Annotated in this window: 54 protein-coding genes and 2 pseudogenes (2 of these 56 cut by a window edge); 32 read left to right on the top strand and 24 right to left on the bottom strand. The window is 63.7% G+C overall.

Translation table 11 applies throughout. The annotated features are described in order from the left end of the window. A protein-coding gene (locus ACHMW7_RS12820; protein WP_395450600.1) for a glycosyltransferase family 25 protein crosses the window boundary here: on the top strand, window positions 1-49 show its end. 734 nt of this gene lie to the left of the window's left edge; only the last 49 of its 783 coding nucleotides appear in the window; its start codon lies off the left edge, out of view; the stop codon is at window positions 47-49. Between the two features lie 43 nt (window positions 50-92). Next, window positions 93-884, top strand: a complete 792-nt coding sequence (locus ACHMW7_RS12825) for a glycosyltransferase family 25 protein (protein ID WP_395450601.1) — start codon at window positions 93-95, stop codon at window positions 882-884. A 19-nt stretch (window positions 885-903) separates the two neighbouring features. On the opposite strand, the gene ACHMW7_RS12830 is transcribed toward ACHMW7_RS12825, so the two are convergent. Beyond that, window positions 904-1,374 carry an Lrp/AsnC family transcriptional regulator gene (locus ACHMW7_RS12830; protein ID WP_395450602.1) on the bottom strand — a complete coding sequence of 157 codons (471 nt, stop codon included), beginning with the start codon at window positions 1,372-1,374 and terminating at the stop codon, window positions 904-906. 241 nt (window positions 1,375-1,615) lie between these two features. Here ACHMW7_RS12830 and trxB point away from each other — a divergent pair, with 241 nt between their 5' ends. From trxB to ACHMW7_RS12855, 5 genes are all read left to right on the top strand, one after another. Next, window positions 1,616-2,590: a thioredoxin-disulfide reductase gene (gene trxB / locus ACHMW7_RS12835; protein ID WP_395450603.1), complete on the top strand. Its 975-nt coding sequence runs from the start codon at window positions 1,616-1,618 to the stop codon at window positions 2,588-2,590. A gap of 32 nt (window positions 2,591-2,622) precedes the next feature. Further along, a complete protein-coding gene (locus ACHMW7_RS12840; RefSeq protein WP_395450604.1) occupies window positions 2,623-3,519 on the top strand; it encodes a LysR family transcriptional regulator in 897 nt (298 codons plus the stop codon). A 297-nt stretch (window positions 3,520-3,816) separates the two neighbouring features. Then, entirely contained in the window at window positions 3,817-4,131 is a 315-nt protein-coding gene (locus tag ACHMW7_RS12845; protein WP_395450605.1) for an ArsR/SmtB family transcription factor, read from the top strand. Between the two features lie 2 nt (window positions 4,132-4,133). After that, window positions 4,134-4,634 carry an SRPBCC family protein gene (locus tag ACHMW7_RS12850; RefSeq protein WP_395450606.1) on the top strand — a complete coding sequence of 167 codons (501 nt, stop codon included), beginning with the start codon at window positions 4,134-4,136 and terminating at the stop codon, window positions 4,632-4,634. 146 nt (window positions 4,635-4,780) lie between these two features. Then, window positions 4,781-5,197, top strand: a complete 417-nt coding sequence (locus ACHMW7_RS12855; RefSeq protein ID WP_395450607.1) for a GFA family protein — start codon at window positions 4,781-4,783, stop codon at window positions 5,195-5,197. 40 nt (window positions 5,198-5,237) lie between these two features. On the opposite strand, the gene ACHMW7_RS12860 is transcribed toward ACHMW7_RS12855, so the two are convergent. Further along, window positions 5,238-5,735: a methyltransferase family protein gene (locus ACHMW7_RS12860; RefSeq protein ID WP_395450608.1), complete on the bottom strand. Its 498-nt coding sequence runs from the start codon at window positions 5,733-5,735 to the stop codon at window positions 5,238-5,240. 789 nt (window positions 5,736-6,524) lie between these two features. Between ACHMW7_RS12860 and ACHMW7_RS12865 the strand changes: the two genes are divergently transcribed. Beyond that, window positions 6,525-6,947, top strand: coding sequence for a GFA family protein (locus ACHMW7_RS12865; protein WP_395450609.1), 423 nt, complete (start codon window positions 6,525-6,527; stop codon window positions 6,945-6,947). A gap of 55 nt (window positions 6,948-7,002) precedes the next feature. Here ACHMW7_RS12865 and msrP read toward each other — a convergent pair whose 3' ends face one another. After that, entirely contained in the window at window positions 7,003-7,962 is a 960-nt protein-coding gene (gene msrP, locus ACHMW7_RS12870; protein WP_395450610.1) for a protein-methionine-sulfoxide reductase catalytic subunit MsrP, read from the bottom strand. A gap of 250 nt (window positions 7,963-8,212) precedes the next feature. Then, window positions 8,213-10,264, bottom strand: a complete 2,052-nt coding sequence (locus tag ACHMW7_RS12875; protein WP_395450611.1) for an elongation factor G — start codon at window positions 10,262-10,264, stop codon at window positions 8,213-8,215. A gap of 296 nt (window positions 10,265-10,560) precedes the next feature. Between ACHMW7_RS12875 and ACHMW7_RS12880 the strand changes: the two genes are divergently transcribed. Both ACHMW7_RS12880 and arsK read left to right on the top strand, forming a co-directional pair. Then, a complete protein-coding gene (locus ACHMW7_RS12880; RefSeq protein ID WP_395450612.1) occupies window positions 10,561-12,150 on the top strand; it encodes an ABC transporter substrate-binding protein in 1,590 nt (529 codons plus the stop codon). 296 nt (window positions 12,151-12,446) lie between these two features. Continuing rightward, a pseudogene (gene arsK, locus ACHMW7_RS12885) lies at window positions 12,447-13,635 on the top strand (arsenite efflux MFS transporter ArsK). 107 nt (window positions 13,636-13,742) lie between these two features. Here the strand turns inward: arsK and ACHMW7_RS12890 are convergent. Further along, window positions 13,743-14,657, bottom strand: coding sequence for a pyridoxal-phosphate dependent enzyme (locus ACHMW7_RS12890; RefSeq protein ID WP_395450613.1), 915 nt, complete (start codon window positions 14,655-14,657; stop codon window positions 13,743-13,745). Between the two features lie 159 nt (window positions 14,658-14,816). Between ACHMW7_RS12890 and ACHMW7_RS12895 the strand changes: the two genes are divergently transcribed. Further along, window positions 14,817-15,461: a polysaccharide deacetylase gene (locus tag ACHMW7_RS12895; protein WP_395450614.1), complete on the top strand. Its 645-nt coding sequence runs from the start codon at window positions 14,817-14,819 to the stop codon at window positions 15,459-15,461. A 13-nt stretch (window positions 15,462-15,474) separates the two neighbouring features. Here the strand turns inward: ACHMW7_RS12895 and ACHMW7_RS12900 are convergent, their stop codons facing one another. Continuing rightward, on the bottom strand, window positions 15,475-15,921 hold the full coding sequence (locus tag ACHMW7_RS12900) for an Rrf2 family transcriptional regulator (RefSeq protein ID WP_395450615.1): 447 nt from the start codon (window positions 15,919-15,921) through the stop codon (window positions 15,475-15,477). Window positions 15,922-16,102: 181 nt separating this feature from the next. Here ACHMW7_RS12900 and ACHMW7_RS12905 point away from each other — a divergent pair, with 181 nt between their 5' ends. Further along, a complete protein-coding gene (locus tag ACHMW7_RS12905) occupies window positions 16,103-16,996 on the top strand; it encodes an NAD(P)/FAD-dependent oxidoreductase (protein WP_395450616.1) in 894 nt (297 codons plus the stop codon). A gap of 74 nt (window positions 16,997-17,070) precedes the next feature. Here ACHMW7_RS12905 and ACHMW7_RS12910 read toward each other — a convergent pair whose 3' ends face one another. The 4 genes from ACHMW7_RS12910 to ACHMW7_RS12925 all read right to left on the bottom strand — a co-directional run bounded on the left by ACHMW7_RS12910 (window position 17,071) and on the right by ACHMW7_RS12925 (window position 21,391). Beyond that, window positions 17,071-18,957 (bottom strand): MFS transporter, encoded by a 1,887-nt coding sequence (locus tag ACHMW7_RS12910; RefSeq protein WP_395450617.1) that lies wholly within the window; start codon window positions 18,955-18,957, stop codon window positions 17,071-17,073. A 325-nt stretch (window positions 18,958-19,282) separates the two neighbouring features. Beyond that, window positions 19,283-19,453, bottom strand: a complete 171-nt coding sequence (locus tag ACHMW7_RS12915) for a hypothetical protein (RefSeq protein WP_018428911.1) — start codon at window positions 19,451-19,453, stop codon at window positions 19,283-19,285. 120 nt (window positions 19,454-19,573) lie between these two features. Beyond that, entirely contained in the window at window positions 19,574-19,966 is a 393-nt protein-coding gene (locus tag ACHMW7_RS12920) for a hypothetical protein (RefSeq protein WP_395450618.1), read from the bottom strand. 222 nt (window positions 19,967-20,188) lie between these two features. Beyond that, on the bottom strand, window positions 20,189-21,391 hold the full coding sequence (locus tag ACHMW7_RS12925) for a pyridoxal phosphate-dependent aminotransferase (protein ID WP_395450619.1): 1,203 nt from the start codon (window positions 21,389-21,391) through the stop codon (window positions 20,189-20,191). 290 nt (window positions 21,392-21,681) lie between these two features. On the opposite strand from ACHMW7_RS12925, the gene ACHMW7_RS12930 reads away from it, so the two are divergent. From ACHMW7_RS12930 to ACHMW7_RS12940, 3 genes are all read left to right on the top strand, one after another. Then, window positions 21,682-22,593 (top strand): EAL domain-containing protein, encoded by a 912-nt coding sequence (locus ACHMW7_RS12930; RefSeq protein ID WP_395450620.1) that lies wholly within the window; start codon window positions 21,682-21,684, stop codon window positions 22,591-22,593. Further along, the gene (locus ACHMW7_RS12935) at window positions 22,586-23,422 is read left to right on the top strand and encodes an EAL domain-containing protein (RefSeq protein WP_395450621.1); all 837 of its coding nucleotides are present in this window, start codon (window positions 22,586-22,588) and stop codon (window positions 23,420-23,422) included. The genes ACHMW7_RS12930 and ACHMW7_RS12935 overlap by 8 nt, the downstream gene beginning before the upstream one ends. A 97-nt stretch (window positions 23,423-23,519) precedes the next feature. Beyond that, entirely contained in the window at window positions 23,520-24,131 is a 612-nt protein-coding gene (locus ACHMW7_RS12940; RefSeq protein WP_395450622.1) for a glutathione S-transferase family protein, read from the top strand. A gap of 301 nt (window positions 24,132-24,432) precedes the next feature. Here the strand turns inward: ACHMW7_RS12940 and ACHMW7_RS12945 are convergent, their stop codons facing one another. Further along, entirely contained in the window at window positions 24,433-24,642 is a 210-nt protein-coding gene (locus ACHMW7_RS12945) for a cold-shock protein (protein ID WP_109575191.1), read from the bottom strand. Window positions 24,643-24,925: 283 nt separating this feature from the next. Here ACHMW7_RS12945 and ACHMW7_RS12950 point away from each other — a divergent pair, with 283 nt between their 5' ends. Then, on the top strand, window positions 24,926-25,252 hold the full coding sequence (locus ACHMW7_RS12950; RefSeq protein ID WP_395450623.1) for a hypothetical protein: 327 nt from the start codon (window positions 24,926-24,928) through the stop codon (window positions 25,250-25,252). Between the two features lie 51 nt (window positions 25,253-25,303). Here ACHMW7_RS12950 and ACHMW7_RS12955 read toward each other — a convergent pair whose 3' ends face one another. After that, window positions 25,304-25,885, bottom strand: a complete 582-nt coding sequence (locus tag ACHMW7_RS12955; RefSeq protein WP_395450624.1) for a methylated-DNA--[protein]-cysteine S-methyltransferase — start codon at window positions 25,883-25,885, stop codon at window positions 25,304-25,306. A 172-nt stretch (window positions 25,886-26,057) separates the two neighbouring features. On the opposite strand from ACHMW7_RS12955, the gene ACHMW7_RS12960 reads away from it, so the two are divergent. The 3 genes from ACHMW7_RS12960 (at window position 26,058) to ACHMW7_RS12970 (ending at window position 29,302) form a co-directional block, all read left to right on the top strand. After that, window positions 26,058-27,077: a transglycosylase SLT domain-containing protein gene (locus tag ACHMW7_RS12960; RefSeq protein ID WP_395450625.1), complete on the top strand. Its 1,020-nt coding sequence runs from the start codon at window positions 26,058-26,060 to the stop codon at window positions 27,075-27,077. A gap of 5 nt (window positions 27,078-27,082) precedes the next feature. After that, complete coding sequence (locus ACHMW7_RS12965; protein ID WP_395450626.1) at window positions 27,083-27,565, top strand: GNAT family N-acetyltransferase; 483 nt, start codon at window positions 27,083-27,085, stop codon at window positions 27,563-27,565. Between the two features lie 105 nt (window positions 27,566-27,670). After that, window positions 27,671-29,302: a heme peroxidase family protein gene (locus ACHMW7_RS12970; RefSeq protein WP_395450627.1), complete on the top strand. Its 1,632-nt coding sequence runs from the start codon at window positions 27,671-27,673 to the stop codon at window positions 29,300-29,302. A gap of 154 nt (window positions 29,303-29,456) precedes the next feature. Here the strand turns inward: ACHMW7_RS12970 and ACHMW7_RS12975 are convergent, their stop codons facing one another. The 6 genes from ACHMW7_RS12975 to ACHMW7_RS13000 all read right to left on the bottom strand — a co-directional run bounded on the left by ACHMW7_RS12975 (window position 29,457) and on the right by ACHMW7_RS13000 (window position 36,492). Further along, on the bottom strand, window positions 29,457-29,828 hold the full coding sequence (locus ACHMW7_RS12975) for a hypothetical protein (RefSeq protein WP_395450628.1): 372 nt from the start codon (window positions 29,826-29,828) through the stop codon (window positions 29,457-29,459). A 257-nt stretch (window positions 29,829-30,085) separates the two neighbouring features. Continuing rightward, window positions 30,086-30,460 carry a hypothetical protein gene (locus tag ACHMW7_RS12980; RefSeq protein WP_395450629.1) on the bottom strand — a complete coding sequence of 125 codons (375 nt, stop codon included), beginning with the start codon at window positions 30,458-30,460 and terminating at the stop codon, window positions 30,086-30,088. A 192-nt stretch (window positions 30,461-30,652) separates the two neighbouring features. Continuing rightward, window positions 30,653-34,138 carry a carbamoyl-phosphate synthase large subunit gene (gene carB / locus ACHMW7_RS12985; protein ID WP_395450630.1) on the bottom strand — a complete coding sequence of 1,162 codons (3,486 nt, stop codon included), beginning with the start codon at window positions 34,136-34,138 and terminating at the stop codon, window positions 30,653-30,655. 451 nt (window positions 34,139-34,589) lie between these two features. Next, the gene (locus ACHMW7_RS12990; RefSeq protein ID WP_395450631.1) at window positions 34,590-35,393 is read right to left on the bottom strand and encodes a saccharopine dehydrogenase NADP-binding domain-containing protein; all 804 of its coding nucleotides are present in this window, start codon (window positions 35,391-35,393) and stop codon (window positions 34,590-34,592) included. A 95-nt stretch (window positions 35,394-35,488) separates the two neighbouring features. After that, window positions 35,489-35,848 carry a zinc-binding dehydrogenase gene (locus ACHMW7_RS12995; RefSeq protein WP_395451318.1) on the bottom strand — a complete coding sequence of 120 codons (360 nt, stop codon included), beginning with the start codon at window positions 35,846-35,848 and terminating at the stop codon, window positions 35,489-35,491. Continuing rightward, on the bottom strand, window positions 35,755-36,492 hold the full coding sequence (locus ACHMW7_RS13000; protein WP_395450632.1) for a zinc-binding dehydrogenase: 738 nt from the start codon (window positions 36,490-36,492) through the stop codon (window positions 35,755-35,757). The genes ACHMW7_RS12995 and ACHMW7_RS13000 overlap by 94 nt, the downstream gene beginning before the upstream one ends. A 129-nt stretch (window positions 36,493-36,621) precedes the next feature. On the opposite strand from ACHMW7_RS13000, the gene ACHMW7_RS13005 reads away from it, so the two are divergent. Continuing rightward, the gene (locus tag ACHMW7_RS13005; RefSeq protein WP_395450633.1) at window positions 36,622-37,218 is read left to right on the top strand and encodes a TetR/AcrR family transcriptional regulator; all 597 of its coding nucleotides are present in this window, start codon (window positions 36,622-36,624) and stop codon (window positions 37,216-37,218) included. Between the two features lie 182 nt (window positions 37,219-37,400). Further along, entirely contained in the window at window positions 37,401-39,713 is a 2,313-nt protein-coding gene (locus ACHMW7_RS13010) for a DNA/RNA non-specific endonuclease (RefSeq protein WP_395450634.1), read from the top strand. Here the strand turns inward: ACHMW7_RS13010 and ACHMW7_RS13015 are convergent, their stop codons facing one another. The 3 genes from ACHMW7_RS13015 to ACHMW7_RS13025 form a co-directional block, all read right to left on the bottom strand. Then, window positions 39,714-40,865 carry an alpha-hydroxy acid oxidase gene (locus tag ACHMW7_RS13015; RefSeq protein WP_395450635.1) on the bottom strand — a complete coding sequence of 384 codons (1,152 nt, stop codon included), beginning with the start codon at window positions 40,863-40,865 and terminating at the stop codon, window positions 39,714-39,716. A gap of 67 nt (window positions 40,866-40,932) precedes the next feature. Next, complete coding sequence (locus ACHMW7_RS13020; protein ID WP_395450636.1) at window positions 40,933-41,688, bottom strand: metallophosphoesterase family protein; 756 nt, start codon at window positions 41,686-41,688, stop codon at window positions 40,933-40,935. 10 nt (window positions 41,689-41,698) lie between these two features. Further along, window positions 41,699-42,040 carry an ArsR/SmtB family transcription factor gene (locus tag ACHMW7_RS13025; protein WP_395450637.1) on the bottom strand — a complete coding sequence of 114 codons (342 nt, stop codon included), beginning with the start codon at window positions 42,038-42,040 and terminating at the stop codon, window positions 41,699-41,701. A 146-nt stretch (window positions 42,041-42,186) separates the two neighbouring features. Between ACHMW7_RS13025 and ACHMW7_RS13030 the strand changes: the two genes are divergently transcribed. Both ACHMW7_RS13030 and ACHMW7_RS13035 read left to right on the top strand, forming a co-directional pair. Continuing rightward, window positions 42,187-43,359 carry an MFS transporter gene (locus ACHMW7_RS13030; RefSeq protein ID WP_395450638.1) on the top strand — a complete coding sequence of 391 codons (1,173 nt, stop codon included), beginning with the start codon at window positions 42,187-42,189 and terminating at the stop codon, window positions 43,357-43,359. Window positions 43,360-43,437: 78 nt separating this feature from the next. Continuing rightward, window positions 43,438-44,154 (top strand): class I SAM-dependent methyltransferase, encoded by a 717-nt coding sequence (locus ACHMW7_RS13035; RefSeq protein WP_395450639.1) that lies wholly within the window; start codon window positions 43,438-43,440, stop codon window positions 44,152-44,154. A 94-nt stretch (window positions 44,155-44,248) separates the two neighbouring features. Here the strand turns inward: ACHMW7_RS13035 and ACHMW7_RS13040 are convergent, their stop codons facing one another. Next, window positions 44,249-44,884 (bottom strand): dihydrofolate reductase family protein, encoded by a 636-nt coding sequence (locus tag ACHMW7_RS13040; RefSeq protein ID WP_395450640.1) that lies wholly within the window; start codon window positions 44,882-44,884, stop codon window positions 44,249-44,251. 625 nt (window positions 44,885-45,509) lie between these two features. Between ACHMW7_RS13040 and ACHMW7_RS13045 the strand changes: the two are divergent. From ACHMW7_RS13045 to ACHMW7_RS13085, 9 genes and pseudogenes are all read left to right on the top strand, one after another. Next, a pseudogene (locus ACHMW7_RS13045) lies at window positions 45,510-46,070 on the top strand (AMP-binding protein); the annotation flags it as partial. 544 nt (window positions 46,071-46,614) lie between these two features. After that, entirely contained in the window at window positions 46,615-47,697 is a 1,083-nt protein-coding gene (locus ACHMW7_RS13050; RefSeq protein ID WP_395451494.1) for a hypothetical protein, read from the top strand. Between the two features lie 108 nt (window positions 47,698-47,805). Next, on the top strand, window positions 47,806-48,432 hold the full coding sequence (locus tag ACHMW7_RS13055) for a TetR/AcrR family transcriptional regulator (protein ID WP_395450641.1): 627 nt from the start codon (window positions 47,806-47,808) through the stop codon (window positions 48,430-48,432). Then, on the top strand, window positions 48,429-49,643 hold the full coding sequence (locus ACHMW7_RS13060; RefSeq protein WP_395450642.1) for a DUF418 domain-containing protein: 1,215 nt from the start codon (window positions 48,429-48,431) through the stop codon (window positions 49,641-49,643). Before ACHMW7_RS13055 ends, ACHMW7_RS13060 begins: the two co-directional genes overlap by 4 nt. A 41-nt stretch (window positions 49,644-49,684) precedes the next feature. Next, window positions 49,685-49,873, top strand: a complete 189-nt coding sequence (locus ACHMW7_RS13065; protein ID WP_395450643.1) for a hypothetical protein — start codon at window positions 49,685-49,687, stop codon at window positions 49,871-49,873. 118 nt (window positions 49,874-49,991) lie between these two features. Continuing rightward, window positions 49,992-50,906 carry a neutral zinc metallopeptidase gene (locus ACHMW7_RS13070; RefSeq protein WP_395450644.1) on the top strand — a complete coding sequence of 305 codons (915 nt, stop codon included), beginning with the start codon at window positions 49,992-49,994 and terminating at the stop codon, window positions 50,904-50,906. Further along, window positions 50,906-51,823, top strand: a complete 918-nt coding sequence (locus ACHMW7_RS13075) for an aldo/keto reductase family oxidoreductase (RefSeq protein ID WP_395450645.1) — start codon at window positions 50,906-50,908, stop codon at window positions 51,821-51,823. Before ACHMW7_RS13070 ends, ACHMW7_RS13075 begins: the two co-directional genes overlap by 1 nt. A 197-nt stretch (window positions 51,824-52,020) precedes the next feature. After that, window positions 52,021-53,277, top strand: coding sequence for a TCR/Tet family MFS transporter (locus ACHMW7_RS13080; protein WP_395450646.1), 1,257 nt, complete (start codon window positions 52,021-52,023; stop codon window positions 53,275-53,277). Next, window positions 53,277-53,876, top strand: a complete 600-nt coding sequence (locus ACHMW7_RS13085; RefSeq protein WP_395450647.1) for a YdeI family protein — start codon at window positions 53,277-53,279, stop codon at window positions 53,874-53,876. Before ACHMW7_RS13080 ends, ACHMW7_RS13085 begins: the two co-directional genes overlap by 1 nt. 40 nt (window positions 53,877-53,916) lie before the next feature. On the opposite strand, the gene ACHMW7_RS13090 is transcribed toward ACHMW7_RS13085, so the two are convergent. Both ACHMW7_RS13090 and ACHMW7_RS13095 read right to left on the bottom strand, forming a co-directional pair. Next, window positions 53,917-54,687, bottom strand: coding sequence for an ABC transporter ATP-binding protein (locus ACHMW7_RS13090; protein WP_395450648.1), 771 nt, complete (start codon window positions 54,685-54,687; stop codon window positions 53,917-53,919). 38 nt (window positions 54,688-54,725) lie between these two features. After that, a protein-coding gene (locus ACHMW7_RS13095; RefSeq protein ID WP_395450649.1) for an ABC transporter substrate-binding protein crosses the window boundary here: on the bottom strand, window positions 54,726-55,174 show its 3' portion. 556 nt of this gene lie beyond the right edge of the window; 449 of the gene's 1,005 nt are visible here — the last part of the coding sequence; its start codon lies off the right edge, out of view — the gene reads right to left on this strand; the stop codon is at window positions 54,726-54,728.

Below are 55,174 nucleotides of genomic sequence, written 5' to 3' on the forward strand. Positions count from 1 at the left end.
CGGCGCAAGTCTTCGGGGGCAGCGATGGGGCAAGGTGCGGTTTCGCTGATCGGCATTGACGCCTATTGGGGCAAGACTTGAACGATCGTCTAATGAACATCTACTTGATCAATCTGGACCGCTCTCCTGATCGGCTGGCCCGCATGGCTGCGATCTTCGGCGACCTCGGCTTGGACTTCACCAGGATTCCGGCGGTTGACGGGGCGAAGCTGATTGCCGAGGGCAAGCTGCGGCAGCCTGAGCGGCCAGGGCTGATCTATCGCCTCGGCCCTGGGGAAACCGGCTGTTTTCTCAGTCACAGGGCCTGCTGGGAGGCGATTGCAAGCGCTGAGCAGGAGCATGCGGCGGTCTTCGAGGACGACGTCCATTTCGGAGCCGGCCTCGCCGAACTGCTCGGCAACGACGCCTGGATTCCTGGCGACGCCGATGTGGTGAAGCTTGAGACCACCAGGGTGCATACCTTGATCGAGCGCAAGCGCCTGCAGGCGCCTGCGGGGCGCTCCCTCAAAAGATTGAGGGCAGCCCACACGGGCACCAGTGGCTACATCATCTCGAAGGCCGCAGCACGGAAGCTCTTTGATTTGAGCAAGGACTTCGCCGACCCGGTCGACCAGTTCATGTTCAATCCGGCCTGCGCCGGTTGGGCTCATCTGACGACCTACCAGCTGGCGCCCGCCATTTGTATCCAGGATATGTTCTTTGAAGCCGGTGGTGCGGCAGAGCGGATCGCCAGCACCCTCGACAATGAGCGACCTGAGCTGAAAAGCCAAAAGAAAACAATGAGCAAGCCGTTGCGCGAGCTTATCAGGCCGCTGCAGAAGGGCTGGTGGTTCGTGGATTCGCGGATGCGCGGGCTGCAGCGGCTCCGGGTACCGTTCGGCTAGGGCCGGAGCCGAAGTTCCCTCAGATCGACACCAGCCCGTCATCCTTGACCTGGCGGATGGTCAGTGCCGTGCGCACCGTGTCGACGTTGGGCGAAGAGGTCAGTTCCTCGATGACGAAGGTCTGGAACGTGCCGAGGTCGGGCGCCAGGCAGTGCAGCATGAAGTCGGATTCGCCCGAAACCATCCAGGCGCTGCGCACGATCGGCCAGCTGCGTGTGCGGTCGGCGAAGGCCTTGAGGTCGACTTCCGATTGGCGATTGAGGCCGACGAGGCAGAAGGCGACGACGTCCATGCCAAGTGCCGGGGCGTTGAGCAAGGCGCGGTAGCGCTGGATGATGCCTTCGTCCTCCAGCCGCTTGACGCGGCGCAGGCAAGGCGGCGCCGAGATGCCGACGCGGCGCGACAATTCGACATTGGTCATGCGGCCGTCGTCTTGAAGTTCGCGCAGGATCTTCCAGTCGATGGCGTCGAGATCGGCCTTGATGGGCATATGCGCTCCGGGTTTTGCGCAAGAATCTTGCGCAATCACGTAATTAAACTACTCGTAGCCATTGGGAAGCCCAAGCGACAGAAATCGCCGCACACGATGAATTGCGCGGTGAAGGGCCTAAGCTTTCGGGGGAGTAACATCTTGCCGCCTTGCGCGGGGCATGGGTGAACACCTAGATTAGGGACGATCCGCAGCCCGTTTTGATGGGGTGCTGCTTTTCCATTGACCACGAAGGCCTTCGATGACCGCCAAACATGCGCCAGTTCTCATCATCGGTTCGGGTCCCGCCGGATATACGGCGGCGATCTACGCAGCGCGCGCCATGCTCAAGCCGATGCTCGTTGCCGGCATGCAGCAGGGCGGCCAGCTGATGATCACCACCGATGTCGAAAACTATCCAGGCTTCGCCGAGCCGATCCAGGGCCCCTGGCTGATGGAGCAGATGCGGGCGCAGGCCGAGCATGTCGGCACCGAGATGGTCAACGACATCATCACCGAGGTCGATCTCGACGTGCGACCGTTCCGCGCCAAGGGCGATTCCGGCACTGTCTACACCGCAGACGCACTGATCATCGCCACCGGCGCCCAGGCCAAGTGGCTTGGCCTGCCCTCCGAGCAGGTGTTCCAGGGCTTTGGCGTTTCGGCTTGCGCCACCTGCGACGGCTTCTTCTACCGCGGCAAGGATGTGGTGGTTGTCGGCGGCGGCAATTCGGCTGTCGAAGAAGCGCTTTATCTCTCCAACCTCGCCAAGACGGTGACGGTGGTGCACCGGCGCGACCATTTCCGCGCCGAGCGCATCCTGCAGGAGCGGCTGTTTGCCAAGGACAACATCAAGGTGGTGTGGGACTCGGCGGTCGAGGAGATCGTGGGTGCTGCGGCACAGAAGCCGCTGCCGCCATCGGTCAACGGTATCAAGCTCAAGAACGTGCACACTGGTGCGATCACCGAAATGGTGACCGACGGCGTGTTCGTGGCGATCGGCCATGCGCCGGCAGTCGAGCTGTTTGTCGGCAAGCTCAAGCAGAAGCCGAACGGCTATCTCTGGACCGAGGCGAATTCGACGCGGACCAACGTGCCGGGCGTGTTCGCTGCCGGCGACGTGACCGACGATATCTACCGCCAGGCGGTGACGGCTGCGGGTCTTGGCTGCATGGCCGCACTTGAAGCCGAGAAGTATCTTGCCGGAGTTGAAGTGCATCGCGAAGCGGCCGAATAGGCCGACCAGACGCCTGACATAAGAGGGGAAAAATGGCGTTGGATTGGGATAAGTTGCGCGTGTTCCACGCAGCGGCGGAGGCTGGCTCGTTCACGCATGCGGCGGAGACGCTGAGGCTGTCGCAGTCGGCGATCTCGCGTCAGGTGAGTGCGCTTGAGCACGACATCGGCGTGCCGCTGTTCCATCGCCACGCACGCGGCCTGGTGCTGACCGAACAGGGCGAGATGCTGTTTCGCACGGCGCATGACGTCTTGATGAAGCTCGAGACAATCAAGACCCGGCTGACCGAGACCAAGGACCGGCCGTCTGGCGTGCTCAAGGTGACGACGACCGTCGGCCTCGGCGCCGGCTGGCTGACCGAACGCATCCAGGAGTTCCTCGAGCTCTATCCCGATATCCACATCCAGCTGATCCTCGCCAATGAGGAGCTGGACCTGACCATGCGCCAGGCCGATTGCGCCATCCGCCTGCGCCAGCCGCAGCAGCCCGACCTGATCCAGCGTCGGCTGTTCACCGTGCATTTCCACCTCTATGCCTCGCCGGCCTATGTCAACAAATACGGCAAGCCCGAATCCATCGCCGATCTCAAGAACCACCGCATCGTCACCTTCGGCGTGCCGGTGCCGACCCATCTGAGCGAGCTCAACTGGCTCGAGACCGTCGGCGACTTCGAAGGTGGCCAGCGCGTGCCAACGCTGCAGATCAACGACATCTTGTCGATCAAGAAGGCGGTGCAGACCGGTGCCGGCATCGCCATGCTGCCCGACTACGTGATCGGCAAGGATGCCGGTCTGGTGCAGCTTTTGCCCGAAACCGAGGTGCCGTCCTTCGACACCTACTTCGCTTACCCTGATGCGATGCGCGAACAGGCCAAGCTGCACGTGTTCCGCGACTTCGTCATCGCCAAGGCGCGCAGCTGGGCCTACTAGGCTCGCCATTTGCGACAATCATGCCTGCCGTAATCTGCCCTCGCATAGGTGAGGGCAGGGCGGCGTCGATTCCGGCCTGACCCAGTCATAGATCTTGTCGCGCTGCGTTCAGATCGCTTTTCAGCTTCATCGCATTCCTTGGGAAAAACCGTCGCCTTTGGGCGTGCCGTCACAGATGCTGTGCCGGTCCCGACCTCGCGCCGGAAAGCGTACCGGTGCTTTATATGCAGGTATCGGCCTGCGTGACTTGACATGCAGGTAATTGCCTGCATATTATGCTGCAAGTGAGTGAGGATCATGGACGCCGACGACGTATTCAGGGCCTTGAGCGACCCGACCCGCAGGAAGCTGCTCGATCTTCTGTACGAGAGGAACGGACAGACGCTCGGTGAGTTGTGCGCAAACCTCGATATGGCGAGGCAATCCGCCACCCAGCATCTTGGCATCCTGGAAGCGGCCAACCTGGTCACATCAGTCAAGCGTGGCCGTGAAAAGCTGCATTTCATCAACCCTGTTCCGCTGCACGAAGTCTATGAGCGGTGGGTGCGCAAGTTCGAACGCCAGCGGCTTAGCCTGCTGCACGACCTGAAAAAAGAACTCGAAGGAGAATGACGATGACCCAAGAGAAGACTGGGACCCAAGAGAAGACGGGGACCCAAGAGAAAACCAGCTTTGTCTACGTGACCTATATCGTCTCGACGCCGGCAAAGGTGTTCGAGGCGATCACCAGACCCGAAGTCGCCAGGATCTACTGGGGCCACGAAAACGTCTCCGACTGGCGTCCCGGATCGAAATGGGAACATGTCCAGGCCAACGGTGAGCGGGCTGTCAAAGTTGTCGGCAAGGTCGTCGAGACCGCGCCGCCGAGCCGCCTAGTCATCACTTGGGCAGACCCGGACGAGGCCGCAAATCCGGCAAGTTACAGCCGGGTGACGTTCGACATCGAGGACTACGACAACATGGTTCGGCTGACCGTTACCCATGACGAACTCGAAGCCAGCAGCGGCATGGCGAAGGGTATCAGCAAGGGCTGGCCGATCGTGCTGTCCAGCCTGAAATCCTTCCTTGAAACCGGTCGCCCCATTGACGTTTTTGCCAAGCCGAAAACGGCCTGATCCGGTGCAGCGCCAGTGAGAGCGCCGCGCGTCTTCTTAGGCGCAAGGGACGTTCCAGCACTTTGATTTTGCGCAGGACCCTTTCCGAAGATCGGCTCCGATCTTCGCGGGCATGCGCCAAGAAATCTGCCAGCAGGAGAATGACGATGACCAAGGTCTACGCCGGCGGCTGCGCCTGTGGCGCGATCCGCTATGAAACGAGCAGCGAGCCGATCTTCGAAAACCACTGCCAATGCCTTGATTGCCAGAAGCGAAGCGGCACCGGGCACGGATCTTACCTGACCTTCCCCCGGCGCACCGAGGTGACGATCTCAGGCGAAGCGAGCACCTGGCGGGTCGCTAGCGACAGCGGCAACGAAAAGGTGCACGCGTTCTGCCCGACCTGTGGAACGCCGGTCTATCTGACATTCGTCGCCATGCCGGAACTGATCGCGATCAACGCGGCCAGCCTTGATGACCCGGGCCAGTTCAATCCGCAGGCGGTGACATACACCATCCGCGGCCATGCCTGGGACAAGTTGGATCCGGCGTTGCAGATGTTCACGCGAATGCCGCACGGCTGAACGTCGCCGTTGGCGACGGGAAGCCGCCGCCGCACATGCCCTAGGTGCCACGCCACGGCGTGAGCCGTGGCAGCCAACCGGGAACATTGGCGCGGTAGGTTTCGTACTCGGCGCCGTATTGCCTGACGAGAACCGGTTCTTCGTAGACCCGGACGAAGGTCGCCATCACAGCACCCATGATGGCGGCGTAGGCGGCGAGCTGCGAGGACGCGAATATCAGCGCCTGGCCGACGATGATCGACAGCACGGCGACATACATCGGATTGCGCATATGGCGGTAGATGCCGCCGATGACCAGCCTGTCGGTCGGGGCGATCGGGGCAGGGGTGCCGAGGCCCTCAAGCGCAAAGCCGGCGAAGGCGTGGAGCAACACGCCGAGGCTGATTGCGATCAGGGCAGAACCCGCAATGACGAGCGGCCAGGACGCCAGCGGCTGGCCGTAGCGGCCGGTCAACAGCCACGGCGCAAGGCCGGCGACGACGCCGGGCGCAGCGATGAAGAAGACGGCGCTGCCGAGGATGGCGGACGGTTTGCGCAAAGCTGCACTCCTCTTGATCTCTCAGGTCGAATTCCGGGCATGTTGCCTATTGGCTTTGCTTCCGCCGCAACAATGATCTTGTCGTGCCCGATTTGCCAGCTTCCGCCTGGTCATCGATTTTGGGCCAATTTCGCGGCGAAAAGGCTGGGCAGTGTGCACTGCAGCATTGTCAGGAGGCGGTTTTCGAGGCGAAAACTGGTCCTATCCGGCTTCTAACATTGTTGGACCACAGCCTGTATGTTTTTGCATGCGTGCGTTGCAAAATAGATGCTTGTTTGTTGGGCAAGGAGAGCACATATATTGATCATCTCCAGGGCGCGTTCCTCCTCCCATTAGCGCCCTCGAGTGTTCCCCTCTGGAGGTTCGCCTTAATCGGCACTTCCAAACAAACTCAGCCGGATCTTCTTGGATCCGGCTTTTTTGTTGCCTGAAACAGGCCAATTCTCCCACGTAACAGTGACATGTAACCCCGGGTAACATTCCGCGAACCCGGTGACGCGCCTAGTTTTTACATGGACGCGGTGATGGTGCGTCGGGAGATGGGGGCATCACCCGAACGTACCGGGCTCAGGCAACGCGCCGCGTCCAGCAGATTGCCAACGACCCAAGCCGTTGGCCACGTAGCGGCGGACCTGCCGTCCCGCCTCCCGCGGAACGGTCCGCAAAAAGCGGTGTCCGAGGATTTCCTCGGGCACCGCTTTTATTTTGTCGGTGACCGAGCCAGGCTGGGCGACATTCCTGCGAATCCATGTTTCGCGAAGCAAGGTCGCAGACATCTTGGGTGACTTCATGAGCAGAGCAGGTGTGAACAAGGCGGGCGTAGCGAAGGCCAAGGTCTACAGCGGCGGTTGCCTTTGCGGTGCGGTTCGCTTCGAGGCGACTGGCCCGGCTGGCAAGCCGCATACGTGCTCATGCCGCATGTGCCAGCGCCACACCGGAGCACTGACCGCTGCCTGGGTCGAGTTTTCGAGCGAACGGGTGATCTGGACTGGCCCGGGCGGTGCGCCGGCGGTCTATCGCTCGTCCGACTATTCCAGCCGTGCCTTCTGCCCGGCCTGCGGCAGCTCCTTCGGGGCGGTCGACGACGCGCCGGTCGTGGCACTGCTGCTTGGTGTCTTCGACAAGCCGGGCGCGATCGAGCTCATGCCGAGGGGCCACTCGTTCAAGGGCGGGCGGCCGAAATGGTGGCATGTCGAGGCGAAAGCCGGATAGAGCGCCGGCGCGTCCAACTGGACGCGCAAGGACGCCGGAGCCTTTGCACGAGCGTTCACATATAGAGCTTGGCGGGATCCTTGCCGGCATAGAGTTGGCCGACCTCTGCGGCGTAGCCGTTGAACAGCTGAGTCGGCACCAGTTCGCCGGTTGCCAGCACGCGCTCCTTGGCCTGGCTCCAGCGCGGATGCGGCACTTCCGGATTCACATTGGCCCAGAAGCCGTATTCGCTTGGCTGGATCGCTTCCCACAGGCCGACCGGCTGCTCGGCGACGAAGTCGATCTTGCGGATCGACTTGATCGACTTGAAGCCGTACTTCCATGGCAGTGCCAGGCGCAGCGGCGCGCCGAACTGCTTGGCCAGCGGTTTGTCATAGGCGCCGGTGACGAGGAAGGGCAGGTCGAGTGCCGCCTCCTCGATGGTGACGCCTTCGATGTAGGGCCAGGGATAGACGAAGTCGTTCTGGCCCGGCGCCATGGCGGGATCGAGGAAAGTCTCGAAGCGGATGAATTTTGCGTCCGCCTTGGGGCTCGCCATGGCGACAAGCGCCTTCAGCGGAAAGCCGCTCCATGGGATTGTCATCGACCAGGCCTCGACGCAACGATGGCGGTAGAGCCGTGTCTCCAGCGGGAATTTTCTGATCAGGTCGTCGATGGCGAGTGTCATCGGCTTGTCAACGAGACCGCCGATCTCAACTTCCCACGGCCGCGTCTTGAGCATCTGGGCGCTGGCCGCAATCTCCTTGTAGGTGCCGTATTCGTAGAAGTTGTTGTAGTTGGCGTTGATCTCTTCGGGCGTCAGGGGACGGTCGAGCTTGTAGGCGGCATTCGGCTTGGCCGGATAGAGATTCGTGGTCGGGTCCGCATCCTCGGCGCGTGCCGGACGGGGCAGGGCAGCAGCCGCGAGGCCAAGGCCCATGCCGGCGAGTATGCTGCGGCGGTTGAGGAACATCTCTTCGGGCGTCGCCAGAGCTTCTGATATCGCCCAGGACGGGCGGCGGTGTATGAATGCCATGCTTGTTCTCCAGTCGGCGGCCGCAAGGTCGCCCCTGCGGACGGCGAAATCAACGCTGTCACGTTCACATACGCGTGGGGCGGGGCGAGTGTTTCTCCTGGTCACGGGAGTTTGATGGTCGTTCAATCAGCGCAGGTGCTCGAAGGCTGGCCCGCCAGCAGCGGGGCATTCGTGGCGAGCCCCTCAGTTCGAACCAAGACGAGACAGCCGCGCGCCGGGCGATCTTAGATCGCCCGGCATTAGAACCATTTCATGCCGCCTTGCCGCCCGACTGCATCGCCTCATCAGCGAGGCGTCCGGTGAGCTCGGCCATGTGGTCGAACTCGGCGCGGTAGGTCGCAGCACCGGCGGTCGCCGAGCGCAGCTCGATGATCAGGTCGCCGATCTCCGATTGCGGCATCGTCGCTTCGACGACGTCCCAGCCGGGCCAGTCGGCACGCGCGTCGTAGCCGAGGATCTGGCCGCGGCGCTGCGGCACCAGCGCGATGATGCGCGCCGTGGCATCCGACGGAGTGAAGATCTCGACCTTCATGACCGGTTCGAGCAGCACCGGCGAGCAGCCCGGCATGCCTTCCTTCATCGCGATCTTCGCTGCCATCTGGAACGCCATGTCCGAGGAATCGACGCTGTGAAACGAGCCGTCCGACAGGTTGACCGCGATGTCGACGACGGGGAAGCCGAGCGGGCCGGTCTTGAGGAAGTCGCGCGCGCCTGCTTCAACCGACTGGATGTATTGCTTGGGCACGACGCCGCCGGTGATCGTGTCGGTGAACTCGAAGCCCGAGCCGCGCGGCAGCGGCTTGATCTCGATGACGACGTCGCCGAACTGGCCGTGGCCACCCGACTGCTTCTTGTGGCGGCCGCGCTGCTGGACGGCCTTGCGGATCGTCTCGCGGTAAGGCACCGCCGGCGCATGGCCCTCGACGGCGATCTGGTTGCGGCCTTCGAGGCGCTCGCGGATCACCCGCAGATGCATCTCGCCATGGCCCGACAACACCGTCTCGGCCGAGTCCTGATTGTGATGCAGGGTGAGCGAAGGGTCTTCCTCGGCAAGGCGCTGGATCGCCGCCGACATCTTGACCTCGTCCTTGCGTTCCTTCGGGCGCAGGGCAAAGGCATAGACCGGCTTCGGCGGCGCGAGGCTGACCAGCGGCTTGATGCCGCCCTTGGCCGAGGTCAGGGTCTGGCCGGTCGCGACATTTTCAAGCTTGCCGAGCGCGACCGTATCGCCCGAAGTGGCGTTGGGTTGCTTGGACTGGTCCTTGCCGAGCATTCGGTAGATGCCAGAGACCTTGGCGGTGTCGGTGGCGTTGAACCAGAGTTCAGCACCATCAGTGACCTGGCCGGACAGGATGCGCGACACCGACAGCTTGCCGGCATGCGAGGTGTGGATGGTCTTCATCACCTGCACCACGGCGGCATTGCTGTCGGCAAGGCCGAGCCGCTTGCGCGTCGCCTCGATGTCGGGCGCGTCGTGGCGGATCGCCTTGAGCAGGCGCAGCGCGCCATTGCCCTTTTCGGCTGAGCCGATCAGCACCGGCGTGACGGCGCCGTCGCGCAGGTCGGCGGCGAGGTCGTCGAAGATCTCGTCCTTCGGCGGTTCGATCTCTTCGAGCAACTGCTCCATCAGCTGGTCGTCGTGGTCGGCGAGTGTTTCCAGCATGGCAAAGCGAGCCTCGAGCTCACGCGCCTTCTCGTCGCCCGGGATTTCGGCGATCTCGCTCTCGGCGTATTCGCGGTAGATGTAGGCGCGCTCCAGCGCGAGATCGATCGAGCCGACGACGACCCCGTCCTTGCGCAACGGGATCTGACGCAAAAGCAACGGCGTGCGGCTGACCGGCTGCAGCAGCTTCAGTGTGTCGCGAACGCCTGCTGCAGCCTTGTCGATCTTGTTGAGGAACAGGATGCGCGGCACGCCGAGCTCGTCGAGCTTGCGCATGATCAGCTGCAAGGCGGGGATCTTCTTCTCGTCGGGTTCGGCAACGACCACGGCGAGGTCGCAGGCGGCAAGGATAGGCTCGGCCTCGAAGGCGAACTCGACCGAGCCGGGGCAATCAACGAAGGTGATGCTCTCCCCCATGAACTGGGTGGTGGCGAAGACCGCCTCGACGCTCATGGCGTGGGCCTTGGCCTCGGCGGAGTGGTCCGAGACCGTGTTGCCGGAGGCGACCGGATGTTGCTTGGGGATAGCGCCCGTGCGGGCGAGAAGGGCTTCAAGAAGTGTGGTTTTACCGCTGGCGAAGGGACCGACGATGGCAATGCATTTCGGTCCCGTGCGTCTTCCTCCGGCGCGACTACCCATGAGAGCTGACCTCCACCCAGGCATTTTTCCCTGAATGCGGCGGCCGGCCTGTTCGGCCGTCGCGGGCAACTCGTCTGTGAACTTCCTCCCCGTCGGCGACATCGTCACACGGCTTTGAAGGCAGAGCAAGAGCAACGCGATTCCGTGCCTGACGTCAGGGCAAGCAAAATAGGCGGCGCTCCAAAAGCGGCATTCGATGTCGCATCCAGCCCGCTGGGCGGCAGGTGCTCTACTCAATATTCCCTTGGGGAACCATGACGACATCAAGTCGCGCCCGCCTGGAGGAACGCAGTCTAATGTCCAGTGAACTCGATCATCTCAGCCGCCTCGTTGTCAGCGGCCGGCTGTCGCGCCGCGACTTTCTCGGCCGTGCGGCGGCGCTCGGCGTCACCGCTCTTTCGGCCAACACGCTGCTCGCTGGTGCCGCGCGGGCGCAGGCGCCTGCCAAGGGCGGCATATTGAAGGCCGGCATGGTTGGCGGTGCCGCCACCGACAGCCAGGACCCGGCGACCTGGGCAAGCCAGGTGCCCTACACGATCGGCCGCTGCTGGGGCGAGCAGATGCTGGAAACGTCGCCGACCGGCGAGATCGAGCCGCGGCTCGCTGAGGAGTACAGCGCGTCGGATGACGCCAAGACCTGGACCTTCAAGATCCGCAAGGGCGTTACTTTCCACAATGGCAAGGACCTGACACCCGCCGATGTCGTGGCAACGCTGGAGCGTCATGCCGACGCCAACTCCAAATCGGCGGCACTTGCCTTCGTGCAGCAGTTCGACACCGTCAAGGCCGACGGTGACACCGTCGTCATCACGCTGAAGGAGCCGAATGCCGACCTACCATATGTGGTCAGCGACTATCACCTGATGATCCAGCCCAATGGTGGCAAGGACAAGCCGACCGAAGCCATCGGCACCGGGCCCTACAAGGTGGTGGTCAACGAGCCCGGCGTGCGCCATGTCGGCGAGATCTACAAGGGCTATTGGGGATCGGACAAGCGCGGCCATGCCGACCAGGTCGAGATCGTCGTCATCAACGACGCCACGGCCCGCACCTCGGCACTGCAGGGCGGGCAGGTCGACATGATCAACCGTGTCGAGCCCAAGATCGTCGACCTGATCAAGCGCGTGCCCGGCGTGACGATCCGCAATGTGCCGGGCAAGGGGCACTATGTCTTCATCGCCCATTGCAACACCGCACCCTTCGACAACAACGACCTTCGGCTGGCACTGAAATACGCCGTCGACCGCGAGGAGATGGTCAAGAAGGTGCTGAGCGGCTACGGCTCGGTCGGCAATGACATGCCCGTGACATCGGCCTATGCCATGTTTTCCGACGACATCGAGCAGCGCAAATACGACCCCGACAAGGCGGCGTTCCACTACAAGAAATCGGGCCACAGCGGGCCGGTGCTGCTGCGCACCTCGGATGTCGCATTCCCCGGCGCCGTCGATGCTGCCCAGCTCTACCAACAAAGTGCCGCCAAGGCCGGCATCACGCTCGAGGTCAAGCGCGAGCCGGGCGACGGCTACTGGTCGGAGGTGTGGAACAAGCAGCCGTTCTCGATGTCCTACTGGACCGGTCGGCCGACGCAGGATCAGGTCTATTCGATCGCCTATCTGTCGAAGGCCGAGTGGAACGACACGCGCTTCCTGCGCGAGGACTTCGACAAGCTGATCTTTGCGGCGCGCGGCGAACTCGACCAGGCCAAGCGCAAGGATCTCTATCGCCAGGCGGCCGTGATGCTGCGCGACGAGGGCGGGGTCATCGTGCCGATGTTCAACAATTACATCGATGCGACCGGCACCAGGGTTGGCGGCTGGGTCGACGACCCGAATGGCGACCTGATGGGTGGCCACGCCCTGACCAAATGCTGGGTCAACGCCTAGGCCAAGCCAGGCGCCTGCCTGTTTCCCGTGACGCGGGGAACAGGCCTCGCGCAGCGAGCGGACCGCGAGGCTCGGCGCTGGTGAGTGTCGGCCTGCTCAGCCCTTGGTCGGGACACCCGGTACTGAGCTGTCGAACATCACCATCGTGAACATCGCTTCGATGGCAGGTCGGACCTCGGCGTGGCCTGGATCGGAGCGCCGAGGCGCAGCTTGTACCAGCGTGCGATGTTGCTTGACCTGTCGGATCGGAAATCGGAAGGAAGCGCAGCGAAGCCCGAGAGCGAGCCGAATTCCAGATGACCGCCGAGCGTTCGCCGATTGCCGCCGTCGTCGCCCTCGGCATCACCCAGATCGTCGGCTACGGCACGCTCTATTACAGTTTCTCCATTCTCGCCGCCGACATGGCGAAGGATTTGTCGTGGCCGACCGAGTCGATATTCGGTGCGCTTTCGGTGGCGCTGCTTGCCGGCGGCCTGACCGCGCCCTGGCTCGGCAACTGGATCGACCGTTTTGGCGCCGGCCGGATCATGACGGCCGGTTCGGCTGTGGCTGCCGGCGCCCTTGTCGCCTGTGCGGTGGCGCCGGACGCGATCAGCTTCGTTGTCGCGCTGGTGGCGGTCCAGATCGCCTCGAACCTCGTGCAGTACTGGCGCCGCCTTCGCGCTGCTCGTCCAGATCGCGCCACGGGCCGCGCAGCGGAACATCACCTACCTGACGCTGATCGCCGGTTTTGCCTCGACCGTCTTTTGGCCGATCACCACGGCACTGCACGCGCAGATGTCGTGGCAAGGCGTCTATCTCGTCTACGCCGCCCTCAACCTGGCCGTCTGCCTGCCGTTGCATGCCTGGCTGTCATTTGGCCGGACAGGACAAGGCCAGGCGGCAAGCGAACCACACCAGCATGTCGCGGGCTCGCTCACAGCGGCCGCGCGACCGCTCGGCTTCACGCTGATGGTCGTTGCCTTTTCGCTGCAGAACCTGGTAAGCGCGGCAGTGCTTGTCCACATGGTGCCACTGCTTTCCGGCCTCGGGCTCGGTGCCACCGCGGCGATCGTCGGCACGCTGTTTGGACCCGCGCAGGTGCTCAGCCGCTTCATCAACATGGTGGTCGGCATCAACCTGCCGCCGCTGACCCTTGCAGCGATATCGGCCGGGCTGATGACCGCCGGCGTCGGCGTGTTGGTCGCCACCGCGCCGTCGATCGCGGGCGCGATGACGTTCGCGATCATCTTCGGCATGGGCAACGGCCTGTTCAGCATCGTCACCGGCGCGCTGCCGCTGTCGCTGTTCGGCAGCGACGGCTATGGCAGGCTCCAGGGCCGCGCCATGTCGGCCCGGCTGATCGTCTCGGCGGTCGCGCCGTTCGCACTGGCATTTGCCATGGCCAACATCGGCATTTCGTGGTCGCTGTCCGTCACCATGCTGCTTGGCGTTGCAGCGCTCGTAATCTTCGCCGCCATCGGCAGGCTGGCCGGGCGCCTGTAGCGCAGGGCATCGACGAGGCGAAGGCCGGGGCCGCATCAACGGCGCGCTGACCTCAAGTGGCGGCAGCATGGAATTCGGTTGCCGCGTCTCGGTCGAGGCGGTCAGGGTCAGGCGGCGAGCCAGGCCTGCAACTGGGCAAGGGATGCCGTCGCGCCGCCGCAGGCGATCATCAGCACGCGTTCATAACGTGCCAGCGAAGCTGAATGCTCATAGGCAAGCGCGAGCGTCGCGCCACAAGCCGGCTCGACCAGAACGCGGTGATCGTCGAGGAAGCGCAGGCACGCCTCGACGGCGGTGCGATCGCTGACCACCACGCTGTCGACGGGCCGGCTCTGCGTCAGCTCGAAGGCGTGTTCACTGACCATGCGGGCGCCGAGCGAGGTGGCGATGCTGGTGATGGCAGGCAACTGGACCCGCTGTCCAGCGTCCATCGCGGCAGCCAGCGAAGCCGCACCGTTGGTCTCGACGGCAATGATCGGGATGTGTTCCAGCCCGTTGCGTGCCAGCCCCTCGACGACGCCTGACATGAGCCCGCCGCCACCGACAGACAGGACGACGGCGTCGAAGGAAGGCCCTTCCGCGACGACCTCGTCGATCATCGTTGCGTGGCCCGTCCACAGGAGCGGATCGTCGAACGGGTGGATGAAGGCCGTGTCCGCGTCGAGCGCCGACAAAGCGCGCTCATTCGCCTCCTGCCAGGAGGCGCCGTGGACGATCACCTCAGCGCCTTCCTGGCGGATCAGGGCTTTGGCCTTGTCGGTCGTCGTTTCGGGAACAAAGACCGATACGGGGATCGACAGGCGGCGCCCGGCATAGGCCACCGCGATGCCGGCGTTACCGCCGGAGGACGAGACGAAGCGGCGCTTGTCGGACTTGGCATGATGTTCGCAGGCCGCACCGATGCCGCGGATCTTGAACGACCCTGACGGTTGCAGGGCATCCATCTTCAGCCAGATCGACCGCCCAGCCGCCAGGCTCAGCGGGCGGGACTCGAGCAGTGGCGTGTCGATATGCAGGGCCATGGGGTTCCGACCTGTGGAAGAGATGTTTGGTGCTTATGCGGCAATTCCAGAACCAGCGCCAGCAGGGCAGGAGGGCGCGCCCTCAGGTCGCGCTGACGTCAGTGCTCTGGGCCAGTGTCGTGCGTGGCGGGCATGGGGAAAGCTCGCAGGAACCTGTCGATGGCGATCCTGTCGCCGGCGATCTTCGCGTCTCCAGCCGTCACCGCCGCCTCGACCATGTTCATGGTTGGCATGCAAGCGCAGGCAAGCTCAGCGAACAAGGCGCTCGTCGAGCGGGCAAAACAGATGCCGCTCGTCACAGTGGCAAACCACAGCTACAGCCATGCCCATGACAAGTATCGGCATTTCTATTCCGGCACCGAATCCGTCGTGGCGGACATGAAACAAGCGAACGTTGTCTTGGGGCTGACCAAGGAGCCTTTCCGTGCGCGGCTGCCTGGCCGTGATGTCTTTCGCTTGCCGGACGTCACCAAGGACGACCTCTCGATTGGACGGGTCGAGGACGGACGCGAAGAGCCCGATTTCGAATTCACCGCGGCAGACGGCTTCTATCTCTATGGCTGGGACCACGAGTGGATCCATGGCAGCCGTGGCAAACCCGTCCAGAGCGTCGATCTGCTGGTCAGCGAAATCGACCATCTGTTTGCCAATGCGCGCTTTGTCCAGCCAAACAAGCTGATCCTGCTGATGCACGTTGAGATGTTCCAGGACGGCTACAATGGCGAGGACAATCTGACGTCGCTCATTCAGGCACTGAAGCAGAGGGGTTACGCCTTCGGCGAAATTCAGTCCTACGACGGCTGAGGCGCCTGAGCGCCTAGAAGTGCTCCATCGTGAGCTTGCCGTTGGAGGCCTTTGCGGCGCCTTCGGCTAGCTCCGCCAGAGTCACCTTGCCGAACTTTGCCAGCAGGATCGTCTCGGCCTCGTCCATCGCCTCGGCGAGCGAGACATTGACCGCCTGCTCGACGGTGCAGTTTGGGTTGTCGCCGGCGAGGCCGATGGCGAAAAGCTGCGGCGCGCCGAGCGCCTTGTGGATGTCGAGCAGCGTGATCTCCTCCAGCGGCCGCGCCAGCAGCCAGCCGCCGCCATGGCCTTTCTCGGAGGTGACATAACCTTGGTCGCGCAGGCCGGCCATGGTCCGGCGCACGACCACCGGGTTGGTGCCGAGCATCGTTGCGATGGCATCCGAGGTTGCGGTGCCCTCGTGGTGCTGCATGTGGATCAGCACGTGCAGCATGCGGGAGAGGCGGGTGTCCGGTCTCATGGTCTTGCTCTCCCGGCGCGGTGCTGATCGCCCTTCATGTACTTAGCAGATGGGCCATTACGCAACAACAGGAGTTGCATGAAACTTGACGACGCATTTCATGTAACATAAAGAGTGTCGTGATATGGCAGCCGGCCAATGGCGCGGTCAACCTTGCGCAACGCATCAAAGGATTGAAGCAATGAATTTCGACGTGGTCATTGTCGGGGGCAGCTATGCGGGGATTTCGGCGGGGCTGCAGCTTGTCCGTGCCCGGCGCAAGGTTCTGGTGGTCGACGCGGGCGAGCGCCGCAACCGCTTCGCCGCCCAGTCCCATGGCTTTCTCGGCCAGGATGGCCGCGAGCCGGGAGCGATCGCGACCGAGGCGCGGGCACAGCTCGAGCGCTATCCTGATCTCACCTGGATCGAGGGCAGGGCGGAGGGTGCCCGGCGGATTGAAGGTGGCTTCGCCGTCGATTTCGGCGATGGCCAGGTGCAGACAGCCAGGCGGCTCGTCCTGGCGGCCGGGGTCTCCGACAGCCTGCCCGATATCCCCGGCCTGCGCGAGCGCTGGGGGCGTTCCGTGTTCCACTGTCCTTATTGCCACGGCTACGAGCTGAACCAGGGCCGGATCGGCGTGCTGGCGGTGTCGGAACACTCCATGCATCACGCACTGATGCTGCCGGACTGGGGCACGACCACACTGTTCACCAACGGCGCCTTCATCCCGGATGCCGAACAGTTGCGCCAGCTGGCGGCGCGGGGCACGGCGGTTGAGACGGCGCTGGTCCGCGAGGTCAAGGGCGAAACCGCCGATGTCGTGCTGGAGGACGGCCGAGTGGTCGTACTGGACGGGCTGTTCACCATGCCGAGGACCTCGCTCCAGATCCCGTGGGCCGAACAACTGGGTTGCGATCTGGAGGCGGGGCCGATGGGAGCCTTCATCAGGACCGACGCGATGAAGCAGACAACAGTGAGGGGCGTGTTCGCCTGCGGCGACATTGCGCGGGCTGCCGGCTCGGTGGCGCTGTCGGTCGGCGACGGCGCCATGGCAGGGGTGGCCACGCATCGTTCGCTGATGTTCGAGGCCGACTAAAACGTCCGTACTGAAAAGAAAAAGCCCGGCAGGAGCGAACCTGCCGGGCTTCTTTTTGTCAGGAATGACCGCAATCAGTCCTTGGCGTTGAGGTTGGTGCCGAGCGTGTCCTTGACGAACAGCGTGCCGATGATCAGCGTCATGGCGGCAATCGCGATCGGATACCAGAGGCCGTAGTAGATATCGCCGGCTGCGGCACTCATGGCGAAGGCGGTTGCCGGCAGCAGGCCGCCGAACCAGCCGTTGCCGATGTGGTAAGGCAGCGACATGCCGGTGTAGCGGATGCGGGTCGGGAACATTTCGACCAGGATCGCGGCGATCGGGCCGTAGACCATGGTCACGTAGATGACCAGCACGGTCAGGATGGCGATGACGCCCGGCCAGCTCACTGCGGCCGGATCGGCGACCATGGCGAAGGAACCGCCGGCCGGGATGTTGAAGAAGCCGATTTCCGGAGCACTGGCAGCTTCTTCGGCGGTGACGATCTTGTCCTTGATCGCTTGAGCGGCAGGCACCGTTACCTTTTCACCGGCGCGGATGGCGGCGGCGTCGAGCTTGAGCTCGGGGTTGGCGGCAATGAAGGCGTCGAGCTTCTGGTCGGCAACCTTGGCCGCACCGCGGACAAGCGGATAACCGCCGTCGTGGAGGGCGATGTTGACCGCCTTGACGAAGGCTGCGTCATTCGCCTTTGCAGCATCGCCAGCGGCGATGGCGTCATAAGAGGTGACGGTCTCGTTGCCGATCTTGACGCTGGCTGCGGTGCCTGGAGCCGCCGTGGTGACGACGTCATAAGGAACCGAGTTCTTGGTCAGGAACGAAGTTGCGATATCGCACGAGGTGGTGAACTTCGCGGTGCCCACCGGGTTGAACTGGAACTTGCAGTCGCCAGGAGCGGCGGTGACGGTAGCGCGAACGTTCTGCTGTGCGGTGGCGAGTGCCGGGTTTGCGGCCCAGGTCAGCGCCTTGAACAGCGGGAAGTAGGTGACGATGGCAAGTGCCAGACCTGCCATGATGATCGGCTTGCGGCCGATCTTGTCGGACAGCCAGCCAAACAGCACGAAAAAGCCGGTGCCGAGCAGCAGCGAGATCGCGATCATGATGTTGACCGACTGAGCGTCGACCTTGAGCACGTTCTGCAGGAAGAACAGGGCGTAGAACTGGCCCGAGTACCACACCACGGCCTGACCGGCGGTGAGGCCGAACAGCGCGAGCAGGGCGATCTTGGCGTTCTTCCACTGGCCGAAGGCTTCCGACAGCGGCGCCTTGGAACCCTTACCCTCTTCCTTCATGCGCTGGAAGGTCGGCGATTCCGACAGCGACAGACGAATCCACACCGAAATGCCGAGCAGGATGAAGGACAGTAGGAACGGAATGCGCCAGCCCCAGGCAGCGAATGCCTCCTTGCCGAGCCAGGTCTGCACCACCAGGATGACGACCAGCGACAGGAACAGGCCGAGCGTGGCTGTGGTCTGGATCCACGAGGTGTAGTAGCCGCGGCGATCGTCGGGCGCATGCTCGGCGACATAGGTCGCAGCACCGCCATATTCACCGCCAAGCGCCAGGCCCTGCAGCATGCGCAGCGCGATCAGGATGATCGGAGCGGCGATGCCGATGGATGCCGAGCCGGGCAGCAGGCCGACGAAGAAGGTCGACAGACCCATGATCAGGATGGTGACGAGGAAGGTGTATTTGCGGCCGACGAGATCGCCGATGCGGCCGAAGACAAGCGCGCCGAACGGGCGCACCAGGAAGCCGGCGGCGAAGGCGAGCAGCGCGAAGATGTTGCGCGTCGCCTCAGGGTAAGAGGCGAAGAAGGTCGCGCCGATGAAGGCGGCGAGTGAACCGTAAAGGTAGAAATCGTACCACTCGAAAACGGTGCCGAGCGACGAAGCGAAGATGACCTTCTTCTCTTCTCGCGTCATGCCGCGGCGTGCGGTGCCGGCGGTTGCCGAAATTGTCATAATTGTCTCCTCCCAGAGTGCCGGCGGTAAGGGGCTGAAGAGCAATCTCCACGCGAATCCGCCTGACCTAACGACGCCGAAGTGATAACGCCGGGAGGCGGGCATTATCCATCGCTGCTTTGGGATTATGACTTTGGTCGTAGAAGCAAACGCGAAGTCGTTTTCGACCATTCATGTTGCGTTGCAAACGACGATGCAGAGGCTGGGCCCAGAAGAGGCGGCCCGCGGCCCAGATAGGTCAAGCCGCCAGTTTCAGAACGTTTTTGCCGATGCTGCCCGGCGCCGCGTTTTCGCGCCGCCGGGCGAGTTGTAGGGGATCACGGGCTCAGGCGGCCCGCTCTTCCTTTTCGACGAGGTAACCGCGATCGCGCAGCCACCTTGCGATGATGATTTCGACCATCGACGACACCGAGCGGTGGTCGTCCTTGGCCGCCTTGACGAGCGCCTCCTTGAGGTCGCGTTCGATGCGGAATCCGAGAGGATGAGTCTTAGACATGATAATTCCTGAGACTGTTTCGGGAAATATCCCGGGGGATGTAGACCGGCCAATGGCGACGGGCTGTTGAAATGGTCGCTGTCGACCGATCATGCGGCGCAGGTGGGGCGCGGTGCGCCGTCAGACCTGGGCAGGAGGCGCGCGCGGCTCGCTGGTGCGGTAGCGCAGGAAGCTGAAAAGCGGATCGATCGGCTGCGATCCGCCGCTCAATTCGACGGTAGGAACGGCACTGGAGACGCGCAGCAAGGCGCCATCGTCGCTGCCGTCGCCACAGCTTTCAGCCAGGGTCAGGCATGTATCGCTGCATGCCGGAAGTGCGAAGGGGTCGTCAGAGCCCTTGAAGGAGCTGTCTTCGGCCGACAGATGGGCTTCAGGATGATAGCCGGCCGCTTGCGCGTGGCTCGATGCAACCGAGGCCGTGAGCGCAGCAAAAACCGGCAATAGCAACAACAACAAGCGCATGAGCAAACTTGCGCCCCTTCGCCCCTGCTGCTGCTGTCTGCGCTGATACAATTGCTGCCTCTGACCGCCTCTGCATGCCTCCGCCTGGAACGGCGGATATAGTTATTTTAGAGTAACAGATTAGACCGGCACGGCAATATGCAAATGTATGATAGCGTATGAGAACCAGAAGGTTTCTGTTGGTATCTGCATACAATTTCAGGTTGCTTTATGCAACCGGCAAAGAAAAACCCGGCTGAAACCGGGTTTTTCCGTTCGTTTATGCAACGGCGTTCATGTAAGCGAGGCGGTGAAGCGCTGGATGCGCGTGCAAGCCTCTTCCAGAAGCGCTTCCGACGTGGCGTAGGAGATGCGGAAATTCGGGCCGAGGCCGAAGGCCGAACCGAAGACCACGGCCACGCCTTCGGCTTCGAGCAGCTCGGAGCAGAAGGTTTCGTCATTGTCGATGACCTTGCCGGATTGCGTCTTTTTGCCGATCAGGCCGGCGCAGGACGGATAGACGTAGAACGCGCCTTCCGGCGACGGGCAAGAAATGCCGCGTGCCTGGTTGAGCATCGACACGACGAGGTCGCGGCGGTTCTGGAAGATCGTCTTGTTCTTGGCGATGAAGTCCTGCGGGCCGTTGAGCGCTTCGACCGACGCCCATTGCGCAATGGTGCAGGCACCCGAGGTCTGCTGACCCTGGATCATGTCCATCGCCTTGATCAGCGCGACGGGCCCGGCGGCATAGCCGATGCGCCAGCCGGTCATGGCATAGGCTTTCGACACGCCGTTCATCGTCAGCGTCCGGTCATAGAGCTTCGGCTCGACCTCGGCGATGGTCTTGAAGACGAAGTCGCCATAGGTGAGGTGCTCGTACATGTCGTCGGTCAGCGTCCAGACATGTGGATGCTTGAGCAGCACGTCGGCAAGCGCGCGCAGCTCGGCTTCGGTATAGGCGGCGCCCGACGGGTTGGACGGCGAATTCATCAAAAGCCACTTGGTCTTCGGCGTGATCGCCTTTTCCAGTTCTGCCGCCGTCAGCTTGAAGCCGTTGTCGATGGAGGTCTCGGCGAACACCGACGTGCCGCCGCAGATCGCCACCATCTCGGGATAGCTGACCCAGTAGGGGCGGGGGATGATGACCTCATCGCCGGGGTTCAGCGTTGCCATGAAGGCGTTGAACAGGATCTGCTTGCCGCCGGTGCCAACGATTGTCTGCTCCGGCTTGTAGTCGAGATTGTTCTCGCGCTTGAACTTCCTGGCGATGGCCTCACGCAACGGCACGATGCCTGATACCGGCGGGTACTTGGTCTCGCCGCGGCGGATCGCTTCGATTGCCGCATTCTTGATATTGTCGGGCGTGTCGAAGTCGGGCTCGCCGGCACCCAGGCCGATGATGTCGCGACCGGCATTTTTCAGCTCGCGCGCTTTCTGCGTGACCGCGATGGTCGCGGAAGGCTTAACGCGGGAAAGGGCATCGGCAAGAAAGGCCATGACTTCAAGTCTCCGGTTCGGAAATGGTGCGGTCGCGCGACCGCGGCAGCGTCCTTTGCGCCTCCAATGGAATGCGCGGCGCTGTAATGTCGCATGACGCAGGGAATCGCAAGCGGATTGACGTTTCTGGCGCGTTCGATGTGCTGGGCCAGAACCGCGCGGAAGCTGTGCATAAACAGCAGACTGGCCGGCGTTCACTCAAGTTTGAGACATTGCGTTAACCGCCGATCAAATCTTCGATGAGATTTTGGCGGAGCAATTTCGCCAGCATTCCGGAAATAGGACGGACCGTGTCGAAGAGCATCGGGCTCGCCCATATCATCCGGCACGACGACGGATCTGCGTCCGGCGTCTGGGGCGTGCACGCCCTGCGCAGTGCGTTTCAGCCGATTTTCGCCTTTCAGTCGGGCCGGTTGCTTGTCACTGCCTTCGAAGGGCTGATCAGGCCGTTTCGCGGCGCGGACGCCGTACCGCCGGGTATCTTCTTCGCCGCCGTGGAGAGCATCGACCGCTTGCAGGTCGAAACGCTGACCCGCACGCTGCATCTGCTCAACGCTGCCGTGTTCCTGCCCAAGGACGCGTCGATCTTCATCAATTTCGATCCCTCGGTGTTCCTCGACCGCTCGATCTCGGAGCATGCGCTGCGCGACATGCGCCAGGTGCTCAATGAGACCGGTATCGATCCGCGCCGCATCGTCTGCGAAGTCACCGAGAAGAAGCCGGCCTCGGAAGAGGCGCTGTTCGATTTCGTCAGGGCCCTCAAGGCCAGCGGCTTCCGCATCGCCGTCGACGATTTCGGCTCGGCTGAGTCCGACATCAAGCGCATCCGCGACATCAAACCCGACATCGTCAAGTTCGATGCCCACTGGATCAGCCGGCTGATGGAATCAGGTGCCGGTTTCGCGCTGCTCAAGGAGATGGTGGCGAACTTCGAAGACAAGGGTATCCGCACGGTCTTCGAAGGGCTTGAGGAAAGCTGGCAGTTGCAGCTGGCTGAGCGTTCCGGCGCCTCGATGGTGCAGGGTTTCGTGCTGGCATTGCCAGAGATCGTGCCCGCCAATTTTTCGCTTTTCGAACCGGTGGCACCCGAAGTCGCCGGACATCAAACGGTGGAGCTGCTGCCTGCCGGTATTGCCGATGCGGTTGCAGTTCGAGCGCCGCGATCAAGCCGAAGCTTCGGCAAGAGGATAGTGCATGAGTGACGCGTTTTTCGGGTTTGGCGAGCTGCCTCAGGACCTGACTGCCAGGATCGTCGCCGACGAGGTTGGGCTGGAGTTTGGTGTTCACGGCGATTTTCGGTTGCGCTGCGCGATCCAGCCGATCTTCAGGCATGCGGGCGGTCGCCTCACGCCGGTTGCGGCTGATGCGCATGTGGTGCCTTACCTCAAGGGCCAGCCCGTCGCCGTCTCGGAATTCCTCGCCGAAGTGGCTGCCGAGGATCGCCTGATTGTCGGGCGGGTCTGCGAGGTGCTGCCGCTCGCCAACGTCCACAACATGGGCGTTGAAGGCATCGCGCTGTTGTTCAGACAAGACATCAACGCTGGCGCGGCGGCTCTCGATGATCTGGGTTTCATGGTTCGACGCCTGGCGGGTGAGGGGTTTGAAGCGTCGCAGCTGATCTGCGAGATTGGCGGCGACGAAAAGCTCGCCTGTTCGCTGCGCGCGCTCGGCCTGCGTGTCGCGCTTGGCCATCATGGTTCCGCGCAGCATGATGGTGATGCCGTCAAGCGCGTAATGCCTGAAATCGTCAGGCTCGACCGTGCCTCGTTTGAGCGCTTTTGCGCCGATGCCGCGACCGGGCGGCTGCTGCGCCCCGTGGTTTCGGAACTCAAGACACTTGGCGCCGAGGTGCTTGTCGAAGGCATCGACAACGAAAGCCGTCTCGAGATCGCACTTGGTGCCGGCGTCGATCTGTTCCAGGGTGACCTGCTCGAACCGGCAAAGCTGGTCGGCAGCGTTTTTGCCGAAGGGCCGCGTGAGACTTCGCAATACCGTCGTGGCGAATGCGTGGTGGTGCCGCTGTTCGGCTGAGCGACACATCACAAAAGCTGATGCCTCATACCAGAACAATTCGCTGGATCGACTCAACCCCGAAAACGATAATCGCGCTTCAAACGGGGCCAATGCGATGATCACGATCTATGGAATGAGCGACAGCGGCAATAGCTATAAGCCGCGCCTGCTGATGGCCAAGCTCGGCCGCCCGTTCCGGCACGTCGAAACCAGCTCGCGCGACGGCTCGACACGCTCGGCCGCCTACCTCGCCAAGAACGCCAACGGCAAGGTACCTCTGCTGGAGCTCGAGGATGGCCGCTTCCTTGCCGAGTCCAATGCGATCCTGCTGCATATGGCCGAGGGGACCCGGCTGTTGCCGACCGACGCTTACCAACGGGCTCTGGTCTATCAATGGCTGTTCTTCGAACAATACAGCCACGAGCCATACGTCGCCGTTCGGCGGACGATGTATCTCTATCCCGAGCGCGCCGCCCAGGCGACGCCGGAACGCATGCAGGCGTTGCTTGAGGGCGGCAACAAGGCGCTCGGTGTGATGCAAGTGCAGTTGGAGAAGACGCCATTCCTGGCAGGCGATGCGATGAGTGTCGCCGACATAGCGCTCTATGCGTACACCCATGATGCGACCGTGGGCGGTTATGACCTGGACGCGTTTCCGGCGGTGAAGGCCTGGCTTGCCCGTGTGGCGGCCGACGAGGGCCATGTGCCGCTCACCTGGCTGCCCTGAACTCCCGCTGATGAAATGAAAACGGCCCGAAGATCGGATTGATCTTCGGGCCTTTTTCTTGTGTCGCGCTCAGGCGTCGAGGCGGTTTCCGCGACTGCGATCCTGTTTGCGAAAAAGAAAAAGGCGGGGTGTAACCCCGCCTTCCGCTGTCAGCAGCTGATCCTGGTTCCTAAGGCCCGAGGCTCACGGCAATCTGCCGCATCGTCCTTCCGGGTCTTGGTTCCGGCGCGCTTGTCGCGCGGCCGCCAGTACATCCGTGACTTGCAACGCAACCGGAGCTTTCGCTCCTGCGCGCCTTAAATCAGACTGCCTTCAAAGCTCCAGCAGACGAGCGGCCCGTACGACGGTCCTGCTCGATCTCGAAGCTAACCTTCTGGCCATCAGCCAGCGAGCCCATGCCCGAACGCTCAACAGCGGAGATGTGGACGAAAACGTCCGCGCCACCGGCGTCGGGCTGAATGAAGCCGAAGCCCTTGGTTGCGTTAAACCACTTAACGGTGCCAGTTGCCATTGCGATAATCCTTGTCGTTTGCAGTTAGTGATCAAGCTAGAATGCCGGATCTGTGGTATCGAAATTTTGGGGATAGACGTCTGCAAACGCGAGTGTGTCGCGGGGCACGGATCTGTCGGCCGAAATATCAACGAAGCGGATATAAGGGCAAAAGGTGTCGAATGCAAGCCCCTCCCAATACTGGATGCCTGAAACCGGCCCCAATTGCCATGCAACCATGGCGGGCGAAGGGTGTTATATTGCGTGGCCTTGGCGCCGCTGCCGGAAGTCTTGGGAGGTCATCATGAAAACGATCTTGCTTGCCGCGTGCCTGACGTTGCTGGCGGCCGAAGCGCAGGCAGTCTCGCGCTATACCTCGACAAAAATGAGCTGTGCCCAGACCCAGAGCACCGTTCGTAACCAGGGTGCGGTGATCCTGCGCTGGACGTCACCGACCTCCGGTGTGCCACGCTACGACCGCTACGTCGCCAACGACCATTTCTGCTCGGCCGGCGAAGAGGCGCGCCGGGCATATGTTCCGACCGCCGATGCGCGGTCCTGCCCGGTCTACAATTGCAAGCGAATCGAGCGCGACTTCTTCAAGCGCCGGCTTTTTCCGCTTCGCCACTGAACGCAACATCTCAAGCAGACGTGGCTACACCAGTGTAGGACGCCAAGGACGTCAGAATCCGAACGATGCCTGGGCGGCTGGAGGCGGGCCGACGCGTACGCCTTCGAGCACCAGCATCTTTTCCTTCATGTTCGAGCCACCGGTTGCCGAGAAGCCACCGATCTTGCCACCGGCAGCGAGGATGCGGTGGCATGGGATAACAAGGGGAATCGGGTTGGCTCCGAGTGCTGAACCCGTTTCGCGGAACAAACCTTTCCGACCAGCCTTTTCCGCAAGTCCGCCATAGGTGGTGGTCTCGCCATAGTGAAGGTTTCTGGCGGCGGCATAGATGTCGCGGCGGAAATCGTCGACGTCGGCGAGATCGACCGGCACATCGGAGAAGTCGACGTCGCTGCCGTCGGCATAACGCCTGATGTCGGCAATCAGCGCGGTGATCCATTGCGGCGGCGTGCGGTCGCCTGCCGTGTCGCCATTGCCGGCGAGGCGCAGCAACCGACGTTCGGCCGCGACATATGTCTTTTCGGGCAGGCAAAGCCGGGTCAGCCCTGCGTCGCTCCACGCCAGCGCCATGAATCCGAGCGTGGTTTCGAAGACGGCGTGGCCGGGCAGGGGATAAGAGATAGTGGCGTCCATGACCGTTCCTTTCGTCTGCGTTTCAGGAGTGAGTTCGGTACAAATCAGGAACATTTTCGCATGATCTGCGACCGCATGCCACCCGAAAACCACATCTGCCTGTGGATTGCCCGGGCCCATACGTTGTTGTAGAGAGGTTCGGGCGGGACGAAATCATTAACAGAGTGTGCATTTGCCGGCGATAAAGACCCACCTGCTGATTTCAGCGGCACTGGCAACGGCTCTGCTGTCGGGCTGCCAGACCAACACGGCGGCGCTTAGCACCGACCTTTCGACCGGCGCCGACGTCGCCCTGAGCGCCGATATGGCGCCCGCGTCGTCCACGGTTGCCGACCTGTCATTGCCTGAAACCGTGGCCGTGGTACCCACTTCATTCGCTGCCGCTGAAACGTCGCCGGCGACCGCCGTGCTGGCCGCTGCCGCGACTGCCCCCGATTCTGCTGATTCCACGGTTGTCGTTGCCGCCGCGACGGCGCCAACTGCCGGTGAGAGCGCCGCCATGACGGTCGCTGCCGCACCTGTTGCCACCGACGCATCCAAGCCCGTTGCCGCAGCACCGGCGCCTGTCGTTGCCGCCGTTGCCAAGGGGCCGGTCGATCCAATGTCAGTGCCAATGGCCGGCGGCGAAATCGTTGTCGCTGCCGATGCGCCAAAGCTCACGGGCGCGTTTCCATCCGCGCCGACGATCGCCGACCATGCCTTGCCGGCCAACGCGCCGGTGCCGGCGAGCTATCAGGTCGCGTCGCTGGGCAATGTCGCGCCCGAAAGCTTCGCCACCTCGTCTTATGCTGCGCCCGACAGCCCGGCGCTCGCCTCGCGCGGCAAGATCGACGAGCTGATCTCGAAATACGCTGCCCTGTATGAAGTACCGGAAAAGCTTGTGCGGCGCGTGGTCAACCGCGAGAGCACCTTCAATCCGCTGGCCTACAACAGGGGGCATCGGGGGCTGATGCAGATCAAGCACGCCACCGCGCGCGGCATGGGTTATGACGGCCCGGCGCGCGGCCTGTTCGATGCCGAAACCAACCTGAAATACGCCGTCAAATATCTGCGCGGCGCCTGGATGGTGGCTGATGGCAACGAGGACCAGGCCGACAAGCTTTACCAGAGCGGCTATTATTACCATGCCAAGCGCAAGGGCCTGCTCGACGAGACCGGGCTTGGCCGCGACCGCGTCCGCCACCGCGGCTGACGCATTTGCCCTCCGAGGCTGCCGAAAACGACGTTCGCCTGCGCCGGATGCTGCCGGGTGAACTGAAGCCCGCGCGCTGGCCGGACGGGTTTGCGATGCGGACGTTCCAGGCGGCCGATGCGGTCGCCTTGTACGATCTGCTCGAACTCGTCTTCGACGACGGCATGAACGGGCCGTTCGGCCAATGGTGGTCGCGCCTTTCGGCTGACACGGAATTCGATCCCGAATTGTGTTTCCTTGTGCTCGACGGCGAGGGCCGACTGGCCGGGGCGGCGCTGTGCTGGACCAGCGGCTTTCTGAAGGATCTTGCCGTCCATCCCGACTGTCGTGGCAAGGGCATCGCCGAAGCATTGCTGTGGCACGTCTTCGCCACCTTCGCCGCACGCGGCGCAAGCCAGATCGACCTCAAGACCAACCTTGTCGACAACGCCGCCGCCGTCCGGCTCTATGTCAGGCTCGGCATGGTCGAGGTGGATTGGGGTGGGTAATTAATACAACTCAATAGTGTAAAATTTCAGAATTCTATTTTAGATTGCATGAATACATGAACGGCGTTACGCTGTCTCCTTCACACTAGCAGGGGAGGGATCAGCATGGCCGGGCCGAATCTCAGGCAACGTATCGGACACGGTTTCGTCAGCCGTCAGGTGCTGGCGGAAAACGCCGCCATCGCCGCGGCACAGCATGCCGGTGGCGCCGAGGGCTTCGCGCCGCTGGATGTCGGCGGGCAACAGGGCGAGGCCTTCTTCGATTTCATGTTCGGCGAGTTGCGCGACAAGCCACTCAAGGCTTCGGACGGCGACCTTGCCGCCCTTGCCAGGGCGATGAAGGAGCCGCCCGGGGCCACCGATGCGGATTTCGACAACACCGACATTCCGGCCGGCTTCACCTATCTCGGCCAGTTCGTCGACCACGACATCACGCTCGACCTGACGCCACTTTCGGTGGCGATGGAAGACCCCGAGATGGTCAAGAATTTCCGCACGCCGGGGCTCGACCTCGACTGCGTCTATGGCGCGGGACCCGGACCGCACCGCTTCTTGTTCGCACGGGCGCCGAACGAAGCTGGCCAGGTGGTGGACACGCCGAAACTCTTGATCGGCACGGCGCAAGCCTCAAGCGAGAATGACGACCGTCCCGGACAGGTGCCGGATCTGCCCAATGACCTGCCGCGCAATGCCCAAGGGGTGGCGCTGATCGGCGACCACCGCAATGACGAGAACCTTGTCGTGGCGCAGATCCATCTCGCCTTCCTGAAGTTCCACAATGCGGTGGTCGACCATCTTGCCGGCAGCGTCGACAAGTCTCAGCTGTTTGCGGAGGCGGCAAAGACGGTGCGCTGGCACTATCAGTGGATGGTGCTGCACGACTGGGTCGAACGGCTGACCGAAACGGGCATCGTCGCCAAAATCCTGCATGAGGGGCGCAGGTTCTACCGCTTCCAGACCAAGCCGTTCATGCCGTGGGAGTTTTCCGGTGCTGCCTACCGGCTCGGCCACTCGATGGTGCGCCAGACCTACAGCCACAACCGCATCTTCCGGACGCGCGAGCCGCGCCTGTTCAATGCCGACCTCTCGACGCTGTTCGGCTTCACCAACCTGTCGGGCAACATCGGTACGGCGTTTCCGACGCTGCCGAGCAACTGGGCGATCGATTGGCGCCGTTTCTTCGATCTGCCGCCGCCGGCCGACCAGTCGCAATTCGAGTTCAACCATTCGCGCAAGCTTGATGCCGGGTTGATCGAGGCGCTGCACAATTTGCCGGGGTCCGAACCGGGCACGGCGACCGCAAGCCTGGCCTTCCGCAACCTCAAGCGCGGCGTGCAGATCGGCCTACCGTCGGGCCAGGACGTCGCCGCGCTGATGCGCCAGAAGATCGCCTTCGACCCGATATCGCCGGCCGAGATCGCGCAAGGGCCCGATGGGGCGGTGGCGAAGGACCTTGGCTTCGATAAGAACACGCCGCTTTGGTACTACATCCTCAAGGAGGCCAGCGCGCGGGGCGGGGGCAAGCGGCTCGGGCCGGTCGGCACCCGCATCATCGCCGAGGTGTTCATCGGCATCGTCCAGGGCGATGAGGGCTCGTATCTGTCGCAACCCGGCTGGACGCCGCACCTGCCGGCAGCGGTGCCCGGTACTTTCTTCATGACCGACCTGCTGAAGTTCGTTGCGGCGGCGGAGGACAGCGCCAACCCGCTGAAGGGGCTGAACCCGGTGGGCGATTGAGGGTGCGTCTGCCATTATCACCCGAGGCGACCGTCATCCCGGGCGAGCGCAGCGAGCGCCGGGATCTATTGACCCGTGCGGCCGGGTTCTGACTTCGCGCTTCCGCAAAACGGCGAAGCTAACGGCTTTGGAGGCGACATCTAGGCTGTTGCCATCAGATGCCCCGTGTGTCGCCGATGCGCCCTTTCATCTCCACCGCCCAGGCGCGTCCTTCGTCGCCGCCCCATAAAAGCCAGGCGATGTAGCCGGCGGAGGGGTTGTGCTCGTTGCCGTAATTCTTGCCGCGCTTGTCGACCTCGTGGCGGGCGAAATAGCTGACCATGCGCTTGATGGTGTGGGGCGAAAGCTCGGTGCGTGCGACCAGCTCCTCGGCGCGACCGACGCCGATCTCGGTGCCACCGCGCCCGAATTGCTTTCTCAGTGTCAGCCCCTTGGCTGCGTTGTCGGCGACCTCCTGCGGCGGGACCAGGCTTGTGCCCGATGCCTCGCGGCGGATCTCGTCGAACGGGTCGTAGGCGATGGGCATAAGGCGATTCCTGCTCGTGAATGACCCCGAAATCGAAATCGATTTTCGGAAAGAATCATGCACAGGTTCAAACAGCGTCCTTTGCGCGTCCAATTGCGGCGCTGTCGTGGGCAGGGTAGCGGCATGGGGCCGGGATGACGAGGGAGGGGCGCTTGATGGCGATCCCTTCTCCCATAAGGGTAGAAGGTGAGGTCGCGCCGGTTCGGCCCCACTCCTCACAAAGGGAGAGGGTGAGGCCGCGCCGCGCTATGGCCGCCTTACTTCGAGGCGTAGACCGCGCAGTTGCCGGTGGTCTTGAGCTTGTACTTCTTGCCGACCGAATTGCAGCGCTCCAGCGCCTGCTTTTCGGCCGCCGCCTGGGACGGTGCGTTGATGGAAGCGCCGCAGTAGAAGGCTTCGACGGCGCCCAGATGCGTCTGCGCATAGGCCGAGTGGCCGGGTGCGGCGACATATTTCTTGTAGCCGTCCTTGCATGGGCCTGTCGTCTGACCGAACTGCGCCGCATAGCGCTTCTTGCCTTCCTGGCCGGCCAGCGAGCCCTTGTCCTTGGCCATCGCCGCGACCGGCACGGCCGCAATCAGCAGTCCCGCCAGCACAGATGCCAGTGCCAGCCGCATGGATTTCAGTTTCATTCCCCAAACTCCCCCAAGTGGATCATGGAGAGTTAGCTGCAATTTATGGGTGTGGGAAGGTGGGTGTCGGAGAAAAACATACGTTTGCCTCCGCGCAAGGTCGGCGATGGTGTGCGGAGGCGAGGTTTGCGCTGCCCCTCATCTGCCTGCCGGCATCTTCTCCCCGCAAAACGGGGAGAAGAAAGCCAACCTTTACTTGAAGTAGTCCTGCAGCGGGCGGACTTCGAGCGAGCCGGCCTTCAGTGCTGCGATGGCTTCGGCGACGGCGGCGGCACCCGACAGCGTGGTGTAGTAGGGCACCTTCTGCATCAGCGTGGCGCGGCGGATCGACTTCGAGTCCGACACCGCCTTCTGGCCGTCGGTGGTGTTGAAGACGATCTGGATCTGGCGGTTGCGGATGGCGTCCTCGATGTGCGGACGGCCTTCGAGCACCTTGTTGATCTTTTCGGCCGGCACGCCGTTCTCAACCAGGAAGCGCGCGGTGCCCGAGGTTGCAAGCACCCTGAAGCCGAGGCCAGACAGGCGCTGGACAGCACCCAGAATGCCGGCCTTGTCCTCGTCGCGGACCGACACGAACAGCGTGCCCGAGCGCGGCAGGTCGACGCCGGCACCGAGCTGGGCCTTGGCGAAGGCCAGCGCATAGTCGCGGTCGAGGCCCATGACCTCGCCGGTCGACTTCATCTCCGGTCCGAGCAGGATGTCGACGCCGGGGAAGCGGGCAAACGGGAACACCGCTTCCTTGACCGCGATGTGGCCGGGATTGCGGGCATCGGGCTTGGCGCCGTAATGGGCGAAGGCCTCGTCGAGGCTCTCGCCCGACATGATGCGGGCGGCGATCTTGGCGATCGGTTTGCCGACGGTCTTGGCGACGAACGGCACGGTGCGGCTGGCGCGCGGGTTGACTTCGAGCACGTAGATGATGCCGTCCTTGATGGCGTATTGCACGTTCATCAGGCCGCCGACATTGAGCGCGCGCGCCATGGCCGAGGTCTGGCGCTCGAGCTCATCGACGAGTTCGGTCGACAGCGAGTGCACCGGCAGCGAGCAGGCCGAGTCGCCCGAGTGGATGCCGGCTTCTTCGATATGCTCCATGATGCCGGAGACGAAGGTGTTGGTGCCGTCGCACAGGCAGTCGACGTCGACCTCGATGGCGCCACTGAGATAGGTGTCGAACAGCAACGGGTTCTTGCCGAGCAGGGTGTTGATCTGGCCGGTCTTGTCGTTGGGGTACTTCTGCTTGATGTCCTCGGGGACGAGGCCTGGCACCGTGTCGAGCAGGTAGGACTGCAGCATGCCCTCATTGTGGATGATCTGCATGGCGCGGCCGCCGAGCACGTAGGACGGGCGCACGACCAGCGGGAAGCCGAGTTCGCCGGCAACGGTGCGGGCCTGCTCGACCGAATAGGCGATGCCGTTCTTGGGCTGGGTCAGGTCGAGCTTCTTGAGCAGCTTCTGGAAGCGGTCGCGGTCCTCGGCGAGGTCGATCGCATCGGGCGAGGTGCCGAGGATCGGGATGCCGGCCTTTTCGAGCGCCTCGGCGAGCTTGAGCGGGGTTTGGCCGCCGAACTGGACGATGACGCCGTGCAGCGTGCCGGCTGCCTGTTCGGCGCGCAGGATCTCGAGCACGTCTTCCGCGGTCAGCGGCTCGAAATAGAGCCGGTCGGAGGTATCGTAGTCGGTCGACACGGTCTCGGGGTTGCAGTTGACCATGATCGATTCATAGCCGGCCTCGCGCAGCGCATAAGCGGCATGGACGCAGCAATAGTCGAACTCGATGCCCTGGCCGATGCGGTTGGGACCGCCGCCCAATATGACGACCTTCTTGCGGTCGGAGACCTGGGCCTCGTCGGCCATGGCGCCGGCAAACGGCACCTCATAGGTCGAATACATGTAGGCGGTGGGCGAGGCGAACTCGGCGGCGCAGGTGTCAATGCGCTTGTAGACCGGGTGGACGCCGAGCTTTTGGCGTTGCTTCTGAACGGCTTCCGGCTCGGACTTCGTCAAGGAGGCGAGACGCGCGTCGGAGAAGCCCATCGACTTCAGCATGCGCAGGTTGTCGGCATCCTGGGGCAGGCCGTGCTCGCGGACGCGCGCTTCCATTGAGATGATGGCGGCGATCTGTTCGAGGAACCACGGGTCGATCTTGCACATTGCGTGCACGTCTTCGAGCGAGGTGCCCATGCGGATCGCCTGGGCGACCATGCGCAGACGGTCGGGCGTCGGTGTGCCCAAGGCAGCGCGGATGGCGTTGCGGTCGTCGCCGTCGGTGCCGATGCCGGGGATCTCGATCTCGTCGAGGCCGGTGAGGCCGGTCTCAAGGCCGCGCAAGGCTTTCTGCAGCGATTCCGCGAAGGTGCGGCCGATCGCCATGACTTCGCCGACCGACTTCATGGCGGTGGTCAGGACCGGCGAGGCGCCGGGGAATTTTTCGAAGGCAAAGCGCGGGATTTTTGTCACGACATAGTCGATCGACGGCTCGAACGAGGCCGGGGTGGCGCCGCCGGTGATGTCGTTTTCGAGCTCGTCGAGCGTGTAGCCGACGGCGAGCTTGGCGGCGATCTTGGCGATCGGGAAGCCGGTGGCCTTCGAGGCGAGTGCTGAGGAGCGCGAGACGCGCGGGTTCATCTCGATGACGACCAGGCGCCCGTCGGCCGGATTGACCGCGAATTGGACGTTGGAGCCGCCGGTCTCGACGCCGATCTCGCGCAGCACCGCGATCGAGGCGTTGCGCATGATCTGGTATTCTTTGTCGGTCAGCGTCAGCGCCGGCGCGACAGTGATCGAGTCGCCGGTGTGCACACCCATCGGGTCGATGTTTTCGATCGAGCAGATGATGATGCAGTTGTCGGCACGGTCACGCACGACCTCCATCTCGTATTCCTTCCAGCCGAGCACCGATTCCTCGATCAGGACTTCGGTGGTCGGGGAGGCATCGAGGCCGGACTGGACGATGTCGAAGAATTCCTGGCGGTTGAAGGCGATACCGCCGCCGGTGCCGCCCATGGTAAAGGACGGGCGGATGATGGCGGGTAAGCCAACATGGTCGAGCGCCTGGGCGCCGATCGCCATGGCGTGGTTGATGTAGCGCTGCTTGCGGTCGCCTTCGCCGAGGTTCCACTGGGTTTCGAGCGCGTCGAGTGCGGCGTCGAGATTGGCCGGGGCTTCGGCCTTGAGGGCGGCGCGTTCGGCCTCGTGCTTCTTGCGGTCGGCGTCCTTGACGTCGGAGGCGTTGGCGAGCATCGACTTCGGCGTCTCAAGCCCGATCTTGGCCATGGCTTCGCGGAACAGCGAGCGGTCCTCGGCCTTGTCGATGGCGTGCGCGTCGGCACCGATCATCTCGACATTGTAACGCTCGAGCACGCCCATGCGGCGCAACGACAGCGCTGTGTTGAGCGCGGTCTGGCCGCCCATCGTCGGCAAAAGCGCGTCGGGGCGCTCCTTGGCGATGATCTTGGCAACGACCTCAGGGGTGATCGGCTCGATGTAGGTCGCGTCGGCCAGCTCCGGGTCGGTCATGATGGTAGCCGGATTGGAGTTGACCAGGATGACCCGGTAACCCTCTTCCCTGAGCGCCTTGCAGGCCTGGGTGCCGGAGTAGTCGAACTCGCAGGCCTGGCCGATGACAATAGGACCGGCACCAATGATCAGGATGGACTTGATGTCGGTGCGTCTTGGCATGGCGTGCGTCCGTAAATAGGCCTGCGCGAAGAACCGGGACGGGGCAATGCCCGGGCCGGTGCGCAAGTGAGATTCGAGTATCAGGCTAGGCGCGCCTTATAGGGGAAGGATCGGGAGTGGGGAACCCCGAAAAACGCTTTTCCTGCGCCAGGATGCGGGATTGGGACGTGTCTGATCCGCGCACGGCGTGCTCGGACAAACTGAAGGGCAGCCGCCGAGGTCAGCGACTGCCCATTTGGGGCGATGTCTTGCCTATGCTGCCTGCGCGATATGCGCGCCGAATTCCTTGAAGCGCTTGATCGCATAGTCCGCTTCGACCAGCATTTCGGCGAAGTACAGCCCAGGTGCTGTCGGTGCCTTGCCGTCGAGGCCGATCAGCCGCTCGACCGCAAGCGCAACGGCGAGTGCGGTGACCGGCGCCTGTCCCTCCGGGTGGACGAATTCATAGCGGCTACGGCCCGAGGTGCCGTCTTTTCTTCTTGCCCGAGATGGCGATGGTGATCTCGGTGGAGAAATGCTCGCCGCGATGGCGGCTTGCGGTTTCGCCGAGCGCGAAATCGAACCGCACCGTCTGAGCGCCGGTGGTGAGCGGCAGGCTGAAGACGTCGAATGGCGAGTAGGTCAGGCCGGGGACCTGCCGGCCGTCGACACTCGCCACGGTGCGACCTTGTTCGCCGGAGGGGTTCCAGTGCCATTTGCCGCTTTCGAGACCCAGGGTGCTGGACATCATGGTGAGGCGGTTGAAGTCGGCTTCCGCGGCGGGGCCGCCCATGTCGTGTTCGTCGAGAAGGGCAGCGATTTCGATCGAATCCACCGTCTCGAACTGCCTGGCGAAATGCACGACGGCGAGGCTCGCGGCGCCACCGAGCCAGCTGCTGCCCATCAGAAACGGCGCAGTCGCCTTATGGGCATAAAGTGCTATCTCCGGCCCGATCTCCTGGATGCCGGTCGAGACGCTGAGATAAGGCACGGCGTTGGTCTGGGCGTAGTGGAGGGCGTTGAGCGTGTTGTCATAGACGAACATGGCGATGGCGCTGAAACCCTTGTTCGCCGCCACGCCGAGATCCTTGCGGTCGAGGTCGATGACGACGGCTTCGGCGTTGCCGATCTCCTTGGCGACCGCTTCGGCCTTTTCGAGATTGCGTCCGCCGATGGCGATGGGCAGTGCGGGGTGCAGCTTGCGTAGCGTGCGGGCGGCGAGCGCGCCGACGAAACCGGAACCGCCGATGATGAGGACGGGCTTTTGCGTTGTCATTTGGGCATGACTCCTCTGTGGCCGCGTAAGCGCGGCGCTTGATGTCTGAATTGGGAAGGGTTGAAGGCGGCGGCGAGCGAACTCGCCGCCCGAGGTCAGTTGAGCTTGACCAGCATCTTGCCGAGGTTTTCGCCGGAGAAGAGCCCAATGAAGGCCTGGGGCGCGTTTTCGAGACCCGAAACGACGGTGTCGCGGTAGGTCACGCGGCCATCGGCCAGCCAGCCGGCCATGTCGGCGATGAATTCCGGCAGGATGTCGAAGTGGTCGAGCACCAGGAAGCCACGCATGCTGATGCTCTTGATGACCATCGCTGCGAGATTGTCGGGGCCGGGAACGGGCTTCTCGTCATTGTAGCCCGAGATCATGCCGCAGATGGCGAAGCGGGCGCGCGGCTTGGCGACTTCGAGCGCTGCCCTGAGATGATCGCCACCGACATTGTCGAAATAGACGTCGATGCCTTCGGGCGCAGCTTTTTTAGCGCCTCGGTCAGGTCGCCCGCCGTGCGATAGTTGATGATGGCGTCGGCGCCGAGTTCCTTGACCCAGCGGGCCTTCTCCTCCGAGCCGACGGAGGCTACGACCCGGGCGCCCTTGAGCTTGGCGATCTGCACCGCCATCGAACCGACGGCACCGGCGGCAGCGGAGACGAAGACGGTTTCGCCAGCCTTGAGCCCGGCGATCCGGAGCAGGCCGACATAAGCGGTATGGCCGGGGATGCCCAACGGCCCGAGCCAGGCTTCGGCTGGCGCTTTCGACGCGTCGATCTTGTTTGTGGTTGCGGCATCGACAAGCACGTGGTCGCGCCAGCCGGAGAAGTGGCTGACCAGGTCGCCGGCCTTGAAGTCGGGATGAGCGGACTGCTCGACGATACCGACGGCGGAGCCTTCAAGCGGCTTGCCGATCTCGAAGGGGGCGATGTAGCTCGGCCGGTCGGTCATGCGGCCACGCATGTAAGGGTCGACCGACATGAACAGCGTCTTGACCAGCAATTGGCCTTCGGCGGGAGCCGGCAAGCTGCGTTCGACAAGCTGGAAGTTGTCCTGGCCGGGCAAACCGGTCGGTCGGCTCTTCAGGTGAATTTCGCGGGCTGCAATGGACATTGAATTCCCCTATATGTGTAGTCATCTACCAAGCGTAGCTTACTATTTGTAAGTTACTAGTGGTAACATATGTGGCCTGTGGCGATGTTCAAGCCGCAGGCCGAAAAAATCGGACCGGATGCGAAGGCGATGACGACTGCAAGTTCGACGAAAAAACTGCCGAAGGCCGAACGGCGCGCGCAGTTGCTGGAAGCAGCACAGGAGATGGTGCGCGAGGAAGGCACCGACGCGCTGACGCTTGCCCGGGTCGCCGAACGGGCGGGGGTGAGCAAGCCGATCGCCTATGAGCATTTCGGCACCAGGGCGGGGCTGCTGATGGCGCTGTTTTCTTCCTACAACGACCTGCAGCTGGAGACGCAGCGCGCGGCCCTTGCCACTTGCGGCAAGACGCTGCGCGACGTGGCAGGCATTCTGGGCGAAGCCTATGTGCGCTGCGCCAGCCGGGCCGGCCCCGAAGCGGGAGCTGTATTTGCAGCACTTTCCGGCACGGAAGAGATGGACGAGTTTCGCCAGACGCTGCGCAACGGCTATCTCGCCGAGTATCGTGATGCCGTTTCGCGCTTCGTTGTTCTGCCCGAAGATATTGGCGAGCCTGTTTTGTCGGGGCTGCTCGGGGCGGCCGAGGCCGTGTCGCGGGATACGGCGGCCGGCCGCATTTCATATGATGACGCCGTTGCCGCTTTGACCGAGTTGTTCACCGCGACGCTGGAGCGGTTTCGCCGCTGATTCCAGGCATATTGCCCGTAAAGGCTGTCAACAAAACGTCGCTACCTCCGCGTAGGCTATCAAGTTATACTTGGGGTCTTCAGCAAGAGGGGGCGGGCATGGTTGATATCCAGACCTTCGGTGAAGTTGAACGTGTCGTTCGTGAAAGGTTGAAGAAAACAAGACCTGAAATTGACAGGTCTTTGGCGCGGATCGCCGAGGGTAATCCGCTTGCGGCGGAGCCGGAACGTCGTCGCCGCGTCGAGCGGCTGCAGGTCAAGGCCGATCTGACCCGCGAACAGGCCGAGATGATCTCGACGGCAATCGAAGGCGTGGCCGAGCCCGCCAAAACAGGACGAAAGCCTGTTATGGCAGCCGCAAAGCCGATGGGACCCGAGGCGATCCAGGGATCGACGCTGGATTTTGTCGGCGTTGCCTTTCTCGAGCGCGGGCGCCGCGCGGCCGACGCGGTCGGGCGGGTCGCCTTTCTCAACGAAATGCCACAGGGCTCCGGCTTCCTGGTCGGGCCGAACCTGTTTTTGACCAATCATCACGTCATCCAGACAGCGGCGGATGCCGCGCGGTTCCAGGTGCAGTTCGACTATGAGCGCGACAAGTTCAACGAACTCAGGCAGCCGACGTCGCTCCTGCTCGATCCGGAGCTGTGCTTTGTCACCGACGACATTGACGGGCTCGACTACACGCTGATCGGGATCGGCCCGCGCCGGCGCGGATCGCGCGCGCTCGACGAGTTCGGTTTCCTGGTGCTGTCCAATGCCGGCGACAAACACATGCTGGGCGAGATCGCCAATGTCGTCCAGCACCCCGATGGCCGGCACAAGGAGCTGGTGCTGCGCGAGAACCACCTGGTGGCGCGCGACGAGACGCTGCATGTGCTGCACTATGTTGCCGATACCGAGCAGGGCTCGTCGGGGTCACCGGTGTTCAACAACGAGTGGGAGCCGATCGCCCTGCATCACTGGGGCGGGCCATGGCACGAGGTGATGGGCACCGACGGCAAGCCGCTGGCCAAGGAGATCAACGAAGGCATCCGCATCAGCGCCATCGTCAACGATCTCGAGGCGCGGCTTGCGGGCATGGACAGCCGCAGCCGCGCGGCGGTAACGCAGCTGCTCGACATTTGGGAAGAGGCCGGGCGGCTGAAGCAGCAGCCGGTGCCCGAGGGCGCGGTTGAGACGAACAAGACGGATGCGAAGGCCGGAAAGGCGCAGGCACTGACGTCAGTTGGCGACGGCGCGCCCAAGGCCCGGCTGGGCGACGACGGCTCGGTGACCTGGACGTTTCCAATCGAGATCAGCGTGCGCGCGCCACTGGCGACAGCGGCGTTGACCGCACGTGCGCCCAAGTCCGGCGAGGTCGAGGCGACCAGTCCAGGTGCCGAGGCGGCGAGCTGGAAGACCGAGAACTTCGACGACCGTGGCGGATATGAGCCGGGCTTCGTGCCCGGTTTCGTGCTGCCGCTGCCCAAGCACGACGGCGCACCCGGGCGCGCGGCCAAGAACCAACTGGCCAAGCCCGGCGATGACCCGTTCGAACTGCGCTACCATCATGTCTCGATCGTGATGAATGCCGAGCGGCGGCTGGCCTACTACACCGCCTGCAACATCGACGGCTCCAGGATCAAGGCGATCAACCGCGACGACAAGACGGTGACCGACAATCCAAGCCTGAGCGAACTCGGCATCGAATCGATGGGCGGAGCGGAAGCCAGCGACGATTTCCGGCCCGACCGGCGCGTGCTGCTGGAAGAGCAGATGAACAAGCCCTTCTACGACGCACAGAAAGTGGCGGGCTTCCCGATTGCCACGTCGAACGAACGTAAGGCGCGGATCTTTCAGAAAGGCCACATCACGCTGCGCGGCGACCCGGCCTGGGGCACCGATGCGGAGGCGGTTGCCGCCGAGCGCGACACGTTCTTCTACACCAACGCGGCACCCCAGCTCGGCTTCTTCAACCAGGGCAGCGCGCTCAACCGGCCGGGCTCGAAAGGCAAGCTGCGCTGGCGGGCGGTCGAGACCTATGTGCTGCGCAATGCGGTGACCATGCGCAGCCGAGTGACGGTGTTTGCCGGGCCGGTGTTCGCCGACAGCGACCCGCCCTACCGTTTCGAAAGCAAGGTGCCGCTGAAATTCTGGAAGATCGCCGCCTGGAACGACGGCACCGACCTGCGCTCGATTGCGCTGCTCGCCGACCAGGGTCCGCTGATCGAGGTGATGCCCGAAGGCATGGCGGAGGCGTTTGGCGATGCCGAGGAACTGGCGCGGGTGTCGGAGTTCCTGACAACGGTGGCGCATATAGAGAGCCTGACCGGGCTCGATTTCGGCGACACTTTGCGTGACGCCGACGTTCGCGCCGGGCAAGAGGCGATCGGCAGGCCGGCCTTGACGCTGGAGCCGAAGGATTTGGCACGGCATGCGGCTCGCAAACCGGCGGCGAAGCCCGCGCGGACGGGCGGCGCCAAGAAGGCATCGAAGCCAGGTCGGCGACGGAAGTAGTCAGCGGTAGCGGAGATTGTCGCGCGACAGTTGGTCGAGGCTGCTTATGCCCATCAGCTTCATGTCGCGCTCGATCTCGGTACGCAGATTGCCAAGCGCCTTTTCGACGCCCTTCTGGCCGCCGGCGGCAAGCGCGTAGAGATAGAGGTGACCGCCGGAGCAGGCGGTGGCGCCGGCTGAAATGGCCTTCAGGACATGGGTGCCGCGGCGAATGCCGCCGTCGCAGATGATGTCGATGCGGCCGCCGAGGGCGTCCGCTATTTCGGAGATCTGGTCGAAGGGCGAGCGCGAGCCGTCGAGCTGGCGGCCGGCATGGTTGGAGACCATGATGGCGCTGGCGCCGATGTCGACGGCGCGTTTGGCGTCGGCCACGCTCATGATGCCCTTGAGGCAGAATGGGCCGCCCCAGCGCTTGCGCACTTCCTCCGCGTCGTTCCAGTTCATCGACGGGTCGAGCATCTTGGTGAAGTAGTCGCCGATGGAAATAGCAATGTTGGTGCCTTCGCTGACATGGCCTTCGAGCTGCGGCAGACTGAATTTTTCGCGCAGCAGATAGTTGACGGTCCATGACGGGTGCATGGCGAAGCTGGCGAGACTGCGTGGTGTCAGCTGCGGCGGGGAGGTGAAGCCAGTGCGCAGGTCGCGCTCGCGGTTGCTGCCGGTGATGGAATCGACGGTCAGGGTGAAGACGTCGAACTTTGCCTCGCGACAGCGCTCGATCATGCTCCAGTTGAGGCCACGGTCCTTGTGGAAATAGAGCTGGAACATCTTCGGCGTCGAAATGGTGCGGCCGATCTCCTCGATGCCGACGGTGCCGAGCGAGGAGACGGCGAACATGGTGCCGAATTTCTCCGCCGCCCGGGCCACGGCGCGCTCGCCGTCATGATGGAAGAGGCGTTGCAGGGCGGTCGGCGCGCAGAACACCGGCATGGCCAGCTTCTGGCCCATTGTTGTGACCGACATGTCGACGTCCTGGACGCCGGCAAGCACGTTGGGCACGAGGTCGCAAGCCTGGAAGGCTTCGGTGTTGCGCCGGTAGCTGGTTTCGTCTTCGGCCGCACCGTCGATGTAGTGGAAGATCGGCGAGGGCAGGCGGCTCTTGGCCAGTGCGCGAAAATCCTCGACGTTCCTGCAATGGTCGATGCGCGACAAGGCCCGTTCCTCCACACCGTGCGGGAGGAGCCTAGGCCAAAGTGGCGGTGGCGAACAGCCGGCTGGCTCAGTCCGGCATGAAGCCGGTGCGCAGCGCATGCGCCCATTCCGGGCGGCCGCTTTCCTCAGCGCGGCGGGCGGCGGCCTCGTGGTCGTAAGTGACGGCGAGGGCATCGATGCCGACGACGGCGCCCGCTGCGTCGAGCTCGACGAGGCCATAGCGTGCCAGCGGCGAGCCCTGTTCGGAGACATGGGTGGGTGGGGTGTCGTCACTGTAGGCCGGAATGCCGACGCTGCCGGGGTTGAACAACAGGCGCCCGTCGGAGAGCCGGACGAGATCGGCACGGTGGCTGTGGCCGGCGAGCAGCAGCCGGTATTTCGGGTCGATCCGCCTGAGGCGGCTTTCGATGACCTTCAGCGGCGCGCGGATGAGCTGGCCTTCGTCGATGACCTCGGAGAGGTAGCGCTCGTCGTGGTCGGGGCGGGCGTGGAAGGCGAGCACCGACGGGGCGATTTCCAGCGTCAGCGGCAGCGCGCCCAACCAGTCGCGCTGGGCCGGCGTCAGGCGATCATGGGCAAAGCGGTCGGATGGGCCCATCACGTCGAGCGGATCGGTGGCGGCGCGGCGGTCGTGGTTGCCGCGAACCGTCGGCCAGCCGAGCACCTGAAGCCGCTCGGCGGTTTCGCCGGGCCAGAGCGGGCCGGAGACGAGGTCGCCGAGATTAACGGTCACGTCGGCGCCGCCACGGCGGGCGAGGTCGGCGAGCACCGCCTCCAGCGCAAGGATGTTGCCATGGATGTCGGCGATGACGGCAATGCGCAAGGCGATGTCCTCAGGCCTCGTCGCGGAGCCGCTCGAGTGCGGGAAGGTCCTGTGCTGCGGTGATGATCGAATCGAGCAGGCCGGGGAAGCGGCTGTCGAGGTCATCGCGGCGCAACGAGATCAGCCGGCTGGTGCCCGAGACCTCGGTGCGGGTGATGCCGGCCTCGCGCAGCTTGGCGAGGTGATAGGAAAGGTTGGTCTTGGAGCCGAACTCGGAAAACTGGCCACAGCTCATCGCCACGCCCTCGTTGCGCGCGAGATAGCCGACGACGGCGAGCCGGGTCTGGTCGCCGAGCACGGCGAGCACGTTGGCGAGGCTGATCTGGTCGAGATTTGGATGCGGCAGGGACATGGTCGGAAGGTAGCTGTGCGGTTGAAGCGGTTCAAGGCTCGGCGCCAACTGCTGACACCAGGCTGGCAGGAGCCGACGAGATGCAGATTGACATGCCGCAACGAGAAGTTCAATAGTTCAATGTATTTTGAACTAAGGATCCTGTCATGGACAAGCGCCTTATCTGGCTGGCGGTCGGCTCGTTCGCCATGAGCACCGTCGGCTTCGTGTTTTCCAGCCTGCTGCCGATGATCGCCGGCGACGCTCACGTCTCGGTACCCTTCGCCGGCTACCTGATCATGGCGTTTTCGCTCGCTTATGCAATTGGCGCGCCGGTGCTGTCGGCGCTGGCCGGCGAAATCGACAGGCGACGCGTGCTGGCCGCGACCATGCTGGTGTTCGTTCTCGGCAACATCATCGCGGCGACGAGCGGTTCGTTTGCCGGGCTGCTGGTCGCGCAGATCGTGATGGGCATGTCGGCCGGGCTCTATGCCGCGACCGCACAAGCGACTGCCGTGTCGCTGGCCGGGCCCGAACACCGGGCGCGGGCCATCGCCGTGGTCGTCGGCGGCACGACATTCGCCGTGGCACTCGGCGCGCCTGTGGGCTCGCTGATCGCCACGATGTGGGGCTGGCGCGGCACCTTCGTTGCCATTGCGCTGCTTGGCATCTCCTGCGCCGCGATCCTGTGGGTGCGGCTGCCCAGGGGCTCGCGCGGCATCAAGCTGACGCTGGCCGAACGCTTCACTGCCATTGCCCGGCCCGGCGTCCTGCCGTCGCTGGTGGTGACGCTGCTTTACCTCGCTGGCGGCTTCACCGTGATTTCCTACATCGCGCCGCTGGCGCTGGAAGGGGCGGGGCTGCCGGCCATAGCACTTCCGGGCATGCTTTTGGCCTTCGGCGCCGGTGCCGTCATAGGCAACCTGTCGAGCGGCTATCTCGCCGACCGCATCGGCGCGACGCGCATGGTGGTGATCTCGCTGTTGATGTCGTCGGGCTTCTGCATCGCCATCGCCCTGACCTTGAAGCTTCTGCCGCACCATGTCGCCGGCCCCGTGCTGATCGCGCTGATGGTGCCGTGGGGCATCATCGGCTGGGCGTTCCCGCCGGCGCAGGCAAGCCGCATCGTCGGCTTCGGCCCCGAGGTGGCGCATCTGACGCTGTCACTCAACGCCTCCGCACTCTATTTTGGCATCGCACTTGGCACCGTCATTGGCGGCCGGGTGCTGGAATTCGCCAGGCCGTCCGATCTCGGCCTTGTCGCGGCGGCGTTCCCGCTGGTGGCGCTGGCCGTGCTCGCGGCCAGCAGTCGGTCGATCCGGCTCGCCGCTGCGCGTTGAGGCTGGCCCAACAGGCACCGCTTTCCCCGCCGGCCGAACTGTCTTAGATGCGACATTCGACCGGCCGGGATGGACGAGATGAAAAGCGACGAAGAGCATTGGACATGTGTAGCCGACCAGTGGATCGCCTGGGCGCGTTCGCCCAGCCATGACGCCTTCTGGGTCTATCGCGAGGGGCTGACGCGGTTCATCGGCAGCGGCTTTGGCCGCGCGCTCGAGGTCGGCTGCGGCGAAGGCCGTGTCAGCCGCGAACTGAAGGCGCTGGGCTTCCATGTGACTGCGACCGACGTCGTGCCGGCGATGGTGGAAGCGGCACGGCAGGCCAATTCGGCCGACGATTATCGCATCGCTTCGACAGACAAGCTTCCCTTCGACGATGGCCAGTTCGACCTGGTCATGGCCTACAATGTGCTGATGGACGTCGACGACGTGCCTGCGGCACTCAAGGAAATCCGCCGCATGATGAAGCCAAGCGGCACGCTGTTCATCTCGCTCGTCCACCCGTTCAGGGATCGCGGGCGCTTTGAGGGAGAGGCGGCCGATGCACCCTTCGTGGTCGACGGCAGCTATTTCGGCCGCGAGCATTTCGATGGCGAAGAAGAGCGCGACGGGCTGACGATGCATTTCGCCGGCTGGTCGCAGCCGCTCGAGGACTACATGGCGGCGCTGGAGGGAGCGGGCCTGGCCATTACGGCGTTGCGTGAGCCCATTCCCGACGTTGTCAACTCCGACCTGCTGCGCAAGTGGGCGCGCCTTCCGCTGTTCCTCTGGATCAAGGCGCGCATCCTGGCTTGAGCTGCGGGCTATCAGTCTGCCCGACGTCGAGCGGCGGCATAATGTTGCCCTACGCACAGAAGAGGGGCATCTGCGTCAGGCATCGCGACGGCGCTCAGGCTGCCTGTGTGGGATCTTCCAGGGAAAAATCGCCAATCTTCACCGCGCCATCGGGCTGATACTTCACGACGATGACACCGGCGGGGGTGGTCTGCGAGGAGACCAGTTTCATGCCCATCGGCAGGACGCCGTCGCCAAACAGGCGCTTGCCTTTGCCAAGCATGACAGGGACGACGACAAGGGTGAACTCGTCGATCAGGCCGTTGGCGAGCAGCGTCTGGATCAGATCGCTGGAGCCTTGGACCAGGATATCCGTGCCGTCCGACTGTTTCACCTTCTTCAGGGTTGCCACAATGTCGGCGCCGAGCGTCTGGCTGTTCTGCCACTCGAGCGCGCGGTCGGGCGTTCGGGTGGCGACAAGTTTGGTGATGCGGTCGAAGACCGGGCCGAGCGGGTCATCCGCACCGACAAAAGGCCAGTAGGCGGCGAAGATGTTGTAGGTCTTGCGGCCGAGCAGCAGGTCGAAAGGCTTTGAGAAGACCTCGCCCAGGGCAGCACCCAGCGCCTCGTCGAAATGCGGGGCTTGCCAGCCACCGAATCGGAAGCCGCCGGAGGGATCTTCGGTGGGGCCGCCAGGCGCCTGCATGACGCCATCGATGCTGATGAAGGTGGCGGCGATGATCTTTCTCATTTTTGCTCCTGATAGCGTTGGCAATTTTTTGCGGACGCGATGTCAGAGCATGGGCCCCGCCAGGCGGACAATTACCTCACGCGTAATCGGCTCAGGGAATGGAGCAGCCGCTGTGAGGGCCCGCCGGGTGCGGGGGAGCGGCTGGACAAAAAGCCGGCGTATATTAGAAGGCCCGCATTTTCTTGATGCAAATGATCAGGAATAAGGTTATCGGCTCGCGCGTTCATGTGGCTGCAAGAGAGGCGGCGGGGGCGAGCGACGAATGGCATTCCTGCAGAAACTGGCAGCGCATGGCGACCGCCCGGCGCTGATCTTCGCTGATCGCCCTGCCATCGGCTACGCCGAACTGGCATATCGCGTTGCCACGATGGCTACCGGCTTCGGCAGCGGCCGCAAGCTTGTGGCACTGGAGGCGGCGAATTCCGAGCATGCCATCGTGGCCTATCTGGCCGCGCGGGCCGGCGGCCACGCCGTGGCGCTGATCGCACCGGGCGATGCGCAGGCGTTTGACGCGTTTGAAGAGGATTTTCATCCTGAACTGTGCATAAGGCAGTTCGACGGACGCTGGCGCCTGGTCGAGGGCGAGGGAACGGGGCAGGCGCTGCACCCTGACCTCGCCGTGCTGATGGCGACTTCGGGCAGCACCGGCAAGAGCCGCTTCGTCAGGCTGTCGCGTCAAAACATCGACAGCAATGCCGATTCGATCGCTGGTTATCTCGGCCTGACGCAGAACGATCGTGGGGCGCTCATCCTGCCGTTCCACTATTCCTATGGGCTGTCGGTGCTCAATTCGCACCTGGCAGTCGGGGCGAGCGTGTTTGTTGCGGCCAAGGGCGTCGCCGATCCGGGCTGTGCTGCCGAATTGAAGCTGGCCGAGGTCACCAACATCAGTGGCGTGCCCTATTCCCTTGAGTTGATGGAGAAAGCTGGCTTCGGGCCGGACGCCTTGCCGTTGCTGCGCTTCATGACTGTGGCGGGCGGCCGGATGCCGGCCGGGCTCGCCGAGACGTTCCGGCGCAAGCTCGAAACCTCGGGGCGACAGTTGTTCTTGATGTACGGCCAGACCGAGGCGACGGCCCGGATCGCCTATGTGCCGCCGCAGGCATTGGCCGGCAATCCCGACAGCATCGGCATTGCTATTCCCGGCGGCGAACTGGCACTGGTTGGCGAAGACGGAAGTCGGATCGAGGGCTGCGATGAGGTGGGCGAGCTCGTCTATCGCGGTCCGAACGTGATGATGGGCTATGCGCGTGACCGGCGCGATCTGGCGCGAGGCGCGGAGCTCGACGAGCTGCGCACCGGCGATCTCGCCGAACGCTGCGAGAACGGCTTTTTCCGCATCGTTGGTCGCCTCAAGCGCATGTCGAAGATCGCAGGTCTGAGGATCAGCCACGAAGCGATGGAACATGCGCTGGCAAGCCGAGGTGTCGTGGCGGCGGTGATTGGCGACGACCGGCGGCTGGTCGCGGCCTTTGCGTCGGGTGAAGCGCCGGAGGACATTTGCAGGCTCATGATCGCGGCGAGCGGACTGACGCCGCTGCATGTCGAGGCTGTGGCCGTCGATGCCTTGCCCCGGCTTGCATCGGGCAAGATCGACTGCCAGGCGGTGGCGCAGCTTGCCCGGCGAAACCAGAAGGCCGATGTCGGGGTCATCGAGGCATTTGGCCGGGCCTTCTACCCCCGGCGGGTGACGCCTGCCGACAGCTTCGAGGCACTGGGCGGGGAACTCGTTGCTATACGTGCAGTTGTCGCTGACGCTGGAGCGCAAGCTGGGCCGCATCCCCGAAGGCTGGGAAAAGATGCCGGTCGGGGTGCTTGCCCGGCTGGGAAGCCAGAAGGGGAGCCTTCGCGTCGTCGACACCGACCTTTTGATGCGGGCGCTGGCGATCCTGCTGGTGGTTTTGCATCACGCGACGCTGTGGCCCATTCCGGGTGGGGCCGCAGCACTGGTCATGCTTGTCGGCCACGGGCTGGCGCGGTTCCATGGCGCAGCCTTGATGCGCGGGGAGACGTCGCGGTTGCTGCGGGTGGTGGCGGCAAACCTTGCCGTCTATGCGCCGCTGGTCATCGGCTTTTCGATCGCCCGCGGCGAGGTGCTGTGGCCGTCGGTCTTCCTTGTCGGCAATCTCGGCATCTTCGATCCCAGACACATGCTGCCTTACCTCTACTGGTTCGTGGAAGCCTATGCGCAGGTCATGCTGATCGTCGCCGGGCTGTTTTTGTTGCCGGCAGTGCGACGACGGGTAACCGCAAATCCGTTCACGGCGGGCATGGGCGCGCTCGTCTTGACCGTTGCGGTCAAATTCCTGGCGCCAAAGGTCTGGGCTGTCGGTGCGGTGCAGATATTCACCGTGTCGGACGTGTTCTATCTCGCCGCTTTCGGCTGGTGCGCCTTTTATGCGCAAACAAGGCAGCAGCGCCTGCTGGTGTTCGGCGCAGCCGCCGTCGCCTTCCCTGTCATGGCCTATTGGGGCGGCAACTGGACCGGTTCCTGGGTCAAGTTCATGCTGCAGCTGGCCTGCGTCGCCATGCTGCTCTACGCGCCGCGCATCACCGTTCCGCGCCAGGTCGCGGCGCTGGCCCTGCCGGTGGCGGCGGCCGGATATCACATCTACCTGTTCCATCGCCTGGTGCCGGAGCTGTTGCTGCCGCAGCTCAAGCTGCCGTGGCCGGTGATGACCACATTAAGCGTTGCGACCGGTATCCTGACCGGGATCGCCATCTTCCACGCCCAGAAGGTACTGACGGCTTGGCTGGCTGGCCGGCGAAGCCAACGAGCTATGATCGGCGCTTACGCGGCGCCGGCGGAATAGCGTTTTCTCTCGCCCATGCGGTGACAGCCAGTGGTTATGCCACCGGTTGACTTCGCGCATTTCGATATTTAATAGATCGACTAGTCTATTAAATAATTGAGGCAACAAATGCGGAAGGTCAATTCGGAAGAGCATGCCACGCGGCGGCAGGCGATCATCGATGCGGCGAAGGCATGTTTCGCCAGGAGGGGATTTCACCAGGCCAGCACCGCCGAGATTTGCGCCGCGGCCGGAATGAGCCCGGGCAATCTGTTTCACTATTTTCCCAACAAGCAGGCGGTGCTCGGCGCGATCGTCGACCAGGACGGCGACGAGACCGCCGCCTACTTCCGCACGCTTGGCGCGCGTGACGATCTTTACGCCGCGCTGATCGAATTCATGGACGTCATGCTGGTGCTGGCCGCCGATCACGAATTTTCGTTGCTGGCGCTGGAGATTGCAGCGGAAGCCGGGCGCGAGCCGGCAATTGCCATGCGCTTCGAGCGCAACGACCGTGAATTGCGCGCCGCGTTGCAGGCGCTTTTGACCGCGGCGGCGGCCCGCGGCCAGATCGACGCCATGCTCGACACGGACGATGCGGCGACCTGGATCGCTGCCCTGGTCGACGGGATTTTCAGCCGCACCGCTACCGAAGCGGAAGTCGAGGCGGACAACCAGCACAAGACGATGCGCATCCTGCTCAGGCGGCTTTTGCGGCCCGCCATGGATGTTGCCAATGGAAGTAAAGGCGCATGACCATGATGATCCAAAAAGCCGGCAAACAAGAGCGCATCACCGATGTCGATGCGCTGCGCGGCTTTGCGCTGTTTGGCATACTGGTGGTCAACATCACCGCCTTTGCCTCGCCCTATTACGGCCTGGGCGTTGCCGACCCGGCCTTTTCCGGTCCGGTTGACCGTGCCGTGCAATTCTTCATCGCCATGTTGTTCGAGACGAAATTCTACCTGCTGTTCTCGTTCCTGTTCGGCTACAGCTTTACGCTGCAGGTGCAATCTGCCGAGCGCGCCGGCGAGGCATTCGTGCCGCGGCTGTTGCGACGGCAGGTCGGGCTGTGGGTCATCGGGCTGGCCCATGCCGTGCTGCTGTTCCACGGCGACATTCTGACGACCTATGCCGTGCTTGGCGTGGTGCTGCTCGTGTTGCGCGACATCAAGGAAGCAACCGCGCTCCGGCTGGCGAAATGGCTGGTCATCGGTGCGGCGGCGCTGTGGGCGATCTTCGCCGTGCTGCAACTGCTCGACCCGGCGGCACTCGATCCGGCGACGAACCTGGCCGAGGGCGAGGCGGCCATGGCTGCCTATCTCGGTACGCCAGGCACGGTGATCGACCAGCACCTTGTCGAGCTCGGCAATGTCTGGGTGGTGATCGGGTTGATGCAAGGGCCGTCGGCGCTGGCGATGTTTCTCGTAGGCCTGGTTGCCGGCAAGCGCCGGCTGTTCGTGCGGCTCGACGACTACCGGCCGCTTTTGTGCCGCATGCTTGTCGCCGGCCTGACCATCGGCCTGGCGGGTGCGGCATTCTACGGTTGGAGCTCGGTCTATCTGGTTGGCACAGTATGGGACCTGCCGGGGCTCGCGGTTGGCCTGCTGACCGCGCCGCTGTTGACCGGGGCCTATGTCGCGCTGGCGATGCTGGCGTTCCAAGGGTCCAGGCGTCTGGCCGGGATGCTGGCGCCGGCAGGGCGCATGGCACTGTCCAACTACCTGTTCCAGTCGCTGGTCTGCGCCACGCTGTTTTATGCCTACGGCTTCAGGCTGATGGGCGAGGTGTCGCCGCTCGGCGGGCTGCTGCTGGCCGTGGCGATCTTCGCGGTGCAACTGGCACTCAGCCGCTGGTGGATGGCGCATTTCGTCTACGGCCCGCTCGAGTGGCTGCTGCGCGCGGTGACGATCGCGGCATGGCCAAGCCTGCGCAAGCAGGGAACGTCTGCCGCCGCGTCGCGTTAGCTTGAGCGTCGCGCATTCGCGGCACCTGGGAGGAAGCGAAAATGGCCATCACACAAGCCCCGACCGCCAAGGGAAAACAGGCCGCCAGAGGTCTGCGTCAGGCTGCGGCCAAGCAGGAGCGCAAGGTCGAGGCCAAGACCGGGCGCGACTTCGCGAAAGGCGAAAAGCGCTTCGAGGAGCGTTCGAAAAGCTCCGACGGCAAGAGCGCCGGCACCAAGCAGAAAAGCTGATTTTGCCGCTCCCGGCCAACGGGTGGCACAAGCAAAAACCCTGTGACTTGCCGCAGGGGTTGGGCTAATTGTCTGCATTGAGCGGCGTAGCCCGCGACAAACATTGAGGGATACGCCTATGCGCTGGAGAGGCCGCCGCCAGAGTGACAATGTCCAGGATACGCGCGGCGAGGGCGGCGGCGGTGGGCTTGGTGGAGGCCTGGGCGGCGGACGCTTGCCGATGGGACCGCGCATGTCGACCGGCGGTGGCGGGCTTTCCGGCATCATCATCCTTGTCGTGCTGTTTTTTGCACTGCGGGCCTGCGGCATCGACCCGATGCAGATCCTGTCGGGCGGCGACGATGGCTCGGTGCCCGGCGGCAGCGGTCAGGTGACCCAGGGTGGCGCCCCGGCCAATGACGAGATGACCCAGTTCGTCTCGACCGTGCTGGCCGAGACCGAGGACACCTGGAACGGCATCTTCCAGGCTGAAGGGCTGAAATACCAGGAGCCGAAGCTGGTGCTGTTTTCGGGCCAGGTCCGTTCGGCCTGCGGCTTCGCCTCGTCGGCATCCGGGCCGTTCTATTGCCCGGGTGATCAGAAGGTCTATCTCGACACCGCCTTCTTCGGCCAGTTGGCCAAGCAGTTCGGCGCTGCCGGAGATTTCGCCCAGGCCTATGTCATTGCCCATGAGGTCGGCCACCACGTCCAGAACCTGACCGGCATCCTGCCCAAGTTCAACCAGATGCGGCAGCAGATGAGCGAGGCCGACGCCAATCAGATGTCGATGCGCGTCGAGCTGCAGGCCGACTGCTTCGCCGGCGTGTGGGGCCACTATACCGACCAGAAGGGCCTGCTCGAACAAGGTGACATAGAAGAGGCGCTGAACGCCGCCCAGCAGATCGGCGACGACACGCTGCAGAAGCGCATGCAGGGCTATGTCGTGCCGGAAAGCTTCAATCACGGCACCTCGCAGCAGCGCCAGCGCTGGTTTGCCGCCGGCTTCAAGAGCGGCAAGCTGTCGGAGTGCGACACCTTCAACAATCCGATCTGATGGCCACCCCGCCACGCATTGAACTGACGGCAGGCGGCCTGTCGCTGTCGCGGCTGGTGTTTGGCGCCTGGCGGCTGCTCGACGGCCAAAGGCCTGATGGCGACGAGGTGGCGCGGCTGATCGATGCGGCCGTCGATCTTGGCCTGACCAGCTTCGACCATGCCGACATCTATGGCGGCTACGCGGTCGAGGAAGCCTTTGGCGCGGGGCTGGCGCGCTGGAAGGGCCGGCGCGACGGCATCGAGCTGATCTCCAAATGCGGCATCATGCTGGCCTCGCCCAATCGGCCCCAGAACCGGCTGAAGCACTACGACACCGGTGCCGCCCATATCACCGCCTCGGTCGAGCGCTCGCTGAAAAACCTTCGCACCGACTATCTCGACCTGCTGCTAATCCACCGGCCCGATCCGCTGATGGACGCCGACGACACGGCGCGTGCCTTCGAGCGGCTGGTCTCGGCCGGCAAGGTGCGGGCGGTCGGCGTGTCCAACTTCACGCCCGCGCAGTTCGACCTGCTGGCTTCGCGGCTGCCGTTTTCGCTCGTCACCAACCAGATCGAACATTCGGTGCTGGAGACTTCGGCTTTGACCGATGGGCGGCTCGATCATGCGCAACGGCTGGGTTACGCGCCGATGATCTGGTCGCCGCTGGGCGGCGGTTTGCTGTTCACCGGCGAAGGCACGCGCGAGCACAAGGTGCGGGCGGCGCTGAGTGCCGTCGCGGCTGAGGTCGGCGGCCACGACATCTCGACAATCGCCATCGCCTGGCTGCTCAGGCATCCGGCGAGGCTGGTGCCGGTGCTCGGCACGATGAAGCCGGAGCGGCTGAACGCGCTGGTCAAGGCGCTGGACGTTAGCCTCGACCGCCAGCAGTGGTTTGCCATTCTCGAGGCGAGCGAGGGCCACGCGGTCGCGTAATGTTCCGCAAGACGCCCTCCCGCCATGAACAAAATTGATATGTTCTTGTATTGTTCTTGATGACTGCTTCGCCTATAAGCAGTTTTCCGCATGCCCCCGGCGGTTCGAAGCTGGCGCTCAAGCATCCCTTCCGGATGCTCGCGCCGGTGCATCTCCACTGATCTTCGCGGCCTCGAAGCGGCGCCTGTGGGTTCGACATGGTTGATGAGAAGACCGCGAAGCGAGGCCTTGCGCTCGTCTTCGTCACATTGCTGCTCGACATCATCGGCTTCGGCATCATCATGCCGGTGCTGCCGGCCTTCCTGCAGGAACTGACCGGCGTCGGCGTCGGCGCGGCGGCGATCGAGGGCGGCTGGCTGTTTTTCGTCTATGCCGCGATGCAGTTCCTGTTTGCGCCGCTGATGGGCAATCTCAGTGACCGTTTCGGGCGCCGGCCGATCCTACTCGCATCGGTGCTGACCTTTGCCATCGACAACGCCATATGCGCGCTCGCCTGGTCGTATCCGATGCTGTTTGTCGGCCGCGTGCTCGCCGGCATCAGCGGCGCGAGCTACTCGACCGCAGCCGCCTTTATCGCCGACGTCTCGAATGACGACAACCGGGCCAAGAATTTCGGCCTGCTCGGCATCGCCTTCGGCATAGGCTTCATCATCGGGCCGGTGCTCGGCGGCTTTCTTGGCGAATTCGGGCCGCGTGTGCCGTTCTGGGGCGCAGCAGTGCTCGCCTTCGTCAATTTCCTGGTGGCGCTGTTTTTCTTGCCCGAGACGCTGGCGCGCCACAACAGGCGCGCCTTCGAATGGCGCCGCGCCAACCCGCTCGGCGCACTCAAGCAGATGCGCAAATACAAGGGCATCGGCTGGATCGGGCTGGTGTTTTTCCTGATGGCGCTTGGGCACATGATGTATCCGGCGGTCTGGTCGTTCGTCGGCAGCTATCGTTATGGCTGGAGCGAACGGCAGATCGGTTTCTCGCTCGGCGTGTTCGGTCTTGGCGGTGCGCTTGTCATGGCGCTGGTGCTGCCGCGTGTCATACCGAGACTGGGCGAATGGCGCACCGCCGTGCTTGGCCTTGCCTTCACCACCATCGCCGCCTTCGGCTACGCCGCCGCCTGGCAGGGCTGGATGATTTATGCGGTGATCGTCGTGACCTGCCTGGAAGCACTTGCTGACCCACCGCTCAGGAGCCTGGCCGCGGCCAAGGTGCCACCCGATGCGCAGGGCGAGCTGCAGGGGGCGATGACCAGCCTGTTTTCGATCACCAGCATCATCACGCCGCTGCTTTACACCGGCATCTTCGCCTGGTTCACCGGGCCGAGCGCGCCGGTGACATTCGCCGGCGCACCCTATGCGGTCGGCGGTATCTTCCTTGCTTTGTCACTGCTGGTGCTCATTTTCAAGGTCGAGCGGCCGGCGACCAAGAAGGTAGCTGCTGCCGAAGTGGAGCAGGTCAACTGATGGCGCCGGTTTATGTCGACCCTGATAAGGTCCGCGAATTCGTCGATGTGGAGAGCTTTTATGCCTGGCTAAGCCAGCATCACGACACCCAGGACGAGGTCTGGATCAAGGTCCACAAGGTCGGATCGGGGCTGCAGTCGATCACGCCGAAGGAGGCAATCGAGGTCGTGTTGTGCTGGGGCTGGATCGACGGCGTACGCAAGGGGCTCGACGACAAGAGCTTCCTGCAGCGCTACTCGCCGCGCGGCAAGAAGGGCACCTGGAGCCAGATCAATGTCGACAGCGTGGCGCGCCTGATCGCCGAAGGCCGGATGACCGAGCACGGGATGAAGCAGGTCGAGGCGGCCAAGGCGGACGGGCGCTGGGACCGCGCCTACAAGAGCGGCAAGGACATGCTGATCCCCGACGATCTCCAGGCCGCCATCGATGCAGAACCCGAGGCGAAGGCGATGCTCGGCAGGCTCAGCGAGCAGAACCGCTTCGCGCTGGCTTTCCGCACCCACAACATGAAGACCGAGGCCGGGCGCAGGAAGAAGATCGAAACCTTCGTCGCCATGCTGAAGCGCGGCGATACGATCTACCCGCAGGGGAAAAAGTAGCCAGGAGGCTGTGCCGGAGACCGGCGGCTCCTCACCTTGCTCAGTGCAGCCCGAATTCGCGCAGCAATTCCTCGCGGTAGCGGACGAAACGGGGTTCGCTGCGGTCGCGCGGGCGGGGCAGGTCGACCTCGATCAGGCGGGCGGCGGCACCCTTTTCCTTGGGCAGTACCAGCACCCGGTCGGCGAGATAGATCGCTTCTTCGAGATCGTGGGTGACCATGACCATGGTGACGCTCTCCTCGCTCCAGATGCGGGCGAGCTCTTCCTGCATGGTGATCTTGGTCATGGCGTCGAGCGCGCCGAGCGGCTCGTCGAGCAATAGGATCTCGGGCTGCACGGTCAGCGCCCGGGCGATGCCGACGCGCTGGGCCATGCCGCCCGAGAGCTGCCTGGGATAGGCATCGGTGAAGTCGCCGAGGCCGACGAGCCCGATATAGTCGCGGGCCCGCTCCTCGGCCCGGGCGCGCTGCCCACCGCGCACTACGAGGCCGAAGGCGACATTGCCGAGCACCGTCAGCCAGGGCAGCAGCCGCGGTTCCTGGAAGATCACGGCGCGGTCGGAACCAACGCCATGCACCGGTTCGCCGTCAATCAGCACCCGGCCGCCATCGGCTGCCTCGAGGCCGGCCAGCACACGCAGCAGCGTGGTCTTGCCCGATCCCGAAGCGCCGACGATGACAAGGCATTCGCCTGATCGGATGTCGAGGTTCAGGCCCTTGAGCACCGACAACGGGCGGCCGTTGATGGCGAAGGATTTCGAGAGGTCGCGGATCGAAACCTCGCCGCGGCGGCTGCTGTCGATGCTGGTCATGGTCTTTCCCCGATGTCTTTGGCCTGGCCCTTTCGGGCTCAGTTCGATTTCGCTTCGGCGTTGGGCTGGAACAGCAGGTCGGCGGCCTTGAGCTTGCCTTTGGGCAGCGAGCCTTCGCGTTCGAGCACGGTGATCCAGAAGTCGAGGTCGCGGGGAACCGCCTGCGCGCCCTCGCGAAGGCCGAAGCCGGTCCAGTACTTGGCCAGGTCGGCGTTCTCGCCGCGCTTAGACAGGATCGATGCCAGCACCTTGCGCGCCTCATCGGGGTTCCGGCGCGACCATTCGGCAGCACGGGTCGACTGCTCGACGAAGTTGCGGGCAGCGTCGGGGTGGGCCTTGACGAAGTCGCGGCGCAGCACGACGAAGCCGCCGGCGATTTCGCCCAGCACGTCGGTGTCGTCGAAGATGGCGCGGACGCCGCCATGTTCCTTCAGCAGGCCCTCGAAGGTGGCCTGCCAGTAGCCAAGTGCCGCGATGTCGACCTGGC

Source organism: Aminobacter sp. UC22_36 (genome assembly GCF_044056035.1).
In the GTDB taxonomy this organism is placed as follows: Bacteria; Pseudomonadota; Alphaproteobacteria; order Rhizobiales; family Rhizobiaceae; genus Aminobacter.

Bases quoted from the DNA above. Each gene is read 5' to 3' on its own strand.
- ACHMW7_RS12825 (WP_395450601.1), top strand. From the start codon at position 93: ATGAACATCTACTTGATCAATCTGGACCGCTCTCCTGATCGGCTGGCC.
- ACHMW7_RS12830 (WP_395450602.1), bottom strand. From the start codon at position 1,374: ATGCCCATCAAGGCCGATCTCGACGCCATCGACTGGAAGATCCTGCGC.
- trxB (WP_395450603.1), top strand. From the start codon at position 1,616: ATGACCGCCAAACATGCGCCAGTTCTCATCATCGGTTCGGGTCCCGCC.
- ACHMW7_RS12840 (WP_395450604.1), top strand. From the start codon at position 2,623: ATGGCGTTGGATTGGGATAAGTTGCGCGTGTTCCACGCAGCGGCGGAG.
- ACHMW7_RS12845 (WP_395450605.1), top strand. From the start codon at position 3,817: ATGGACGCCGACGACGTATTCAGGGCCTTGAGCGACCCGACCCGCAGG.
- ACHMW7_RS12850 (WP_395450606.1), top strand. From the start codon at position 4,134: ATGACCCAAGAGAAGACTGGGACCCAAGAGAAGACGGGGACCCAAGAG.
- ACHMW7_RS12855 (WP_395450607.1), top strand. From the start codon at position 4,781: ATGACCAAGGTCTACGCCGGCGGCTGCGCCTGTGGCGCGATCCGCTAT.
- ACHMW7_RS12865 (WP_395450609.1), top strand. From the start codon at position 6,525: ATGAGCAGAGCAGGTGTGAACAAGGCGGGCGTAGCGAAGGCCAAGGTC.
- msrP (WP_395450610.1), bottom strand. From the start codon at position 7,962: ATGGCATTCATACACCGCCGCCCGTCCTGGGCGATATCAGAAGCTCTG.
- ACHMW7_RS12875 (WP_395450611.1), bottom strand. From the start codon at position 10,264: ATGGGTAGTCGCGCCGGAGGAAGACGCACGGGACCGAAATGCATTGCC.
- ACHMW7_RS12880 (WP_395450612.1), top strand. From the start codon at position 10,561: ATGTCCAGTGAACTCGATCATCTCAGCCGCCTCGTTGTCAGCGGCCGG.
- ACHMW7_RS12890 (WP_395450613.1), bottom strand. From the start codon at position 14,657: ATGGCCCTGCATATCGACACGCCACTGCTCGAGTCCCGCCCGCTGAGC.
- ACHMW7_RS12895 (WP_395450614.1), top strand. From the start codon at position 14,817: ATGGCGATCCTGTCGCCGGCGATCTTCGCGTCTCCAGCCGTCACCGCC.
- ACHMW7_RS12900 (WP_395450615.1), bottom strand. From the start codon at position 15,921: ATGAGACCGGACACCCGCCTCTCCCGCATGCTGCACGTGCTGATCCAC.
- ACHMW7_RS12905 (WP_395450616.1), top strand. From the start codon at position 16,103: ATGAATTTCGACGTGGTCATTGTCGGGGGCAGCTATGCGGGGATTTCG.
- ACHMW7_RS12910 (WP_395450617.1), bottom strand. From the start codon at position 18,957: ATGACAATTTCGGCAACCGCCGGCACCGCACGCCGCGGCATGACGCGA.
- ACHMW7_RS12915 (WP_018428911.1), bottom strand. From the start codon at position 19,453: ATGTCTAAGACTCATCCTCTCGGATTCCGCATCGAACGCGACCTCAAG.
- ACHMW7_RS12925 (WP_395450619.1), bottom strand. From the start codon at position 21,391: ATGGCCTTTCTTGCCGATGCCCTTTCCCGCGTTAAGCCTTCCGCGACC.
- ACHMW7_RS12935 (WP_395450621.1), top strand. From the start codon at position 22,586: ATGAGTGACGCGTTTTTCGGGTTTGGCGAGCTGCCTCAGGACCTGACT.
- ACHMW7_RS12940 (WP_395450622.1), top strand. From the start codon at position 23,520: ATGATCACGATCTATGGAATGAGCGACAGCGGCAATAGCTATAAGCCG.
- ACHMW7_RS12945 (WP_109575191.1), bottom strand. From the start codon at position 24,642: ATGGCAACTGGCACCGTTAAGTGGTTTAACGCAACCAAGGGCTTCGGC.
- ACHMW7_RS12950 (WP_395450623.1), top strand. From the start codon at position 24,926: ATGAAAACGATCTTGCTTGCCGCGTGCCTGACGTTGCTGGCGGCCGAA.
- ACHMW7_RS12955 (WP_395450624.1), bottom strand. From the start codon at position 25,885: ATGGACGCCACTATCTCTTATCCCCTGCCCGGCCACGCCGTCTTCGAA.
- ACHMW7_RS12970 (WP_395450627.1), top strand. From the start codon at position 27,671: ATGGCCGGGCCGAATCTCAGGCAACGTATCGGACACGGTTTCGTCAGC.
- ACHMW7_RS12975 (WP_395450628.1), bottom strand. From the start codon at position 29,828: ATGCCCATCGCCTACGACCCGTTCGACGAGATCCGCCGCGAGGCATCG.
- ACHMW7_RS12980 (WP_395450629.1), bottom strand. From the start codon at position 30,460: ATGAAACTGAAATCCATGCGGCTGGCACTGGCATCTGTGCTGGCGGGA.
- carB (WP_395450630.1), bottom strand. From the start codon at position 34,138: ATGCCAAGACGCACCGACATCAAGTCCATCCTGATCATTGGTGCCGGT.
- ACHMW7_RS12990 (WP_395450631.1), bottom strand. From the start codon at position 35,393: ATGACAACGCAAAAGCCCGTCCTCATCATCGGCGGTTCCGGTTTCGTC.
- ACHMW7_RS13000 (WP_395450632.1), bottom strand. From the start codon at position 36,492: ATGTCCATTGCAGCCCGCGAAATTCACCTGAAGAGCCGACCGACCGGT.
- ACHMW7_RS13005 (WP_395450633.1), top strand. From the start codon at position 36,622: ATGACGACTGCAAGTTCGACGAAAAAACTGCCGAAGGCCGAACGGCGC.
- ACHMW7_RS13025 (WP_395450637.1), bottom strand. From the start codon at position 42,040: ATGTCCCTGCCGCATCCAAATCTCGACCAGATCAGCCTCGCCAACGTG.
- ACHMW7_RS13030 (WP_395450638.1), top strand. From the start codon at position 42,187: ATGGACAAGCGCCTTATCTGGCTGGCGGTCGGCTCGTTCGCCATGAGC.
- ACHMW7_RS13035 (WP_395450639.1), top strand. From the start codon at position 43,438: ATGAAAAGCGACGAAGAGCATTGGACATGTGTAGCCGACCAGTGGATC.
- ACHMW7_RS13040 (WP_395450640.1), bottom strand. From the start codon at position 44,884: ATGAGAAAGATCATCGCCGCCACCTTCATCAGCATCGATGGCGTCATG.
- ACHMW7_RS13055 (WP_395450641.1), top strand. From the start codon at position 47,806: ATGCGGAAGGTCAATTCGGAAGAGCATGCCACGCGGCGGCAGGCGATC.
- ACHMW7_RS13060 (WP_395450642.1), top strand. From the start codon at position 48,429: ATGACCATGATGATCCAAAAAGCCGGCAAACAAGAGCGCATCACCGAT.
- ACHMW7_RS13065 (WP_395450643.1), top strand. From the start codon at position 49,685: ATGGCCATCACACAAGCCCCGACCGCCAAGGGAAAACAGGCCGCCAGA.
- ACHMW7_RS13070 (WP_395450644.1), top strand. From the start codon at position 49,992: ATGCGCTGGAGAGGCCGCCGCCAGAGTGACAATGTCCAGGATACGCGC.
- ACHMW7_RS13075 (WP_395450645.1), top strand. From the start codon at position 50,906: ATGGCCACCCCGCCACGCATTGAACTGACGGCAGGCGGCCTGTCGCTG.
- ACHMW7_RS13080 (WP_395450646.1), top strand. From the start codon at position 52,021: ATGGTTGATGAGAAGACCGCGAAGCGAGGCCTTGCGCTCGTCTTCGTC.
- ACHMW7_RS13085 (WP_395450647.1), top strand. From the start codon at position 53,277: ATGGCGCCGGTTTATGTCGACCCTGATAAGGTCCGCGAATTCGTCGAT.
- ACHMW7_RS13090 (WP_395450648.1), bottom strand. From the start codon at position 54,687: ATGACCAGCATCGACAGCAGCCGCCGCGGCGAGGTTTCGATCCGCGAC.